Annotated in this window: 51 protein-coding genes and 1 pseudogene (2 of these 52 running past the window's edge); 11 read left to right on the forward strand and 41 right to left on the reverse strand. The window is 29.8% G+C overall.

Going from position 1 to position 57,671, the window contains the following annotated elements; translation table 11 throughout:
* The 9 genes from larE to CLFE_RS17625 form a co-directional block, all read right to left on the reverse strand.
* Nucleotides 1-239 carry the 5' portion of an ATP-dependent sacrificial sulfur transferase LarE gene (gene larE, locus CLFE_RS17585; RefSeq protein WP_077895051.1) on the reverse strand. Its footprint begins 565 nt before the window's first position, so 239 of the gene's 804 nt are visible here — the first part of the coding sequence; it begins with the start codon at nucleotides 237-239; its stop codon lies beyond the left edge, outside the window.
* Nucleotides 240-252: 13 nt separating this feature from the next.
* Nucleotides 253-1,464 (reverse strand): nickel pincer cofactor biosynthesis protein LarC, encoded by a 1,212-nt coding sequence (gene larC, locus CLFE_RS17590; RefSeq protein ID WP_077895052.1) that lies wholly within the window; start codon nucleotides 1,462-1,464, stop codon nucleotides 253-255.
* Between the two features lie 29 nt (nucleotides 1,465-1,493).
* Entirely contained in the window at nucleotides 1,494-2,219 is a 726-nt protein-coding gene (locus tag CLFE_RS17595) for an energy-coupling factor ABC transporter ATP-binding protein (protein ID WP_077895053.1), read from the reverse strand.
* Between the two features lie 12 nt (nucleotides 2,220-2,231).
* Nucleotides 2,232-3,038: an energy-coupling factor transporter transmembrane component T gene (locus tag CLFE_RS17600; RefSeq protein ID WP_077895054.1), complete on the reverse strand. Its 807-nt coding sequence runs from the start codon at nucleotides 3,036-3,038 to the stop codon at nucleotides 2,232-2,234.
* Complete coding sequence (gene cbiM, locus CLFE_RS17605; RefSeq protein WP_077835529.1) at nucleotides 3,035-4,003, reverse strand: cobalt transporter CbiM; 969 nt, start codon at nucleotides 4,001-4,003, stop codon at nucleotides 3,035-3,037. The genes CLFE_RS17600 and cbiM overlap by 4 nt, the downstream gene beginning before the upstream one ends.
* 291 nt (nucleotides 4,004-4,294) lie before the next feature.
* Entirely contained in the window at nucleotides 4,295-5,020 is a 726-nt protein-coding gene (locus tag CLFE_RS17610; protein WP_077895055.1) for an MIP/aquaporin family protein, read from the reverse strand.
* Nucleotides 5,021-5,045: 25 nt separating this feature from the next.
* The gene (larA, locus tag CLFE_RS17615; protein ID WP_077895056.1) at nucleotides 5,046-6,326 is read right to left on the reverse strand and encodes a nickel-dependent lactate racemase; all 1,281 of its coding nucleotides are present in this window, start codon (nucleotides 6,324-6,326) and stop codon (nucleotides 5,046-5,048) included.
* A gap of 223 nt (nucleotides 6,327-6,549) precedes the next feature.
* The gene (locus CLFE_RS17620) at nucleotides 6,550-7,437 is read right to left on the reverse strand and encodes a LysR family transcriptional regulator (RefSeq protein WP_077895057.1); all 888 of its coding nucleotides are present in this window, start codon (nucleotides 7,435-7,437) and stop codon (nucleotides 6,550-6,552) included.
* A gap of 134 nt (nucleotides 7,438-7,571) precedes the next feature.
* Nucleotides 7,572-7,958, reverse strand: a complete 387-nt coding sequence (locus CLFE_RS17625) for a MerR family transcriptional regulator (RefSeq protein ID WP_077895058.1) — start codon at nucleotides 7,956-7,958, stop codon at nucleotides 7,572-7,574.
* A 251-nt stretch (nucleotides 7,959-8,209) separates the two neighbouring features.
* Here CLFE_RS17625 and CLFE_RS17630 point away from each other — a divergent pair, with 251 nt between their 5' ends.
* From CLFE_RS17630 to CLFE_RS17640, 3 genes are all read left to right on the forward strand, one after another.
* Nucleotides 8,210-8,659: a hypothetical protein gene (locus CLFE_RS17630; protein WP_077895059.1), complete on the forward strand. Its 450-nt coding sequence runs from the start codon at nucleotides 8,210-8,212 to the stop codon at nucleotides 8,657-8,659.
* Nucleotides 8,660-8,780: 121 nt separating this feature from the next.
* Complete coding sequence (locus CLFE_RS17635; protein ID WP_077895060.1) at nucleotides 8,781-9,914, forward strand: sensor histidine kinase; 1,134 nt, start codon at nucleotides 8,781-8,783, stop codon at nucleotides 9,912-9,914.
* A gap of 24 nt (nucleotides 9,915-9,938) precedes the next feature.
* Complete coding sequence (locus tag CLFE_RS17640; protein ID WP_077895061.1) at nucleotides 9,939-10,613, forward strand: response regulator transcription factor; 675 nt, start codon at nucleotides 9,939-9,941, stop codon at nucleotides 10,611-10,613.
* Nucleotides 10,614-10,616: 3 nt separating this feature from the next.
* On the opposite strand, the gene CLFE_RS17645 is transcribed toward CLFE_RS17640, so the two are convergent.
* The 9 genes from CLFE_RS17645 to CLFE_RS17685 form a co-directional block, all read right to left on the reverse strand.
* On the reverse strand, nucleotides 10,617-11,549 hold the full coding sequence (locus CLFE_RS17645; RefSeq protein ID WP_207651418.1) for an aldo/keto reductase: 933 nt from the start codon (nucleotides 11,547-11,549) through the stop codon (nucleotides 10,617-10,619).
* 121 nt (nucleotides 11,550-11,670) lie between these two features.
* On the reverse strand, nucleotides 11,671-12,570 hold the full coding sequence (locus tag CLFE_RS17650) for a DUF362 domain-containing protein (protein ID WP_077895063.1): 900 nt from the start codon (nucleotides 12,568-12,570) through the stop codon (nucleotides 11,671-11,673).
* A 182-nt stretch (nucleotides 12,571-12,752) separates the two neighbouring features.
* Complete coding sequence (locus CLFE_RS17655; protein WP_077895064.1) at nucleotides 12,753-13,868, reverse strand: aldo/keto reductase; 1,116 nt, start codon at nucleotides 13,866-13,868, stop codon at nucleotides 12,753-12,755.
* Nucleotides 13,869-14,008: 140 nt separating this feature from the next.
* Nucleotides 14,009-15,391, reverse strand: a complete 1,383-nt coding sequence (locus tag CLFE_RS17660; protein ID WP_077895065.1) for a radical SAM/SPASM domain-containing protein — start codon at nucleotides 15,389-15,391, stop codon at nucleotides 14,009-14,011.
* A gap of 377 nt (nucleotides 15,392-15,768) precedes the next feature.
* Nucleotides 15,769-16,524 (reverse strand): carboxymuconolactone decarboxylase family protein, encoded by a 756-nt coding sequence (locus tag CLFE_RS17665; RefSeq protein ID WP_077895066.1) that lies wholly within the window; start codon nucleotides 16,522-16,524, stop codon nucleotides 15,769-15,771.
* 85 nt (nucleotides 16,525-16,609) lie between these two features.
* Nucleotides 16,610-17,710, reverse strand: coding sequence for an MBL fold metallo-hydrolase (locus CLFE_RS17670; RefSeq protein WP_077895067.1), 1,101 nt, complete (start codon nucleotides 17,708-17,710; stop codon nucleotides 16,610-16,612).
* Nucleotides 17,711-17,915: 205 nt separating this feature from the next.
* Nucleotides 17,916-19,082 carry a MalY/PatB family protein gene (locus CLFE_RS17675; protein ID WP_077835671.1) on the reverse strand — a complete coding sequence of 389 codons (1,167 nt, stop codon included), beginning with the start codon at nucleotides 19,080-19,082 and terminating at the stop codon, nucleotides 17,916-17,918.
* A gap of 30 nt (nucleotides 19,083-19,112) precedes the next feature.
* The gene (locus tag CLFE_RS17680; RefSeq protein ID WP_077895068.1) at nucleotides 19,113-19,949 is read right to left on the reverse strand and encodes a DUF3737 family protein; all 837 of its coding nucleotides are present in this window, start codon (nucleotides 19,947-19,949) and stop codon (nucleotides 19,113-19,115) included.
* Nucleotides 19,950-20,138: 189 nt separating this feature from the next.
* Nucleotides 20,139-20,675, reverse strand: coding sequence for a flavodoxin (locus CLFE_RS17685; RefSeq protein ID WP_077895069.1), 537 nt, complete (start codon nucleotides 20,673-20,675; stop codon nucleotides 20,139-20,141).
* A 234-nt stretch (nucleotides 20,676-20,909) separates the two neighbouring features.
* Between CLFE_RS17685 and CLFE_RS17690 the strand changes: the two genes are divergently transcribed.
* Nucleotides 20,910-21,335 (forward strand): MerR family transcriptional regulator, encoded by a 426-nt coding sequence (locus tag CLFE_RS17690; protein ID WP_077895070.1) that lies wholly within the window; start codon nucleotides 20,910-20,912, stop codon nucleotides 21,333-21,335.
* Nucleotides 21,336-21,360: 25 nt separating this feature from the next.
* Here CLFE_RS17690 and CLFE_RS17695 read toward each other — a convergent pair whose 3' ends face one another.
* The 6 genes and pseudogenes from CLFE_RS17695 to CLFE_RS17720 all read right to left on the reverse strand — a co-directional run.
* On the reverse strand, nucleotides 21,361-22,362 hold the full coding sequence (locus tag CLFE_RS17695; protein WP_077895071.1) for an aldo/keto reductase: 1,002 nt from the start codon (nucleotides 22,360-22,362) through the stop codon (nucleotides 21,361-21,363).
* A 33-nt stretch (nucleotides 22,363-22,395) separates the two neighbouring features.
* Nucleotides 22,396-23,514, reverse strand: coding sequence for an aldo/keto reductase (locus CLFE_RS17700; RefSeq protein WP_077895089.1), 1,119 nt, complete (start codon nucleotides 23,512-23,514; stop codon nucleotides 22,396-22,398).
* A gap of 22 nt (nucleotides 23,515-23,536) precedes the next feature.
* Nucleotides 23,537-24,691: an aldo/keto reductase gene (locus CLFE_RS17705; RefSeq protein WP_077895072.1), complete on the reverse strand. Its 1,155-nt coding sequence runs from the start codon at nucleotides 24,689-24,691 to the stop codon at nucleotides 23,537-23,539.
* Between the two features lie 137 nt (nucleotides 24,692-24,828).
* Nucleotides 24,829-26,874 carry an ATP-dependent helicase gene (locus CLFE_RS17710; RefSeq protein WP_077895073.1) on the reverse strand — a complete coding sequence of 682 codons (2,046 nt, stop codon included), beginning with the start codon at nucleotides 26,872-26,874 and terminating at the stop codon, nucleotides 24,829-24,831.
* Between the two features lie 9 nt (nucleotides 26,875-26,883).
* Nucleotides 26,884-29,547 (reverse strand): DEAD/DEAH box helicase, encoded by a 2,664-nt coding sequence (locus CLFE_RS17715; RefSeq protein WP_077895074.1) that lies wholly within the window; start codon nucleotides 29,545-29,547, stop codon nucleotides 26,884-26,886.
* Between the two features lie 230 nt (nucleotides 29,548-29,777).
* Nucleotides 29,778-30,161 (reverse strand): annotated as a pseudogene (locus CLFE_RS17720) (SDR family oxidoreductase); the annotation flags it as partial.
* 223 nt (nucleotides 30,162-30,384) lie between these two features.
* On the opposite strand from CLFE_RS17720, the gene CLFE_RS17725 reads away from it, so the two are divergent.
* Nucleotides 30,385-31,065 (forward strand): Crp/Fnr family transcriptional regulator, encoded by a 681-nt coding sequence (locus CLFE_RS17725; RefSeq protein WP_077895075.1) that lies wholly within the window; start codon nucleotides 30,385-30,387, stop codon nucleotides 31,063-31,065.
* A 90-nt stretch (nucleotides 31,066-31,155) separates the two neighbouring features.
* Nucleotides 31,156-32,133, forward strand: a complete 978-nt coding sequence (locus CLFE_RS17730) for an amidohydrolase family protein (protein ID WP_077895076.1) — start codon at nucleotides 31,156-31,158, stop codon at nucleotides 32,131-32,133.
* Between the two features lie 76 nt (nucleotides 32,134-32,209).
* On the opposite strand, the gene CLFE_RS17735 is transcribed toward CLFE_RS17730, so the two are convergent.
* The 6 genes from CLFE_RS17735 to CLFE_RS17760 form a co-directional block, all read right to left on the reverse strand.
* Nucleotides 32,210-32,764, reverse strand: a complete 555-nt coding sequence (locus CLFE_RS17735) for a hemerythrin domain-containing protein (protein ID WP_077895077.1) — start codon at nucleotides 32,762-32,764, stop codon at nucleotides 32,210-32,212.
* A 5-nt stretch (nucleotides 32,765-32,769) separates the two neighbouring features.
* Entirely contained in the window at nucleotides 32,770-33,396 is a 627-nt protein-coding gene (locus CLFE_RS17740) for a hypothetical protein (protein WP_077895078.1), read from the reverse strand.
* Nucleotides 33,396-33,590, reverse strand: a complete 195-nt coding sequence (locus CLFE_RS17745) for a DUF1858 domain-containing protein (protein ID WP_077835904.1) — start codon at nucleotides 33,588-33,590, stop codon at nucleotides 33,396-33,398. The genes CLFE_RS17740 and CLFE_RS17745 overlap by 1 nt, the downstream gene beginning before the upstream one ends.
* 159 nt (nucleotides 33,591-33,749) lie before the next feature.
* Nucleotides 33,750-34,535: a Tim44 domain-containing protein gene (locus CLFE_RS17750; protein WP_077895079.1), complete on the reverse strand. Its 786-nt coding sequence runs from the start codon at nucleotides 34,533-34,535 to the stop codon at nucleotides 33,750-33,752.
* A gap of 185 nt (nucleotides 34,536-34,720) precedes the next feature.
* Nucleotides 34,721-35,536, reverse strand: a complete 816-nt coding sequence (locus tag CLFE_RS17755; protein ID WP_077895080.1) for a Tim44 domain-containing protein — start codon at nucleotides 35,534-35,536, stop codon at nucleotides 34,721-34,723.
* A 78-nt stretch (nucleotides 35,537-35,614) separates the two neighbouring features.
* On the reverse strand, nucleotides 35,615-36,976 hold the full coding sequence (locus CLFE_RS17760) for an enhanced serine sensitivity protein SseB (RefSeq protein WP_250944654.1): 1,362 nt from the start codon (nucleotides 36,974-36,976) through the stop codon (nucleotides 35,615-35,617).
* Between the two features lie 431 nt (nucleotides 36,977-37,407).
* Between CLFE_RS17760 and CLFE_RS17765 the strand changes: the two genes are divergently transcribed.
* Nucleotides 37,408-38,730, forward strand: a complete 1,323-nt coding sequence (locus CLFE_RS17765; RefSeq protein WP_077895082.1) for a prolyl oligopeptidase family serine peptidase — start codon at nucleotides 37,408-37,410, stop codon at nucleotides 38,728-38,730.
* Nucleotides 38,731-38,940: 210 nt separating this feature from the next.
* Here CLFE_RS17765 and CLFE_RS17770 read toward each other — a convergent pair whose 3' ends face one another.
* The gene (locus tag CLFE_RS17770) at nucleotides 38,941-40,032 is read right to left on the reverse strand and encodes an AAA family ATPase (protein ID WP_077895083.1); all 1,092 of its coding nucleotides are present in this window, start codon (nucleotides 40,030-40,032) and stop codon (nucleotides 38,941-38,943) included.
* Between the two features lie 2 nt (nucleotides 40,033-40,034).
* Nucleotides 40,035-40,832, reverse strand: coding sequence for an RNA ligase family protein (locus CLFE_RS17775; protein ID WP_077835966.1), 798 nt, complete (start codon nucleotides 40,830-40,832; stop codon nucleotides 40,035-40,037).
* 491 nt (nucleotides 40,833-41,323) lie between these two features.
* On the opposite strand from CLFE_RS17775, the gene CLFE_RS17780 reads away from it, so the two are divergent.
* Nucleotides 41,324-42,736 (forward strand): peptide MFS transporter, encoded by a 1,413-nt coding sequence (locus CLFE_RS17780; RefSeq protein ID WP_077895084.1) that lies wholly within the window; start codon nucleotides 41,324-41,326, stop codon nucleotides 42,734-42,736.
* A 50-nt stretch (nucleotides 42,737-42,786) separates the two neighbouring features.
* Here CLFE_RS17780 and CLFE_RS17785 read toward each other — a convergent pair whose 3' ends face one another.
* The 6 genes from CLFE_RS17785 to CLFE_RS17810 all read right to left on the reverse strand — a co-directional run bounded on the left by CLFE_RS17785 (nucleotide 42,787) and on the right by CLFE_RS17810 (nucleotide 48,964).
* Complete coding sequence (locus tag CLFE_RS17785) at nucleotides 42,787-43,455, reverse strand: hypothetical protein (RefSeq protein ID WP_077835968.1); 669 nt, start codon at nucleotides 43,453-43,455, stop codon at nucleotides 42,787-42,789.
* Between the two features lie 75 nt (nucleotides 43,456-43,530).
* Entirely contained in the window at nucleotides 43,531-44,424 is an 894-nt protein-coding gene (locus tag CLFE_RS17790) for a 3'-5' exoribonuclease YhaM family protein (RefSeq protein WP_077895085.1), read from the reverse strand.
* 61 nt (nucleotides 44,425-44,485) lie between these two features.
* Nucleotides 44,486-45,205: a nitroreductase family protein gene (locus tag CLFE_RS17795; RefSeq protein WP_077895086.1), complete on the reverse strand. Its 720-nt coding sequence runs from the start codon at nucleotides 45,203-45,205 to the stop codon at nucleotides 44,486-44,488.
* Complete coding sequence (locus CLFE_RS17800) at nucleotides 45,205-45,378, reverse strand: ABC transporter ATP-binding protein/permease (protein WP_139356227.1); 174 nt, start codon at nucleotides 45,376-45,378, stop codon at nucleotides 45,205-45,207. Before CLFE_RS17800 ends, CLFE_RS17795 begins: the two co-directional genes overlap by 1 nt.
* A 577-nt stretch (nucleotides 45,379-45,955) precedes the next feature.
* A complete protein-coding gene (locus CLFE_RS17805; protein WP_077895087.1) occupies nucleotides 45,956-47,857 on the reverse strand; it encodes a beta-glucoside-specific PTS transporter subunit IIABC in 1,902 nt (633 codons plus the stop codon).
* A 165-nt stretch (nucleotides 47,858-48,022) separates the two neighbouring features.
* Nucleotides 48,023-48,964 carry a ketopantoate reductase family protein gene (locus CLFE_RS17810; RefSeq protein WP_077895088.1) on the reverse strand — a complete coding sequence of 314 codons (942 nt, stop codon included), beginning with the start codon at nucleotides 48,962-48,964 and terminating at the stop codon, nucleotides 48,023-48,025.
* Between the two features lie 149 nt (nucleotides 48,965-49,113).
* Here CLFE_RS17810 and CLFE_RS17815 point away from each other — a divergent pair, with 149 nt between their 5' ends.
* Nucleotides 49,114-50,724, forward strand: a complete 1,611-nt coding sequence (locus CLFE_RS17815) for an IS1182 family transposase (protein WP_250944600.1) — start codon at nucleotides 49,114-49,116, stop codon at nucleotides 50,722-50,724.
* 159 nt (nucleotides 50,725-50,883) lie between these two features.
* On the opposite strand, the gene CLFE_RS17820 is transcribed toward CLFE_RS17815, so the two are convergent.
* Nucleotides 50,884-52,293, reverse strand: coding sequence for a L,D-transpeptidase family protein (locus CLFE_RS17820; RefSeq protein WP_077834077.1), 1,410 nt, complete (start codon nucleotides 52,291-52,293; stop codon nucleotides 50,884-50,886).
* A 558-nt stretch (nucleotides 52,294-52,851) separates the two neighbouring features.
* Between CLFE_RS17820 and CLFE_RS17825 the strand changes: the two genes are divergently transcribed.
* The gene (locus tag CLFE_RS17825) at nucleotides 52,852-55,179 is read left to right on the forward strand and encodes an immune inhibitor A (RefSeq protein WP_077894370.1); all 2,328 of its coding nucleotides are present in this window, start codon (nucleotides 52,852-52,854) and stop codon (nucleotides 55,177-55,179) included.
* A gap of 48 nt (nucleotides 55,180-55,227) precedes the next feature.
* Here the strand turns inward: CLFE_RS17825 and CLFE_RS17830 are convergent, their stop codons facing one another.
* Complete coding sequence (locus CLFE_RS17830) at nucleotides 55,228-56,109, reverse strand: LysR family transcriptional regulator (RefSeq protein WP_077834079.1); 882 nt, start codon at nucleotides 56,107-56,109, stop codon at nucleotides 55,228-55,230.
* Nucleotides 56,110-56,248: 139 nt separating this feature from the next.
* Here CLFE_RS17830 and CLFE_RS17835 point away from each other — a divergent pair, with 139 nt between their 5' ends.
* A complete protein-coding gene (locus tag CLFE_RS17835; RefSeq protein ID WP_077894369.1) occupies nucleotides 56,249-57,586 on the forward strand; it encodes a Na+/H+ antiporter NhaC family protein in 1,338 nt (445 codons plus the stop codon).
* A gap of 65 nt (nucleotides 57,587-57,651) precedes the next feature.
* Here CLFE_RS17835 and CLFE_RS17840 read toward each other — a convergent pair whose 3' ends face one another.
* Nucleotides 57,652-57,671: the 3' end of a glycoside hydrolase family 1 protein gene (locus CLFE_RS17840; RefSeq protein ID WP_077894368.1), read on the reverse strand. It continues 1,396 nt past the right edge of the window; the window shows 20 of its 1,416 coding nt (coding positions 1,397-1,416); the start codon falls outside the window, past its right edge; it ends in the stop codon at nucleotides 57,652-57,654.

Genomic DNA, 57,671 nt, shown 5'->3' on the forward strand with positions numbered 1-57,671 from the left:
GGTGCTTCTATTATTTCATGCTCTATGCCTAACTCTTCTGCCAGTTGTTTAGCTTCTTTTATCTCCCACTTTGGGATATATGGTGATAAAATTGTTACTGCCTTCACGTTTTCATCAAGTGCTTCCTTAGCAGCTCTAAGTAAAAATGTACTATCTACTCCACCTGAAAATGCCAATACTACTTTTTCTAAACTCTTAAGATATTTTATTAAATCCTTATATTTATCATTATTTATCATAAATTTCACCTCACTAATTTAATTTCTTATAAACCGCTTTATATACACTATCTATAGTTACATCTTTTTCTTTTGCTATAGCCTTGCATTCTTCATACTCAGGTTTATATTTAACAAGTTCTCCATTATAATAAGCCTTTTTAATTGTTATATCTCCGTATTCTGTCTTCACCTTTTCAAAGGTTCTTTTCAGCATTATTTTTTCCACCTTGTATTTTCTAACTCCTATTGATGTACTTTCTTTAAATATAATATCTAAAACCTTCTTCTCTGATTTCTCATCTGTTAAAACACTAAGTTTTATTCCTGCTCTAGATTTTTTCATAAATATAGGTGTCTTAAATACATCTAAGGCTCCTACTGAAAAAAGTTTTTCCTCCAAATACCCATACAACTCTGGATTCATATCATCTATATTAGTTTCAATTATATACTGTCCTTCTGCTTTCTCAGAAATAGCCCCTTCTCCCAGATATACTCTTAAAACATTTGGAATTTCTAAGTCCCTATGTCCTATTCCATAAGCCGTATTTTTAATTTTAAAATCAAGCTTTTCAGTAAATTCTTTTACATTTGCCGCAAGTATAGCCGCTCCTGTTGGTGTTGTAGTTTCAAATTTGACTATTCCAGTATTTATAGGTATATCCCTTAAAATTTCTACTGTAGCTGGTGCTGGTACTGGCATAACCCCATGGGCACATTTAACAAAACCTCCTCCAACTTGAACCTTTGATGCAAGAATTTTATCTACATTTAAATAGTCCAAACAAATAGCTGCTCCTACAATATCTACAATTGAGTCAATAGCTCCAACTTCATGAAAATGCACTTCATATAAGTCCTTTCCATGGACTTTCGCTTCTGCCTCTGCAACCTTCATAAACATATCTAAGCTAAGCTTTTTAACTTTATTACTTAAGTCACTTGAGTTTATTATTTCTTCTATGTCCTTTAAGCCTCTGTGATGATGGTGTCCTTCATGATCATGGTGCTGATGCTTATGATTTTCATTATGTACTACTTCATTTTTTAAGATAACATCTACTCTAGTTCCTGTTATGCCTAATTTTTGTGATTTTTCAATTTTCATTTCGTATTCAGAACTTAGTTTAAGCTTTGAAAGTTCATCTATTAAATAATTTTTAGGGACCCCTAAATCTATTAGTGCTGCTAAATTCATATCACCGCTTATTCCACAAAAACAATCATAATATAAAATCTTCACTCTTACCTCTCCTCACCTTTTACTTTATTTTATATAATATTACACTTTTTTAAAAATTCTATATCCTTTATTACATTCTCGTATTTATCGTCTCTTATTATCTTATGATCCTCAGAAAATACAATTGCTCTTTTAAAAACCCCTTCAATATATTCAAAATCATGAGTGGCACAAATTATAGTTTTTCCACTTTTATTAAGATCCACTAAAAGTTCTTTTAAAAATCTTTTTCCCTTTGGATCTATTCCGTTCATTGGTTCATCTAAAGCTATTACTTCTGGATTCATAGCTAATACACTTGCAATAGCAACTCTCTTTTTCTCTCCTCCACTTAAATTATATGGATGTTCATCTTTTAACTTTTCTATGTTAAGAAGTTTGAGGCAATCATAAACTCTTTTAGTTATCTCCTCTTCTTCAAGTTCCATCTGCACAAGTCCAAAGGCTATTTCTTCAAATACAGTGGAACAAAATAATTGAGTATCCGAATTTTGAAATATAAAGCCTAATCTTTTGTGAAATAACTTCAAAAATTTAGTATCCTTTAGAGTTGTCTCATTTATCTCCTTATCGTCAAAAATATATCTTCCACTACTTGAAAAAATAATTCCGTTTAATAATTTTAAAAAGGTAGATTTGCCGCTACCATTGGGACCTATAACGGCTACCGCTTCTCCCTCCTCTATATTAACATTTACATCTTTAAGAGCTACTTTATTCTTGTAGGTAAATGAAATGTTTTCTAAGCTTATCATAAAAACTCTCCTTTACTTTAAGTGAATAAATACAGTTATTATAAAGAAAATTATCAAAATCACATTTACAAACAGATATATGTAGTCAATTTTCTTTAATCTTAAATTTACTTTTGTAGTATATTCCCCCACAAAACCTCTACATTCCATTGCATTAAACAAATCTTCACTCATCTTATAAGACTTTACAAATAAATTTCCCATAATTCCTGTAATAGATTTATATTTATCATTAGTTACTCCAATAGCTCTAAGCTTTAACGCATATAATAAATCAATAGAATACTCTCCAAGAACAACAATGTATTTTATTGTTATATCCATAATCCATATAAATATATCGGGTACAAATAAAAGTTTTAGTGCTTTACTAACCTCACTCCACTTAGTAGTATGGGATAATATGTTAACTATTAATATAGTCACTACTATCTTCTGAAAAATAAGTATGCTATTATATACATTCCCATAGATCATAGACGGAATAAGAGCAATTAGCGTTATACAAGGAAATATTAAGCTCCTAAAGAAGACTCTTATTCTCATCCTTTTATCTATTAAAATAAGAGCTATTAAAACATATACATCCATTACTAATAAATCAATTAAACTTCTACTTAATGCCACTGCTATTATAATAACTATAATACTTATAACCTTTAGCGTAGAATTTAAATCGTAGATTACACCTTCACTATTTTTATTTTGTCTAATAATTGATATTGTTTTAATTAATGAGAAAATACTTTTTTCTACATAGGAATTTTTTTCTTTTTTAGGAACATAATTATCCTTTTCTGAAAGCCATACTGGAATCATCTTTTCTCCTTCTGTACTCTTTCTAAAATTTTAAATACTATTATTATAAGCACTACTCCAACTACCGCTGCTAATATATAGCCAATATATTCTTTGAAATTACCAACATTATAGTCTGGAAATAATGCTTTATATTCAAATCCATTTTTTATTCCACTTGGAGTAAAGCCTACTATTTTTTTTATTTCATCAGCTCCCCATTCACCCCAAGCTGTTCCGCTAGCTAGTAGTCCTAAAGGTGTCGCTAATATAAGAATTCCAAGCACCACATATAAAAATTTCATACTGCTGGTTTTCCCTTTATATATAATCTCTGGAGAAGCCTTTTTAACATAACTGTACACACCTACAGTTATTAATCCTTCTAATATTCCAACTACTAATAAATGAGGCAATAACATAGCAGGAATAGATACCGATAAACCATAAGGACTATATAGAGGTTTTCCTAAGGCATCTCTAAAAAGCAAAGGTTGAACTCCAAATTCTATTGCTGCAAATAAAGCCGCCATATTTACTGATATATATCCAGCTAGAAAAGCTCCAAAATACTCTCCTTTTTTACCTTTTGAAAATCTTTTTATAAAATTAAATAAATAATATGCTGAGAATGGTATTATAAAAGCCATATTAAAGCAATTTACACCTATAGCTAAAATACCACCATCTCCGAAGAATAGTGCTTGTATTACAAGAGCCACTGTAACTGCAAAAACTGCCGCATATGGCCCAAGAAGTATTGCTATAAGTGCTCCACCAATAGCATGGGCTGTAGTTCCACCCGGTACTGGTACATTAAACATCATTATTAAAAATGAAAATGCTGCTGCTACTCCTAGAAGCGGCATTTTTTGCCTTGTAATTTCACTCTTCACTTTTATAACTGCTCTTCTCCAAACAGGAAGCATTACAACTCCAAAAGTAGCACATGTAGTAGGACTCAAATAGTTGTCAGGTATATGCATAATTTTTTCCTCCCTTGGAATCATTCTGATATATAACCCATCTTAATAATTTTATTATAAATCTTAAAGTTAACTCTAAGTCAAGTAGTTTAAAAAATTTTATTTACAAGTTATATATTACACTTATTTTGTTTTGATAACTACCAAACTTTAGTAACTTTCAAAACAAAATAAGTGTAAATGTTAAAGCTACATGCTTAACTATATATTTTTAACATTTACACCTTTGTAGTCATTTATCGACTATATATAGCACACTAAACTCCTTACATTATGAGCTACATATAATTATCAAATTTGTTTATACAAAAGTATAGCAAGAATACTACCAACTATTGGTGCTACTACAGGTATCCAAGCATATGACCAATCTGATTTTCCTTTATTTTTAAGTGGAAGAAGTGCATGTACAATACGAGGTCCTAAATCTCTAGCAGGATTTAAACCTGGTCCAGTTGGTCCACCTAGAGATGTAACTAATGAACAAACAAGAAATCCAAGTCCCACATACCCCACTGCCGGAGTACTTTCTACCGCAGTAGAATTAAGTATAAACATTGCACCTAGAACTAGTAAAAATGTTCCGAAAAATTCTGTAATAAATCCATTTACATGACTTCCTGAAGCGGATATAGTAGAACATGTGCCAAGGATACTTTTAGTATCTTGTGTTTCCTTATAAAATGGAACATATACAAAATAAAGTATAACTTGTCCTAGTATTGCTCCAACAAATTGGGCTAATATATATGGAATCACTTCTTTCCAAGGAAAAAGTCCATTTACAGCCATACCTATTGTCATAGCTGGGTTTGTTTGACTCCCACTAATTTTATTAAACATTAAAGCTGGAATCATTACACCAACCCCATAACCCACAGCAATAATAATCCATCCATTACGATATCCCTTTGTCCCTTTTAATTCTACATTTGCAACAGCACCATTACCAAATAATATTAAAATCGCTGTTCCGAGCATTTCACAAACTAATCTCACTGCTAAACTATAATGCATTATTATCACTCCTATATGAAAACTTCTACTCTACAATAACAGAAAGTCCATCTGGAATAACTGTTACTTTAGCATTTTCTCCTTCAATTTCGTATGCACGTCTTAATGCCTCTTCAAAAGTTGTTTTTAGTTCCATGTGCATATTTTCAATAAGTTCTGGATCAACGAGATCAGAAACCATTATTACATGATGCTTTGAAAGAATACGCGCTAATATTTGTGAAGTCCATTGATCAGGAATAGTTTTTTGACGTTCTGTATGAATAGCTTTTTGTAAAAATTCATCTGGTGATTCTACATCTGCAAGATTCTTATAGAAACCTTCACCACCATGTCCATCTCTACAGCCAGCAACCATTATAATAACACCATTTTCTTTATTTGTAGCCTCTGCTGCTGTCATTCCCTTTACCGCTTGATAAATATTTTGGTCAAGTGGATATCCACCATTAGTTGATACTGCTATATCACAAGACTTCCCTTTAACTCTAGCAAGATCACGCACAAAATCACAACCAGTTTCATGTGCTTTTTCAAGATCTCCAGCAAAAGAACCTATGATCTTCTTATCACCATCAAGAACAACATTTAATATAAACTTAAGACCAGCCTTTTTTGCTGCATAAACCATATCCTCATGAATTGGATTGAATTTTATATTACCAGTACGTGCTTTATTTGAATCTATAAATTCTCCACAATGGTTTGCCATAATTGTTTTATATGATGCTACTCCAGGTAATACAGACTTACGTCCTCCTGAAAAGCCTGCGAAAAAGTGAGATTCAATAAATCCTTCTGATATAAGCAAATCAGCTTCTGCTGCTATTCTATTAATGATGCAAGGACCACCTGAAGGAAGTGTTCCTATTCTAACCATAGCTGAATCATCAGTTGAAATATGCATTACTATATTTTCATTTTCAACAATTTCTTCACCATACTTATCTACTAATTCTTCATGAGTTGATGGACGATGAAATCCTGTAGCTACAAGTATTGTTATTTTTGCGTTTGGTTCTACACTACGAATACGGCGAAGTAAAATTGGTGTGATAATTTTTGAAGGAACAGGACGTGTATGGTCTGAACTAATCAAAACAATGTTTTTCTTTCCACATACTAATTCTTCTAATTTAGATGAGCCTATAGGGTTATCTAAGGATTTCTCCACTATTTCATTTTGAGATAATTCGCTCTTGTAATTTTCTGCTTTTGAAGTTAAAATCCCAGCTAAATTTTCTTTATTTATTTGGGCAATAATTTGTTTTTTATCATAAGGTAATTTTATATTGGCATATTCCATGTTACTATCATCCTCTCTATTTATTAACTTAATTTACATTTCGAGATTATTATAGTTCAACCATGTAATCTTGTATAGCCAAATAAAAAGATAGCTGACATAAGAAAAATTCATGACAAAATTATTCTCATATCAACATAGTTTTCTGATTTAATACAAAAAAACATTCAAAGAATCCTCATAATTAAAAATTTATCAAAATCTTTGAGTTGTTTAATTGCTATTATTTTGAATTGTATAATTTTATAACGTAATCAATAAATAATTTTATTGCACGATACTTAGGATTTTCTTTTTTATAAAGTAGAAAGGCTTTTATACTATATGGTGGTTCAATATTATAATATCCATCTTCACAGCTAAACCCAAGAGTATTAAGAAGACGTTCTGTAATAATGGCTCCTGCAGTATTTTCTTTACAATATTGAATAATTGCATATGGTGATGAAATTTGAGCTGCTATTATGGGTGATATTTCTGCACTATCAAAGTACGGACCTATCAATTTATTTATAAAATTATCTGGTGGATATTTAACTAAAGGCTTTTTAAGCATAGTTTCCAATTTCACTTTACTTTTTATTTCTTTAATGTTAGGTGCAAAATACACCATTTTATCTACTCTAAATAACGTTTTTTGAAAATTGTCCAAAATCTCGTCACTCGCAAGAAAAGTAGATACAACATCAATTTTTCCGTTATTTAAAGACCTTATAAGGTCATCTTTTTCCATACTATAAACAGTAATTAATATATTTTTATTATTTTTAAAATAATCAATATACTGATTCATAAGTATATCTCCAAGTGAAGTGAGCACTCCCACTTTTAATTCTACAGGCTTTTCACCACTTATTTGTTGAAAATTATAAATTGTCCCAACTAATTCAGGAAGTATACTATTTATTCTTTTATAAAAAACCTCCCCTTCTTTTGTTAGCTGGCTGCCTCGATTGGAACGTAAAATAAGCTTTACTCCCAAGGTTTCTTCAAGTTTTTTCATTTGAAAACTAAAAGCTGACTGAGTTATATTAGCTTGATTAGCTGCAAGCGTAAAATTTTGAACTTTGGCATAAATTATAAAATTCTCTAGCTCTTGAATACTAGGCAACTCTTTTATTTAAAACACCCCCTATTTAGTTAATGCTATTTTTACTCATATGTACCTCTTGCAATAATATCATAAAATATAGCCTACTTAAAGTTTATAAAAATACATTTCAAGTAGGCTATATTTTATAATTATTATTTTTTGTTTTTCTTTAATTTACTTTCTTTTGGAGTAACTATCTGTTCATATCCTTCAATCTTATGGTCTAAGCGTGCTAAGGTCTTTTTCATATCTTCCATCTTTTCCTTAAGATGTCTGCGTTGTTCAATCAAAAGTTCTTTTCTTGCCTCCACCGTTGTATCTCCTTGTTTAAATAATGTAACATATTCAATCAACACTTCAATTGGGAGTCCTGAAATCCTCATACATTTAATAAACTCTACCCATCTACAATCTTCTTCAGTATAATCTCTAATTCCACTTTTGCTACGATTTACAGTTGGAATTAGTCCAATACGTTCATAATATCTAAGTGTATCTTGTGAAAGATCAAATTTTTTACTTACATCTTTAATCGTCACTAATTTCTCCTCCTAATACAAAATATTATATATAAAACTTTAACACTTGATGTTAACTCCATGTCAAGTGTTTTATATTTTTATTATGTAAAATAAAAAGTATATCTATGGATGTATTTTTTGTTTAATAAAATCCTCCGATAGATAGACGAAACAGAACTCTTTTAACATTATAATGTTTTATATAGTTGTCTATTATTTAATAAATTCAAATTATTAACAACAACATTTACACTAGGAGGTCTATATAAATGAATCAATATAGTTATTTAATAATTGGTATACTTCTTATACTACTTATATTTTACAATCAAATAAGGGTACGTCAGGTACGTCAGGATATGAAATTAACCTTACCTATAATTATGTTTATATTGGGCGTACTGAATTTCAAAAGTTATATTAGTACTAATTCCTTAACGACTATGGCTTTATTATCTATTGCCATAAGTTTTTCTGTTTTAGCCTTTGGTATGGCAGCTATCAGAGCTTACACAGTTAAATTATGGAGTGATAATAATATAATATATCGTAAAGGAACGTGGCTAACTATAGTGTTATGGATTATTTCAATAGCATTACATATAATTCTTAATAAAATAGGTCATATTGGTCAATCTACTTCTCTAATTTATTTTGCTATAACATTCACTGTGCAAAGTTTTATAGTTCAAAATCGTGTAAAACGTATGTTTTTTTAATATAACCTTACCTATATTTTTATTTTTAAATATTATAACAAGTATATCTCTAGATAGATGACAAAATTTTTATTTTTTGATAAAATATAATACACACTTTAAGTAAAGGGAAGTGAAACCTTTGAAGCTTATTAATAAAATATCTACTTCTAAATTAGTTCGTTTAGCAGCAAGTATTGCCTTAATATTTTTTTATCATAAACTTTTTAAAAATCTCAATCTGGTAACTTCTCTTATTTTATTCTTTATATTATTTCTAGAGATATTTTTACTTTTAACTAAAGAAACCTGGTGGAGTAACATAAAATATATAATATTCTATTTTTTAATTATTTCTTTAGCTGTAATTTCAAAATTTAGTTATAATACAGATACTTCCACAATCTTATATCCTGCCATATGGATACTAGGGTCCTTAGAACGTAAATATGACAAATTATCTATGTTACTTGCATCCTTAATTACAATTATTATATTTTTAATGTCCCCCATTTCATACTTATCTTTCCAATCATTGTTTGCCTTGATAGGTATTTTCTTTGGTATACGAAGTATTAAAATTAGAAAAGAAGCTTATAAAAAACTAGAGGAAGCACATTCAGAGCTTTTACAATCATCTGTAACCTCGATGAAATATGCAGCTCTTGAAGAAAGAACCAGGCTATCTAGAGAAATTCATGATGGCATAGGTCATCAACTTACTTCGCTTATTGTACAACTTCAAGCTCTTGAGCTTATGTTACCAAATGATCCAAAGGAAGCCTCTAAATTAGTTTCTCAATTACTACAAATATCCCGTAATGCAATGGCTGAAGTACGTATTGCAGTAAAAGAATGGTCTGATGATGAAATGGGCTTAGGTCTTATAGCCTTAAAAGGATTAATCTCCCAAACGCAAGCTCGTTCATCTATTCAGTTTAGTTTTTGTGAAGACTCAGAAATATCTGAATGGTCAATGGAAACTAGCACTGTTCTCTATAGAATTCTTCAAGAATCCTTAACTAATATATTACGTCACTCAAATGCCAACTCTGCTCAAATACATATGAGTGAAATAAATGATAATATTATATTATCAATATCTGACGATGGTAAGTATATAGGTGATACACCTTTAAAACCCGGCTTTGGTATAAGTGGAATTGTTAATAGATGTGAATCACTAGGAGGTACTTGTTCTATTACCCCAAATAGTCCACATGGTCTAAAGGTTCAAGTAATTATTCCATGCAATTCAACTAACTACAAAGAATAATACTTTCAATGGAGGAAATAAAGTATGTTAAAAAATAATAAAATCAAATTATTCATTGCTGATGATCAACCAATAATAATTCAGGGATTGCGCTATATTCTAAATACTCAAAATGATATGGAAGTAGTTGGAGAAGCCACTAATGGTGAGGAAGTTATAAAAAAAGTACTGAAAACTAGCCCTGATGTTGTACTTATGGATATACAAATGCCAAACCGCAGCGGAATAGAATCTACTCATATTATACTTAATACACTCCCAAACATAAAAATAGTGCTTCTTACAACTTTCGATGTTCAAGAATATGTTTTTGACGGTATTCGAGCAGGTGCTGTAGGTTACTTACTAAAAGACACTGATACTAAAGAGCTTCTTGATAGTATTCGTTGGGTTTATCAAGGTCAGGCAATATATCGTACAACAACAGCCAGTAAGGCATTAGCTCAAGCGTTAATAAATAATACTACATCAAAAACAGAAAATGGTAAACAATTAAACCTTCCTGAACCTTTAACTGACCGTGAAATTGATGTTCTTCAACAAATGGCTTACGGACGTCGAAATTCAGAAATATCTAATATTCTTAATATATCTGAGGGAACTGTAAAAACTCACGTTCACCGTATAATTCAAAAACTTGGTGCATACGATCGTACACAAGCAGTTGTATTTGCCATAAGACAACATATAGTTAAATAATAATTAGAAATTTCTCTTTGCAATAAAGACATTATAAAGTTCATACCACTCTTCTTTATTCATTTCTTTAGCCTGTTTAATAGCTGCCCTACAATTTTGAATTACATCTGTATTTATTGTTCTGAGGACAGGTTGAATCATAGCAGGATGCTTCATTAACCACCCAAGTACAATTACTTCTAAAGTGGTTTCTTTTTCCTTTGCCACTTTTTCTAATAATCTTTTTGCCTGAAAATCCACTTCTGAAATATTCTCCACAATATTGCCATCATATATTCCATTTTCCAATGACAAGTATGCTTGAATTTGTATATCCTTTAAATTACAATATTCAATAATTCCATCTGAAAAGTTTATATTCATACCAGTATTTTGATTAACAATTATGGATTCTTTGCAATATGAATTTAAATATTTAATTTGTTCAGTATTCATATTAGAAACACCGAAATGTTTAACCTTACCTAAATCTATTAGTTTATCAAAGGTCTCTGATATCTCCTCTGCCTCCATAAGAGGATCTGCTCCAGGTATAATAAGTATATCTAAATATTCTGTATTTAATCTCTTTAATATTTCATCTACTGAATTCAAAATATATTTTTTTGATAAATCATAATACTTAATATTTTTTTCAGCTGTATAATAGCTACCACACTTTGATTGGATTATTATATTTTCTCTTAAATTTGAATTGGAACTTAAAATTTCACCAAACATCATTTCTGCTTTTCCCATACAGTAACTATCTGAACAATCAAACATAGTAATTCCCGTAGCTAATGCAGCATCCACTGCTTTTTCTGCTTTTAAAAGTTCTTCTTTTGTATAAGCGTTTTTATTAAAATTATTTGTAAATCCACTACACCCCAATATAAGACGACTAGATGTAATTTTCCTTTTTTCCAACGGCATTTCTTTCATGATTATATTCATTCCTTTCACATAAGTGAAATTTTCTCGCTTCTTATATTGGTATTATTTTATCCATTTCTATTTTTTATTAAACAAAAGTCATCAGATTTTATTTTATCTGATGACCATTAAAAAAGTTTATTTATATTCTATACAAGTCATAATTTCTAGTTCCCATTCCCATTTCCTCTGCATGTTCTACAGTATGAATTCCATGTCTTGATTCCATTCTTTCAATAAGTGCTTTTCCATCTGGTGCTTCATACACTAAATCAACACATGCTTGCTCTAATGCAACTGGATCTAAAGATGCAAGTATTCCTATATCCTTCATTTCTGGATCTGCTGGATGAGAATCACAATCACAATCTACAGATAGTTTATTCATAACATTTATATAAACAATGTTGTCACCCTTATAATCTGCAACTGCTTTCGCTGCTTCAGCCATAGATTCTAAGAAATCATCCTGTGGTGTGTTCAAGCCAAATCCTGTTGCTTCTTTACCTGCTGTGTGAATCAAACTTTTACCCCTTGATGATGCAATTCCTATTGACATATTCTTAAGAACTCCACCAAAACCGCCCATAGCATGTCCTTTAAAATGAGCCAGGTTAATTACAAAATCATAATCAGCAAAATGTGACCCAACTATATCTTCTTTTAGATGTTTTCCATTAGACACTGGAATACTAATAGAGCCATCAGCATCCATAACATCAACTGGCGCAATAGCTGTAAATCCATGATCTTTTAAAACTTTTAGATGTGAATCTGTGTTTGCACGTCCTCCACCATATGCTGTATTACACTCTACAATAGTACCTGCAACTGATTTCACTAATGGTGCTATTAAATTTGGTGAAAGAAAGTTGTGACCTCCTGGCTCACCACTGGATATTTTAACAGCTACCTTACCATTTGCTTTTCTTCCTATGGCCTCGTAAATATCCATTAATGCCTCTGCACTAATATTTTCTGTCATATAAACAACTGCTGTATTTTTGTTATTAGTATTTTTCTTAGTTTTTACTAATTTCATACTACCTTCACCCCTTACAATAAAATTAGGTTATGTTGTATTCTTATAGTTTAAATTTCATTTTCAGTGTAGCACTTAAAGTGTACTTCAAGTCAAATATTATTTTTTAATATCCTTTATAAAGCAAAAGAGCATATACTTTTCCGTATACACTCTTTATCAATTTACAATTTGAAATAAATCTACTTATCAAATTCCGCTGAAATTTTTTTCAAATTATCTACAATATGCAAATGTTGTGGACAGTGATTTTCACATTGTCTACAAGCAATGCAGTCAGATGCACGACCATGATTATTTGCAAAGTTTTTATAATGCAATAACGAATTAGATGCGGTGCCAAACTGAGTAAAGTAATTATATAATTCAAAATACTTCGGAATAGGTATTCTCTTTGGACACCCTTCAACGCAATATTGACAGGCTGTGCATGGGATAGCTATGCTTGAATTTATTGTATCCACTGCTTTATCTATTATATTCATTTCTTCTTCATCAAGAGGTTTAAAGTTTTCCATATAGCTTACATTATCCTCTAATTGTTCACAACTCGACATACCTGAAAGTACCATCATTACATTTTCATGAGTTGCTGCAAAACGTATTGCCCAAGAGGCTACAGACAATTGAGATGCGTAGCTTTTAAACATCTTCTCTACTTCTTCTGGTACTTTTGCAAGCATTCCTCCTTTGATTGGCTCCATAACAATAACCGGTTTATCATGCTTTTTACATATCTCATAACATTTACGAGATTGAATATTTGAATTATCCCAATCCAAATAGTTTAATTGAAGTTGTACAAATTCAACCTCTGGATGTGCTGTAAGTATTTCATCTAAAAGTTCTGAATTATCATGATAAGAAAAACCAATTTTACGAATTTTACCTTCATTTTTCTTATCTTCAATAAATCTGAAGCTATCCAACTTTTGTGCTATTGCATAATTTGCTTTATTCAAACAATGAAGCAAATAATAATCAAAATATTCTACTCCACACTTCTCTAGTTGCTCATTAAAAATATGCTCCATATCATCTTTTGTTTTTAACATCATAGTTGGAAGCTTTGTTGTAATAGTATAACTATCTCTAGGATAACGCTTTACTAAGGCCTCTCTTACCATAGTCTCACTTACGTAATTATGGTACATATATGCTGTATCAAAATATGTGAAGCCCTTTTGTAAAAATGTATCTATCATTTTACAAAATTGTGGTAAATCAATGCTTGTTTGGTCCTGTGAATTTGTAAGTGGTAATCTCATACATCCAAAACCTAATTTTTTTTGCTTCATATTTATTCTCCCCCATAAAATGTAATTATAAAATAAATTTTACCATATTAACGTTACTCTAAGTCAAGAATTTTTATAAAAAAAGTTTCTGATAATGTACTCAGCTTGTACGCTATCAGAAACTTTTTTATAATTTTATATTATCCCTTAGAAAAGTTTTCATTTCCCTTTTCTTTAAAGAATTCCTTCCAAGTTTTTTCAGCATATGGTTTGAATTCTTTTGATGTATTTTTTAATTTTTCATGAAATTCAACATCATTAAGCATTTTGTCTGCTCCTGCATCATCTGGCTTTGCTCCAACCTGCTTACAAACATTTATTATAACTTCTGTATTATCAATCATCATACATGGTCTTAACATATTTTTATTATACGGCTGTATAGCTCTTAACCTCTTAAAAAACGGATCTCTAAAGGCATCTATTAAATGTCTTCCTTTTAAATTAACAGTTGAAAAATGTGAAAATATACATGGTTCTACATCTTCCTTTGAATTAACATGAAAATAATATTTACCTGCAATGCAACCACCTACGTATGGTGCATCATTAAAGAAATCTATAGTAAAATACTTTTTATTAGCCCTTATTTCTCTTGATCTTCTTCCAAGATAATCTCTTTGTTCTCCTGTAAGCATCATATTAAAATCTTCATCTTCCCCATTAACAGGCATAAATAAAAAATACCAGCTCATTTTTGAACCTTTTTCAACCAACATATCAGTAAATTCATCACTAAGTACTGTTTTTATATTAGTTCGTGTAACTGCTGATGATACACCAAATAATATTCCTCTTTCATTAAGCATGTCCATTGCCTTTAACACTTTTTGATATGTGCCTTTACCTCTACGTGCATCAGTATCTTCTTCAAATCCTTCAATTGAAAGCATAGGTATTACATTTCCACATTTTTTAAGCCTGTCTGCAATTTTTTCATTAAGTAAAAGTCCACTAGTAAACGGGGTAAACATTATATCATCATATTTTTCATAAATATCCAAAAGATAATCGTTAAAAAATGGTTCTCCACCTAAAATAATAATATAATAAATTCCAAGATCTCTTGCTTCTCCTATAATTCTATCAACTTCTTCTGGTGGAATATCATCTTTTTTGCTAAAACTTGAAGCATAACACCCCTTACAATGAAGCGGACATCTCATAGATGGACTTAAGAGCATTACAAAAGGTATTTTTGTATCTTCTTCATCCATATACTTTTGTCTTTTAGGACCTGCATACCAAGTAGCATTTGCAAAAAAGTTAGAAAAGAACTTTTTTAAACATTTTGTATTTGTATTTTTTAAAATATCTTGAATGTATTCATGCTTACATTTATCGTTGTTATAATAGTTTTCAACGAATTCGATTTGGGATAATGAAGACTCATCTTTAGTTAACATTTTAATAGCTTCAAAAATTTTGCCTACATTTTTTTCTGGGTTTTTCCCAAGATAATCAACTATTTTATTTACAATAACTTGTTTGGTGTTTTTTTCTATAGTATCTTTTATACTCATATAAATTCCTCCTCATCCAAACACAAATATATATTTAAAATACTATAATTTAAGTTTAAAAAGTACTTCCCTAATTAAAATCTTTTAATTATTGCATGTAATTTAAGCTCTAATAATTAATTTTGCTTTATTACAGTAACTATATGGGTTCTAACTTAACTTATAATTATAGTTATTTTATTCAATATAATAGTCTTATAATACATTCATTTAAATACATTGTTAAAATTGTAACAAGAAACATTCTACTTTTCCCTTACTTTTTAAATTCAATTAACTTTTTACATATAATTATCTCTTTATTCAAAACTAAAATGTACAATTATATTTTAACACCCACTTGCAAATATAAATTAGTACTCATATACCTAATATTCTTAAGCTAATACTTCGTTTATACAAGCTATAGCATTTAAAGTCCTTGGGAATCCAATATACGGCATGCATTGCGTTATTACGTCCAATAAAATTTCTTTAGTATTCCCAACAGCTGCATTTCCAGCAATATGTGCACGTAATTGATTTTCACATCCTCCTAGTGCTGAAATAACACTAAATGTTATGATTTCTCTTTTTTTTGCATCTAACCCATTCCTTCCGCATATATCGCCAAAACAGTATCCAGATAAATAATCTTGAATATGTTTTAAATTATCTGGCGCATTTGCCCTCATAACATCTATATGTTCTCCTCCAAATATAGCTTTTTGCACTTCAATTCCCTTATGTATTCTATTATCTTCTGTAGTTGTAGACTGACCCTTCAGCGGAAGTTCAACTCCTTTTTTCAAAAAAACCTCATTAGTAACTTTTATAGCTTTTTGCACTTTTGAAAATCCAACATATGGCGTACATTGATATAGAGTCTCTTTTACCTCTACTGGTGTTAACCCTATATTAAGCGCAGCTTCAACATGTTCTCCTAATTGATCTATAGTTTGATTTGTTACATTAACTGCAATTGTTACTATTTCACGTAATTTCTCATCCAGCTTTCCATGCTGCCAAACTTCACCATATATAAATCTTTCCATTATTTCATAAAATTCAGGATCTGTAGCTTTTAAAGCATCAACCTTTTCTTCTCCCCATAACTGCCTTTCTACTTTTTTACCTTCTTCTATTCTATTCAAATAAAACACCCTCTCTTTTATAAGCTTTTTTATCAGTTTCAATTATATTCCTTAAAGTTAACTTTAAGTCAAATAAATATATGAATTACTTCCACCACGAACAAATAGACGTATTTAATTCTGAATCTATAAACAAAGTTTTTCCGATTTTAGGTACAACTAAATTAACTTCTGATTTTTTTGCTTCTAATAATGCCCTTTCAATAGGTTCACTCCACCCATGAAAAGCTAAGGTGAATGCTCCCCAATGCATCAACATCATCTTTTTACCTCTTAAATCTAAATTCGCTTTAACAGCTTGTTCTGGCAACATATGTATGTTTGCCCAACGCCTATCATACTGCGCACCTTCAATTAAAGTTAAATCGAATGCACCATATTTTTCTCCAATTTTCTTAAAATGCGGTCCATATCCACCATCTCCACTTATATATAAACGTATATTTTCACCTATAATTACCCAACCACCCCACAGTGTAGTATTTGAATTAAATATTCCCCTACCTGAAAAATGCCTTGAAGGTACAAGTGCAATAGTTAAATTTTTATACTTTATTTCATTCCACCAATTAACTTCGGTAATTTTTTCTTTTGAAACACCCCATCTAATTAAATGTGATCCTACTCCAAGTGGAACAAAAAAATGCGATACCTTATCTTTTAATTTCACAATAGACTTATAATCTAAATGATCATAATGATCATGTGAAATAAATACAGCATCAATACTTACCATTTCATTAAAAATCTTCTCCATGCTTTCACTATACCTATATTTTTTACTACCAACAAATGAAACTGGTGAAGCAATGTTGCCTAACATAGGATCGACTAATATTTTTTTATTATCAATACTCAATAAAAACGAGGAATGTCCAAGCCAAGTTATACTGTTTCTTTCAGCTTTGATTTTATCCCAATTAATTGATTCAACCGTAATTTCACTTTGTGGACTACGCTCTTTTCCCCCTGCAAAAGAATCCTTAAGCATGGATAGTATATCAACAAATCCCATACGCATACTTGTTGGAATTTCATTAACAAATTTACCTTTACTATAATTATTTAAATCCTTATATAATTCTTTTTGTTCTCTACTTGGATTTCCACCAAAAGTAGGTGCTAGATTTAAAAATAGTATGATACCTACTAATAACAAAACTAAAAATACTACTATGTACAGCATAAATTTTTCTCCTATCTATTTTAGATAATATTATTTAGAACAATTTCTTCAAATACATACTTAGTATACGTTATAAAGTTAACTTCATGTCAATAGCTTAATTTAATTAAAAGAAACCTTTTTGTAAATATGTTTACTTAAGGTAAATCTTAGCATATATAATAAGTTAAAAATAGCGAATACTATTCACTATTCGCTATTTTCATCAATTGAACAAATTTACAACTTTTGCCAATCTATTTAAACCTTCTTCTAAAATAGTTCTTGAACAAGCTATATTTATTCTTATAAAGCCTTCTCCACCTTTACCATATATGCTTCCATCACTTATTCTTAATTTTCCATCATGAAGTAATCTGTAACAAAACTCTTTTGAACTTATGCCAAGTTTTCTACAATCAATCCATATTAGATAAGTAGCACTTGGTTTTACAACCTTCAAGCCTGGTAATTTACTATCAATAAAAGAAATCAAGAAATTCAAATTACCTTCTAGATATTCTAATAACTGACTTAACCATTCTTCTCCATAGTTATATGCAGCAATTAGGCCTTCAATCCCAAAAATATTAGGTTCAATTGTCTCATTTATATTTAAGGAACGATTTATTTTCTTCCTATATTCTTCATTAGCTACTATTATATTTGATGTCTTAAGTCCTGCAAGATTAAATGTTTTACTTGGTGCTGTACATGTAATAGAATTCATTAAGAAGCCTTTGCTAATTGAAGCAAATGGCATGTGTGTTCTTTCTTTATACACTAAGTCTCTATGAATTTCATCTACTACTACCACTACGTTATGCCTTAAGCATATTTCTCCTAATCGCTCTAAAGTATCTTTTCTCCAAGCTATTCCAATTGGATTATGAGGATTACATAAAATAAAAATTTTCACCTTCGGATCAGAAGCTTTTTTTTCAAAGTCTTCAAAGTCAATTTCGTAACTTCTACCATTATAATTTAGTTCATTTAATACTATACTGCATTTATTATTGGTTATGGATGTATTAAAGTAATTATAAACTGGTGACTGAATTAGAACTTTATCTCCAGGTTCTGTAAATGCCTGTACTGCTGCTGATAATGCTGGTATAACCCCCGTAGTTACTTCAATCCATTCTTTTTTTATTCTAAAATTATGCCTTTTTTCCCACCATTTAATTTCAGCTTTATAGTAAGCCTCTGGAATATCCGCATATCCAAAAACTCCATGCTTAACTCTATCCTCTAAAGCTTTAATTATTGGATCTGCCACCTTAAAATCCATATCCGCTATCCACATTGGTAAAATATCACTTTCCAAATCCGAATCCCATTTAACACAGTTTGTATTTTTTCTATTAATGACTTCATCAAAATTATATTTCAAAACGAAAACCTCCATACAAATCTTATATAATTAAGCTTTTGTAATAATTTCAGTTTTAGAATGATCTAACTTTGGATCATCTAATATAAGTTCTTTAATACCTTCTGCTTTTATAACACCACTCGTTGGATTCTTAACACTATCAATTATAGTTGTAACATCAGCTTGTACAGATGTATATTCAAAACATAAATCAGTATTTATCATCTTACAATTTTCTAATATTAAATTTTCTGCATAACATAATGGCTGTGTACCAATAATTGTGCAGTTAACAAGCTTTAAATTTTTAGAATACCAAGCTAAATACTCTCCTTCTAAAACAGAGTCATATACTGTAATATTTTCAGTATTCCAAAAAGCATCTTTTGATTTTATAACACAATTTCTGACAATACCACCCTTTACATGTTGAAAAGAATAATTACCATCCAATTTAAAATTAGTAAGTTCTATATTTTCACCGTGTAATAATAAATAATTACCTTTAAATTCCGAATCAACTATCTTAACATTTTTACAATCCCATAAGGTTTCTTCTGTATCCATTACAGTATTAGTAATTGTAATATTTTCACCGTCTCTAAAAATTTTAGGTGCATCAACTTTGCAATTATTCATTAAAAGATCACTTGTATACCAAATTGCAGCACGACTATCTTCTGAAAAATAACAATCTTGAATTTCAACCTTATTATTATGCCAAAATGGATATTTATCCTTAAAATTGCAATTAATAGCCTTAATATTTCTACTTTCTTTAATAGCTGATTCCCCTGGCAAAAATTCACATTCCTTTATTAAAACATCAAAAGATTTATACAGAGGACGTTCTCCTTCAAATATTTCTTTTTCTATAACGTTCATAGCTCTAGCCCCTTACACTTTAATTTATATTTCTTAACAATTTTATAATACAACCTAAAGTAAACTTTAAGTCAAGCTTTTATTCTTAACACTTAACTGTAAACTCTATATTATAATTATTTATCTTTTTAAAAAAGGTGATGAAAAATATAAATATTGTCATTACCTTTTTTAAAATAATAAATCTATCTAAATATCACTTAAATTATTTTCAAGCCAACTAACAATACTTTTTTCTGCTGCATTTACACTGCTGCCACGTATTGCCAAACCACTTAAAATATCAGAATTTGAACAAACTTTTTTTATGTCTTTTTCACTATGCCCTAGTCCACTTCCTTCATGTGTACAAAATGGAAGAATTGTTTTTCCCGAAAAATTATATTCCTCTAAGAATGTAAACACTGGCATTGGCATAGTTCCCCACCAATTAGGATATCCTAAAATTATAACATCATAATCCTCCATATTTTCTACCTTATCTGAAAGATTTGGCCTAGCATTTAGATTCAATTCTTCCTTAGCAACATTTGTTGCCTCTGTATAATCTTTGGGATATTCTTTTACTGAATCTATGCAAAAAATATCTCCATCTATTACTTTTCTTATAATTTCTGCTGCTACTTCTGTGTTTCCAACTGCTAAGTTTTTAATACCTCCATCAACATAATTATTCCCTTTGCGTGAAAAGTAAGCTATTAAGCATTTCTTATCTTTTAAATCCATATTCTCTATTCCTCACTTCTCTTAATAATATTTTTTAATAATCTCTTTAATTCCTCTTTATAATACTACTTAGAGTTAACTCCAAGTCAACAGTTGAATTTAATCATTTCTGTAACTCTTTTAAATTTTACTCCTAAATACTCTATATTGACTTTAGCTTTAATATATGATACTTTAATATCAAGTTAAAGTTAACTTTAACTTAGTGAAAGTTTGTACATGGAGGTATTAACTATGTCATATTCAATTGGTGAGGTTGCCCAAAAATTAAATTTAAGCACCTCTACTCTTCGTTACTATGATAAAGAAGGTCTTCTGCCTTTTGTTAAACGTAATAGCTCTGGCATACGTACATTTTCTGATGAAGATTTAAAATCACTTCATATAATAGAATGTCTTAAAAATACTAATATGCCAATAAAAGATATAAAAACTTTTATTGATTGGTGCTCTAAAGGAGATTCTACCTTAGAGGAAAGATATAATATGTTTATTGAACGACGAAAAATTGTTGAAGAACAAATGGCAAATCTCAAACACACCTTAGAAACTATAGATTACAAATGCTGGTATTACAAAACTGCTCTTGATGCAGGAACAGAAAAAATCCATAAGAGTATTCCTTCAAAGGATACAATAAAAAATAACGCATCTGCTTAAATCAGCTGCGTTATTTTTTTATATTTTACTTGCCTATTCTTTTTGCATTAGCTGAATTAGGGTCCCAACGATCAGCTCTTAATTCAATACTATTCAGGGCTTTTCTTATTTCAATTAAATCTTTTTCTGTTAGTTTAACTTCTGCTGCTTTAACGTTTTCATGAACACGACTTAATTTTCTACTTCCTGGAATTGGTACAATCCATGGCTTCTGTGACATTACCCAAGCTAATGCAATTTGTGCTGGTGTTGCAGTTTTTTCTTCTGCTATCCTCTTTATTAAATCAACTAAAGTTTTGTTGAACTCCATATTTTCTTTTTTAAAACGAGGCTGTTTACTTCTTGTATCATTTTTTTCAAAAGTTTGGTTTGTATCAATAGTCCCAGTTAAAAAACCTTTTCCTAATGGAGCAAATGGAATAAATCCTATTTCTAATCTCTCTAATAAGTCCAATAAACCACCCTCTGGTTGTCTCCAAATCATAGAATATTCGCTTTCAACAACTGTTAACGGACATATAGTGTGCGCCTTTTCTATTGTTTCTAATCCTGCTTCTGAAAGTCCCCAGTGTTTTATCTTTCCTTCTTTAATAAGTTCCTTCATAGTATTTGCTACAACTTCAATTGGTGTATTAGGATCAACTCTATGTAAATAGTATAAATCTACATAATCAGTTTGTAATCTTCTTAAAGATCCTTCTAAAGAATTTCTTATAGTTTCTTCTCTTGCGTCAAGAACTTGTTTCCCATCTATAACCTTTATTCCACATTTTGTTGCAATAACAACCTCTTTTCGAAATGGTTTAAGAGCTTCCCCTACCAAGGTTTCATTATATATAGTACCATCGTCATTTTGATAACATTCAGCTGTATCAAACATTGTTATACCTACATCAAAAGCCCCACGAATTACTTTAAGCATTTCTTTTTCATCTGAAGGTTCTCCAAAACCATGTGTCATTCCCATACATCCTAGTCCTACAGCAGATACTTCTAATCCACTTTTCCCTAAAATTCTTTTTTTCATATTCCCCAATCCTTTCAGGTTAATTTTTTAAACCTATTTTTCAAATACAGCTGCAACCTCTTCTAAATGTTTTCTAACCTTTAAATGTTGAGGACAAATTTTTTCACATTTACCACATTTAATACACTCAGAAGCTTTCCCTCTTCCTCTAGTACTATTTACATAATACATATTACTGTTCCAATCTTTGTATTGTCGTTTTGCATTATAGCACGCAAATAAATCTGGAATTAGTATATCTTTAGGACATCCTTCCACACAATATCTACAGGCTGTACATGCAATATTATCTTGATTCTTTAGAATTTCCCTTACTTTTTCAATTGCTAAAAATTCTTCTTCTGTAAAAGGCTTAAAATCTTTCATATACCTAACATTATCTTCTAATTGTGAAAAATCGCTCATGCCGCTTAATACCTTAAATATTTTCTTAAATGAAGCTGCATAACGAATTGCATAGCTTGCATAACTTCCTCCCTTTAATTCATCTAATATTTTCTTTGCTGTATCTGGCAAATTAATAAGTCCGCCGCCTTTGATTGGTTCCATAACAATAACAGGTTTATCATATCTTTCGCATACTTTATAAACTTTATAGCTCTCAATACTTGGATTATCATAATCTGCATAATTGAATTGAATTTGAACTACTTCTATTTCGGGATGCTCACTTAATATAAGTTCTAACACCTCTGGCTTATCATGAAAGGAAATACCTATATGCTTAATTTTTCCTTCTTCCTTTAACCTCTTTACTACTTCAAAGGCATTACATTTCTCAAATTTTTTATAAAACTCACTGTTTAAAGCATGCATCAAATAATAATCAAAGTACTCCACACCTGTTTTTTCTAATTGATCATTAAAAACAATTTTAATATCTTCTTCCCTATTAAAGTAGGTCCCTGTTAATTTATCTGTTAACGTATAAGCTTCTCTAGGATATCTTTTAACTAAACAATCTCTTATTGCCGTTTCACTCTTTCCACTAATATAACCATGTGCTGTATCAAAATAGTTAAAGCCTTCATCAATAAACTTATCAATCATTTTTTTAAATTCTTCATAATCAACTTCGCCATTCATTCCAACCGTTCCACTTTTCATTGGAAGGCGCATACATCCAAAACCTAACTTTTTATTATCTGACATTTGCTTTCCTTCTTTCTTAATACTATTTTCTTGTAGGTATAATACTATTTTTTTCAAACTTTTCTGTAACATCTTTTAAATAAGTAGTTATTGGTAAATGTTGAGGACAAGCTTTTTCACATTGTTTACAATCTATACATTCACTAGCTTTTCCATTTTTAATAGCTATATTATTGTAATATACCATTTGACTTGAAAAACTACCTGTGGTACGCATAATACTGTTATAAAGTGCAAAATATTTTGGGATAGCTATATTCTTAGGACATCCATGTGTACAATATTCACAAGCAGTACATGCAATAGCTGTGTTATCATTAATTATTTTAGTAACCTTCTCAATAATAGCCATTTCTTCTTCGTTTAAAGGTTTAAAATCTTCCATAAAAGAAGTATTATCATTTACTTGATCCATAGTGTTCATTCCACTTAGTACACGGAATACTCCTTTTTGACTAGCTGCAAATCTAAGTGCCCAACTTGCATTAGAAGCCTTTGGGTTATATTCCTTCATTAATTTTTCAGCTTCCTCTGGTACATTTATAAGGGTTCCACCTTTACAAGGTTCCATAACAGTTACTGGTTTATCGTATTTATTTGCAATTTCTAGACAACGACGCGATTGAACATTGGGCTGCTCCCAATCTACATAGTTAATTTGTAATTGAACAAAATCTATTTTATCAGCATATTTTGATAAAATTTCATCCAATAGTTCTGGCATATCATGAAAAGACATTCCTACTACTTTTATTTTTCCTTCTTCCTTCTTTTTAGCTGCAAAATCAAACGCTCCATACTTCTCACATTTGGAGTAAACATTTGAACCCATGTTATGAAGTAAATAAAAATCAAAATAATCAACTCCACAGTTATTCAGCTGCTCATTAAATATCTTCTCCATATCCTCACTATCTTTAAAATCACGTAAGGGTAGTTTTGTTGCTAGCTTAAAAGAATCTCTAGGATGACGCTCTACTAATGCTTTGCGTACTCCTTCTTCACCGTGATATCCATGATATGTGTATGCAGTATCAAAATAATTAAATCCATTTTCTAAGTACTTATCAAATAATTTATTAATTAGGTCATAATCAAAAGATGCAGGATCCTCTTTATCTAGTAATGGTAACCTCATACATCCAAAACCAAATTTCTTTTCTTTCATTAAATTCATAATAAAACCTCCTGAAGCCTTTTTAAGTTATTTCTCTTGCCTCAGCTTAAGTATACAACTTAGAGTTAAGTCTAAGTCAATAGCTTGCTTTTTTTTTTAATGCTGCTAGATTTCATTAATCTAGCAGCATACTATACTTATATAAATTCAAGTTCACTAAATCCTTTTATAAATTCTTTTACTCCATAATTCTCAAATTCGACCTGAAGCATCATTTCATCCTCTTTAATAACCTTTCCTATTCCATACTTCTTATGTCTAACTTTTTTTACAACTTCCTCTATAACTTCAACTACTTCTTCTTTTTTTAGTTCATTTTTTTCCTTTTGAATCTGTTTTTTTAGTTCCTGTAAATTAACCTTAGTACTTTCATTTACATCATTTTCAATTAACTCAGGTGGAATCATATGAAGGTAAAGGCTTTTCCCTTCCCTTGCCCTATAATAATCTGGATTTGTATAGTAAGAAAGCTCCAAATAATCTTTTGCTCTAGTAACTCCAACAAAAAACAATCTTTCCTCTTCTTCTTCTTCCTCCATACACCCTGTATTAAGAGGAATTAATCCATAATTAACACCTATAATAAAAACAGAGGAAAATTCTAATCCTTTAGATGCATGCAGCGTCATTAACTTAACCGAATCAGCATTGCTATTTATGTCCTCTTTTAAAATATTCAAGCCATAAAGTGCCGAAGAATTTATAAACTCTTTTAACCCATCTAAAAAATCTACATTTTTCTCATTAATATATTTCATAATAATATCAAATAAATTATAAATATATTCTTTGTCCTCTTTGTAGGTGGCCGAAGTTGGTCTTATGTATTTATCAAACTCAAAATATGCATAAAAATCTTCTGTTTTAATGATTTTAGAGCTTTCACTTAGAAACTCGTTCATCTTTTTTAGAAGTTCAGATTTATCTATGTTTTTTTCTTTAATTATCTTTCTTGCAGTTTTTTCTCTTATTCCAGCTCCATAATCCTTATTGCTAATAACATATACAGCAGAAGATATATCATTAGGATTCACAGAAAATCTTAGAACCTTAATTAACCAATTCAATACCGGAATATCACGTATATTTTTCTTAAGTGAAACCTCATATGGAACTTCATTTTTTAAAAATACGTCTTCTAAAACCTTAGATTGATTCTGAAGTCTATAAAAAATTGCAATATCCTTATAAGCTGCGCCCTCTTTATGCATCCTTCTAATCTTATCAGCCAAATAGCAAGCTTCATTAAATGCATCATAATGATTTTTCACTAAAATCTTACTTTCTGTATTTCTTATTCCCTTTAAGCTATCTCTATCTCTTAAAAAGCACCTTGCTACTTCCAAAATAGTATTGCTAGAACGATAATTAATAGGAAGAGACACTTCCTTTGCTTCATATTTATTTTTCAAAATATCAAACACCTTTAAATCGCTTCCACGCCAACTATAAATAACTTGATTAGGATCTCCTACTGCAAATAATTTTGTATCTAAAGTTTTTAATTTATCAATAAAGTGGAGCTGAAGCTTATCGCTATCTTGAACCTCATCAATAATAATCCATTTAGGCTTAATTTTATTATTATCTAAAAGTAAATTTGCATTATTAATTATATCCGTAAAGGACATCTTATTTTGAAGCACTTTTTCTTTTTTTAAAAATTCTACTAAACTAAATATATCATCATCATACTTTGAAACCTTTTTTTCTTCCTCATGAATTTGCACTGATTTTTCTAATCGCTTTTTTAATCTGTTCTTATATTTAATTTTAAGCTTATTCTCTTGTATTATTTCCATGGCAATATCTAATTCTTCATCAGGCTCAATTACAAAAAAATCTTTTGTATATCCTAGTTCTTCTTTAGGTAATACATTCTTAAGTAAATATAAAGCTACACTATGAAAGGTACCAAATAAATTGAGTTCATTAATATCAATACTTGTATCTAAATTAATCAATCTTTCTTTAATTTCATCTGCTGCTTTATTAGTAAAAGTAAGTACAACCATATCTTTGTAGCTAACATTTTTTTCATAATGAAGATATATAATCTTTGAAATCAATACTGTAGTTTTTCCGCTTCCAACACTAGCATTTACTATGCAGGCATTGCTCTCATCTAATACAGCTTTTCTTTGATATTCATTTAATTTTTCTAATTCTTTTTTATAATCCATCAAATCCTCCTATTCCATAAGATTTTTATATCTTCTATTTAATTTGTTTTTAATATCTTCTCTACTATCCTCTGAATTTTCTATTTCAGTTCTTATTTCTATTCTAAGTGGTGCATCTGTATGAAATTGAATTATATTTATTATACTTTTTCTATTATTCTCCTCCATAACCCACCCTCTATAAAAGGGACTATTTAAAATTAAAGTTATAACATTACCTTCTATTTCTACTCTAGGAATTGTAGTCAAAAACGCTCCAAAGGCATCACCATTTTCTTTTATATAATCACAAAATTCCTTCCATTTATTTTGGAGCTCATTAAAGCTAAAGGATTTTTTTATAAAAGTTCTTGGTGCATATTCTACTAATTTTATATTCTTTGGTACTTCTACTTCCTTAAGAAAATTTTCAAGTCCCCATAAAACCATAGCTTTATCTAACTTATAATCTCCAATGCAAGCTGCACAGCCATCCTTACACTTGCAGCCACTAACCATACTTATTGCGTTATCTATAATTATATTAGTTAAATCAAATACCTTTTCTGAGTATCCGAGCCCACCTACATATTTATCATAAACAAACATATAGACGTCATCTTCAAAGCTGCCAGATATTTCTACTGAATTATTAGACATGGTAACACCTATATCTTCATTTTCGGTCATTGTTGCCATCATAGTAGCATTCTTAATTGCAAAGCATAGACCTTCAAAATGATTGTTTCTTATAAATTTACCATTTTCACTTTCTTGAAGCATTCTCCTGTATACTTTTACAACATTACTTGGAATCCTAAGCCATGTACTTTCAGTTTCAAAATCCTTTGATAATGGTTTTTCAAGCTGCTCAAAACCTAAATTTTGATGATTATGAAATTGTAGTTTTTTATACATATAGACTATTTGATCCACATTTACATCACCAAAAGTAATCTTAGTCCTTTTATAATCTATATCCTTACTGCCTTGAATAATTCTTATATTAGTATTATCTCCCGGCATAGTATAATAGTTCCCACTAAAAGGAATAGCAAATGCCGTTTTACTTTCTGTGTCAAGTTTTATAACCTGATATTGAACGCCATCATGCATATAAATTGCTCCAGTATGAATTTCTCTAAAGGCTTGCATTTCATCCATTTCTGTAATTTCTTTATTATTTTCCTTATTTATAAGCTTATACCTTGCTTTATCAATATTTCTCAAACTAAAATCTCTTGCCGGAAAAGAATTTCCACACCATATAAACTTACCATTTTCACTTGTTAATTCCTTTGCCCTTATTAAAACAGGAATTGTTTCTCCTAAATCAGGGAAAAGTGAAATATCATCTAGTGTTAATGGTATTTCAGCAGCTGCTGCACGTATATGTGATAGTTCAATCAAAAGATTATTCTTATCAATTACTGCATTCTCACTACCACCTTTAAAAAGCCAATTTGGATTAACTCCAATGTACTGGTCAAAAGGGAGATTATCAAGAATGAGATAATTAGTACATTCCGTGCCACTTCTACCTGCCCTCCCTGTTTGCTGCCAAAAGGATGCCCTTGTTCCTGGGTATCCTACTATTATTGTCGTATCAATTTTCCCTATATCTATACCAAGCTCTAAAGCATTTGTAGAAACAAGACCACTTAAAGCACCTTTTATCATCTTATTTTCAATTTCTTTACGCTCTAGTGGTGTATACCCTCCCCTATAACCTGATATTTTATCTGTCAAAGCTTCTCCAAAAAAACTTTCTGTTTCTAATTTATCCCTTGCTTCTTTTAATACTACCTCCACGTTTCTTCTGGACTTAGTAAAGGCAATAAAGGTATTTCCCATCTCTACCAAATTAGGTATTAAATCAGCAGCTATAGACGTTGACTGCACTTGACCATAGTATCTCTTATCTGCTCCCACAAGTTTGGGAGGTTGCAGAAGCACATATTTTCTTTTTGAAGAAGGTGAACCATCCTTGCCAATTTCAATGAACTTTTCTCCACAAATTTCTTCTGCTAGCTCAGTTGGATTTGCTATTGTTGCTGAACTGCATAAATATTGTGGAGATGATTTATAGTATTTACACACTCTTTTTAGTCTTCGAAAAACATTTGCAAGATGTGAACCAAAGGCACCTCTATATGTATGAAGTTCATCTATTACAACATATTTTAAATTAGATAATATAAAATCAAAACCAAATTTGCTGTGATTGGGTAAAAATGCGCTGTTTACCATTTCAGGATTTGTTAAAATAATATTAGCACTTTTTCTAATTCTACTTCTTTCATTTGTAGGAGTATCCCCATCATATACTCCCGCTGAAATTCTATTCTCACCAAAGTACTCTAAATAAGGTAATATAGCACGATACTGATCACTAGCAAGTGCTTTTGTAGGATATATAAAAATTGCTCTAGCTAGTGGATTTGATAAAATTTCTTGTATTACTGGAAGTAAAAAGCTAAGAGTCTTTCCACTGGCTGTAGATGTGGTTATAACTATGTTTTTGCTCTCCTCTGCTTTTTCAAACATTTCAGCTTGATGACAATACAATTTTTCAATTCCCTTTTCTGAAAGATACTTAACTAATTCTTCTGATAAATTTCTTGGAAAATCTACATAAATTGCTTCTCTTTTAGGTATCTCTTTTTTATATATAATCAAATCACTTATATTCATTAATATTCTCCCTATAATAAATTACTCTATAATTATATACCAAGTAATCCTACTGTGCTATTTTGACTTAATTTTATTTTATCCTTCTATATAAAAAATCCTAGCACTATAACAAGTTATTTTACTAGGATTCTTTTACTAATATCTATTAATATGTTTTCAAAATCTTTTTCGCCATCTACATAATCTAATTAAATTGTTGTTGAAAAGTCATTATATACTTAAATAATTTATACTTCTGCCTTTAAATGGCCATAAAAGTATGATGCTGTAGCACCACCATCAATTAAGAAATCTGATCCTGTAATAAATGCCCCTTTTGAACTCATAAGCAGCTCAGCAACATTTGCTATTTCAACTGCTGTACCTGGTCTTCCTGCTGGGCATTTTGAAAACATATTTTTATAAAAGTCTCCTCTAGGACCATTAAATTCATCAATTGCAAGCGGTGTTACTACAATTCCTGGAGAAATAGAATTTATTCTTGCTCCCTTTTCTCCCCATTTTACTGCTTCAGCCATAACACGTTTTTCATTACAACGTTTTGCCATTTGATAAGCATGAAGTGTATCTTTAATATTTGATTTTTGTAATACTTCAAGACTTAATAATTCCCAAGCCAATTGGCGAAACCTCAATATTACTACTTCCTAATTTACGTTTTATCATATAATAAAAACCTCCTCTAGGTTATTCTTACCTCTTTCAAAATTATTCTATCACCTTGTGTTAACTCCAGGTCAATACATTTTATAAGAATAAATTTAATTGAGCTACCATATAATTTTTGCTAAAATTAGGTTTATTAATATTATTTAATTAGGGAGCGAATATAAATTGTATAATAATGAAGTTTACTTTCCTCAATACAGAGCAAATTTTGAAAACAACTCATTAATTAACTGGAAAAATATAATTAAAAATTTAGATAGCAAAACATATACTAAGAAATCTATTATTGTTAACCAAGGAGAGAATGTTAAGTATTTATACTTTATCATTGAAGGTTTAGTGGAATACACCTACATTAATGAAGATGGTGTAGAAGAGCTAGTTGAAATTTTAGGTGCAGAAAATTTTTTTGGACTTCAATCAATATTTGGTAAAAATCCTTCAGTTGGTTCTTTTATAGCACTACAGGACTCAAAAATAATCTCTATAAGTATTTCAGAATTAAAAAAGTACATTAATCATGATAAAAATTTAGCTAATGAACTTTTGGAAGAATTATCCAAAATAACAAACGGATTAACAAGACAAATTTTTGAACAACGGCTTAATGCCGAAGAAAGAGTAGAAGAAACTATTTGCTCTTTAGCTGAATATTATAAAAAACATCAGAAGTTTAAGGATAATAAAATATTTATCCCCTTCTCTCAAAGTGATCTTGCAAGATTATCAAGAACCACTCGCGTAACTGTCACAAAAGTTCTGAGTAAATTAAGAAAATCAAATTTACTAGATACTGTATATTCGGGTATTATAATTTACAAATTTGATGAAATAAAAAAGTTATAAATTCAATCAATTGTATTCTACTTAGCAGAGTTTTAAAAAAACATATTATACAATAACCTTGTAAGAAATAAATCTTAATGGAGGTATAATATGAAAGGAAAAATAGGATTAGAGGAGCATTTTGCAATTCCAGAAACTTTAGAGTGTTCAGAAAGGTATTTTGAGAAGGATGTTTGGCCAATATTCTCAGGAAAAATTCTTGATTTAATGAAAAATCGTATTGACGAAATGGATAAAAACGGAATGGACATGATGATTCTTTCATTGAATTCACCAGCAGTTCAAGCAATCTACAATAAAAAACAAGCAATCGAAGTTGCAATGAAAGCAAATGATACAATGGCAGAAGCAATTCAGAAAAATCTAACACGTTTTAGAGGACTTGCTGCACTTCCAATGCAAGACCCTGATGCTGCAATTAAAGAAATGCACAGAGCTGTAAAAGATTTAGGCTGTGTAGGCGTTCTAGTTAATGGATACTCACAAATTGATACTGAAGATAATTATAAATATTTAGATGATCCAATGTATCTACCATTTTGGGAAGAACTAGAAAAATTAAACGTGCCATTTTATATGCATCCACGTGAACCAATGCCATGCAATATGGGTATGTACGAAGGTCATCCATGGCTTGAAGGTGCCGCATGGGCTTTTGGAGTTGAAACTGCTACTCATACATTACGTTTAATGTGCAGTGGAATTTTTGATAAATATCCAAAATTAAAATTAATATTAGGTCATTTAGGAGAAACCTTACCTTTCTGTATTTGGAGAACACAAAATAGAATAAACAAAACAGGTAGAGGAATTCCAGCAAAAAAAACATTACCAGAATACATGAGTAAAAATGTTTGGTGTACAACTAGTGGTCAATTTAGAACACCTGCATTATGGAATACTATAATGGAATTTGGTTCAGATCACATATTATTTGCTACTGATTTTCCTTTTGAAGAAGTTAGCGATGCTTGCACATGGTTTGATGCTTGTTCTATAAGTGAAACTGACAGGCTTAAAATTGGACGTCAAAATACTATTGATTTATTTAACTTAAATATAAAATAGATCATTATATTAATTTACATTTTTAGTATAATAAACAGATTACAATGTATTTTCACTGTAATCTGTTTATATTAAATTATTGATATTTCTTCTCAAGTGTCTCTAAGATTCCAATATACTTCTCTTGAATCTTAGCTCTACTAGTTTCTTCTTCAAATTTAGTGCATTCATTATTTATTTTATTTAAGGTTTCTTCGCTAAGTGCTCTTCTTGCAAATGAATATGCAACAGTATCTTCTCTCTCTATATGTCTATTCAATAAATTTGCATATCCTACAGCATTGGCTATAACATCAATTTTTGCTTCTTCATCACCAGCTTTAAGCTTATTAAGTGCCTCTTCAAGTTCTCTCATGTGAAGTCTTCCAAAGTCGTGCTCTACAAGCATACCATACTTAACTAGCTTTTCAGCTGCCCCACCTATTTCATCTACCATTCTATTAAACAAAAACTGTTCTTCTTTTCCATGATGATGTTTATCTGCATAATTCCTTACAAAATCAATAATCATTTCAAAGTCATTATAATCAATTTCTTTTCCATTTACGATACCAAAGCAAGCTTTTCTTATAACCTTAAGCATTCTTTTTATATTTTTATGTTCATCCATCATTAAAGAGATTCCATCCACTAAACTCACACCCTTTCTATTACACTTAATCCATCTTCTTTTCTACAATATTTATATACCTCTACACTTGCACTTAAAAATCCGCTAATCCAAGAATCTCTGAAATAATCGAAGTTTTTTACATCACCCTCCACTTTATCCCAATAATCCTTATGAATATCTACCGCAGTTATCCAAGAAATCTTACTTTCATTATTTTCAACTACTTGATTTACTCTATCGCAAGGCATTCCTTCAAGCATGTAATTAAATATTAAATTAAATACCTCCTGAGGGAGCGCTTCATTAATTTCAACTTCTTTAGCAGCATTTACTCCACTTTCGTAGAAAACCTTTGAAATCTCTTCCATGCTTAGTATATTGGCTTTTAATATTTCTGTTATAATATATGCCAATCTAGTTTCTACACTTATTATTCTTTCCTGAAGCCAACCATGAATATTATCGTGATTTATATTATCTTCAAGTGAACCTTTTACAGGACAACCATATTTTGAATAACTCTCATTTAGTAATTCTTCTCCGTTATATCCTTTTTCTTTAGAACGATTAATTATATCCTCAATTAAACTTTCATGTAATTGAATTTTATTGTAGAGCCAATAATGAATTTTTCCTAAAAATGCACTCACTATTTAGCCTCCTTATTTAATGCCTCTAAAAGTTCATTAACCTCTATACCATGTACTCCTGCAGCTTCTTCTATTGTTTCAGCCTGCGCTGATGGACATCCTACACAACCTAAACCAAAATCAAATAATATATCTACACAATCTGGATAATTTCTAACCACTTCGCCAATAGTCATTTCTTTAAATATTTTCATGTTTTTTCTCCTTCGTTACTTTTTATTTATGTTTCAATTATATGATTAACTTTTTTTCATTTCGGTATCCTTCGTTACGAAAATAAATTTTTATAAAAAAAATTTGTTTAAATAAGCTAACTCTATAACTTATTTAAACAAATTTGTAAAAAACATTTTCTAATTTTCCTTTTTATTATGTACATCAATTTTAAAAAAGCTTAAATCATCAATTTGGTCTATTTGCCTTATATCATCTGCAACCCATCTTGTTCCAACTCTTATAAATTTCCAATATTCTTCAAACTTGGTGCTCGTATGTGCTTGTCCTTGTATTACTTTATTGGTATCTTCATTAATTGTATAATCCACTGCTTTAGCTCTTATAAGCATCCATAGACTGTCCTTATCTGTCCCCTCATAATCTTCAAGTCCCATAGGTTCAGAGCTAATTAGCTGTACATTTTTCAAAATATTTTTTTCATGTCTAACACTCATCCATTCAGTTTTTGTTTTATGCCTATTATACAAATCCTCACTCATATATTCTTTTGCTAAATCCTGATTTCTCTCCATCCATGCCTTTTGAATATTATAAAAAGCATCTTCTACATCTTCTTTTATTTCTTCATACTTCCAATTGTCATCATCTATAGCTAAGTCTCTTATAGCCGAAATACTTTGAAGCTCTTTTTTTCCTCTTTTAATTTTAATTACAATAGCTCCCCCTGAACCTATTAAAACAAAGGATACTAAATATAAAATATCAAAAACAGGATTACTTCTTCCCCTATAATGTCCTGCCCCTCCTGCACCCGCGTGGCTGGCTCCACCTGAGCCTCCCGAACCTCCTGATGAACCACCACCACCACCTGCTCTAGCCTGCACAACACAATTTCCGCTTACAACAAAAAACATAATAACTATAAGTAACATTTTTTTTATAAATTTATTAATCCTACCCACAACTGCACTCCTCTATTTTGTTAACTTAATCTAACTACTACAATATTATTACATATATTTAATTTATATTCAAAATATATATTAAGATAAATTAAATACTAATAATTACACATTAACAAAATATCTACAAACAATCTATTTAAAATGTTAATTTAGTTACCTTAAAAATCTTTAAGAAGCATCTTCTAATCTTCCTTTTTGTTATGTACATCAATTCTAAAAAAGTCCAAATCACTAATTTCATTTGTCTGCCTTATCTCGTCTGCAACCCATCTTGTTCCCACTCTTATAAATTTCCAATATTCTTCGAATTTAGTGCTTATATGTGCTTGTCCTTGTATTACTTTATTAGTATCTTCATTAATTGTATAATCTATTGCTTTAGCTTTTATAAGCATCCATAAAATATCATTATCTGTGCCCTCATAATCTTCAAGCCCCATAGGTTCAGCTTTAAGTAGTTGTACATTTTTCAAAATATTTTTTTCATGTCTAACACTCATCCATTCAGTTTTCATTTTATGACTATTATATAAAGCCTTACTCATATATTCTTTAGCTAAATCCTGATCTTTTTCTACCCACGCCTTTTGAATATTATAAAAGGCTTGTTCTACGTCTTCTTTTATTTCTTCATACTTCCAATTGTCATCGTCTATGGATAAATTTCTTATAGCCGAAATGCTTTCAAGCTTTTTTTGTCTTCGTTTAATTTTAATTACAATTGCTCCTGCCGAACCTATTAAAACAACGGGTATTAAATACCAAATATCTAAAATAGAAAAGTTTCCTCTTTGATTACCTGTATCTGCTGAATTATTATGAATAGAATCAGCTGATGAACTGCTATAACTAGATCCACTTGAACCCCCTGAACTTCCAGAACCTCCTGATGAACCTCCACCTCCTGCCCTAGCTTGCACAACACAATTTCCACTTATCATAAAAATTATAGATATTATAATAAATGATTTTTTTATAAACTTATTGATTTTATTCATAGTAATACTCTCCCAATTTATTTTCATCCGATAAAATTATTATACAATCCTTTGCAAAAACATTATTTTTATGTTCTATTAAAACAAGCCCAAAAACTTCTTTTTATAGAAAGGCTTAACGTCTACTAATGCTTCCTTCGCCCACTTATCCATTTGCACCATATCAAGGTACTTACCATCTAAATAAGGAATTGCTACTTCTGCAATTTCATCAAATACTTTTTTATCCTTTTCACTAAAATCTATAACTATTAAATAACTCTTATTTTGATTTTTCATCATAAGTCTTAAATATGCCTTATTAATAGATTTTTTACTTCTCATATATTCCTTTATCGCTTCTATCATTTCTTTTGGATACTCTTCTGGCTCACTAAGCGTAATTTGCGTATCCTTAGGTTCAACCTTTTTCTCTACTACTTCTTCCTCTTCTTCATTTTTCTCTTCTATAATATCCTCATTGCCTTTTTCATACTGCTCTAATACTCTTCTATTTTTTTCATCTATATGAAGCGCTAATCCCCTACAATTTATAACTACTCCACTCATTTTCGAGCATAATTCCATTAATTCATCGTAAGACGCTATGTAGCCTTTCCACATATTTTTGTGATATATCCTTTCAAACTCTTCCCAATCTGTAAATGCTGGAAGCCAATTTGTATCATCATCACTTACTATGCTGGCAATTTCAGTGTCTTTTTTATTTAAAACAGTGTTTATTTGCTCTCGTGAAATTATAGGTGCTCCATTTCTAACCTTTATTGGAACTAAATATTTAGCACTTACCAATTCATCAAGCATTTTTACTTCTAGCTTACTTAAAAACTCTTTTTTACCTTTATATTCATCTCTATCATATAAATTTTGAAAAAACCTTATCATGCTATATTGCAATTTAGGATTTTCAACTGGAATATTTATTGTAAGAGTATTTTTTGAATTAAACTTTTTTAGTATCTCGTCCCTTTTAATTTCCACAGCATATTGACCATTATCTACTATTATTTTTTCTATGCCTAACCTATAAAAATTATCAAATTCATTAACTACTTCTTGTCCAATTACTCTTTTTACTTCAAGACTTATAGTTTTAGCGAAGTAATCTTTTACATGAACAGCATACTTCTCTTTTGAAAATATCCATATTCTTTCCTTGGAATCTATATATGGATATTCAGTATTTTTATCATATATAATAAACAATTCATCAGCATTTTTTATTTTCTCTAATAGTACCTTCGTAAAAATATCAATCTTTTTTTGAAAATTATCACTAATAATTGTTTGCTTTGATTTAAAAAACCTTGCAGAGCAAATTAAAAAAATAATTTCTTGAATGTTTAATCTTCGTATTTTTTTTATTGATGTATCTTTTTTTAATAAAAATACCACTCCTATTTGATCTTTTCTTGCTTCATCCAACATTGCTATCTCCATCCTTCAAATTACTACATACATATATACATTTTCCAAAAGTATGAATGTTTTTTACATTATCATATTTAATATACTATTAATTTTACAATATTTTATTATTTTATCATATTGTATTAAAAAATGCATTATAACCATTAGCAATATGCCTACTAATTTATAATAAAGTATTATTTATGTATTAATATTTGAAAGTCTTGACAACTATTACTAACTTAGTATATTATAAAATTATAATTAAACGTTTACATTTGAATATTTGGATTGTTACTGTTTTTTCAGGCGAGACCAAACTAAATAGTAAATTAATTTTACTATTTACTATGGTCTCGTTTTTTTGTCCAAATTTTCTAATGTAACCATTACATTAGCTTTAAGGTATCTTCTATAAATTCAATTTTTATTTATGAATTATTTTTAAGGGGGATTTTAAAATGCAAAAAAACACAAAAAAATTCAAAAGACTAATGTTATCTCTATTACTAAGTTTAACTATTTTATCACCTATTGCCTCAAGTGTATCGGCAAAAAGTATTCAAATTAATCATTGCTCTTATCATACAATTACTACTGTTGAAGATTGGGGGGCATCTATTCCCAAGATAATTATAAAACTAGATAAAAAAATATCTAAGAAATCTATTACAAAAGATACTTTTAAGGTATATGTAACAAGAGAAGATAAAAGACTTGATAAATCTTTAATTGATGAGGGTTACAGAGAAGTAACAACCGCTTACATTTGTGATAAAAATGGTAATTCTACAAATAGTAGTAGTAAATATGTAGCTTTAGAAATGCAAATTGGACCTAACATACAATTAAGTTCAGCTATTAACTATGACATAAAGAGTAATTTTAACAATTGGGTGAACTGTAAATATACAATTACACAACAAAAGGATATACAAACCAAATCCGGTGCAATCTCAAATTTAGTTATAAATAAAAATGAAGGAAACACAAGAGTTCTTGTTGATAAGTTTAAAACAGGTAAATTTACTTACAGTAATACTTCTTTAACTTATGCCAGCTATAAACCAGCAAACAATGGAAAGAAAAGGCCATTGATAATATGGTTACATGGACTTGGTGAAGGTGGTACTGATGCTACTATACCTATTTCAGCAAATAAAGCTGACAATTTTGTATCAAAAGATATGCAAGCATACTTTCATGGAGCATACGTTCTAGTACCTCAAACACCTGGCCGTTGGATGGATGGTTTTAAAAGTTTTGGTGATGGGACTTCTGTGTATGAAAATGCTCTTATATCTTTAATTAAAAATTACATTCATAGCCATAATGATATTGATACCAATAGAATATATATTGGAGGCGATTCTAACGGTGGATATATGACAATGCTAATGATTAGAGATTATCCTAAATATTTTGCAGCAGCATTTCCAACCTGTGAAGCTCTAAGTGATAATTTAATTTCTGATGCAGATATTAATAAAATAAAAAATCTCCCTATATGGTTTACAGCTGCTAAAACAGATCCTGTTGTTGATCCATCTAAATATGTTCTTCCTACATACAACCGTTTGATTAAAGCAGGTGCAAAGGATGTTAATCTGTCATATTTCGATAATGTAGTTGATACTTCAGGTTTATATAAAAAACAAGATGGCACACCATATGAATATAACGGTCACTGGTCTTGGATTTATGTACTTAATAATCAATGCACAAAACAAGATAGTAGACTAACAATTATGCAGTGGTTATCTAAGAAATCCTTAAAGAAATAAATAAAACAGAGCTGAGTACTTTTTTGTACCCAGCTCTGTTTATTCTTTATATTTTTATTGTCTTTTACTTTTTTATGTGGATTAAAAAAACTAAGCCATATGTACATAAGACATATTATTACTAAGGCAATTATAATCCATATTGTGTTTATTCGTTTCATTTAATTAACTCCCCTTTTAATATTAATAATTATTTTACTAAGTTCTAAGTCATCTTTGAATTTCTTCCCCCTCAAGCATATCCATATTCTTTATCATTTTATTTATAATATTAACTGGCACTGACCTTTTTCTTAATTTATTTCTTTTCAGCAACTCTTTGTATTCAACTTCTAAATATATAAACCTAACCCTTGCTCCATAAGCTGTACATAATCTTATTAATTTTTGCCTATTTTCTCTTTTTAAATTTGTTGCATTCCAAACAAAAGCTTCTTTTTTTCTCAAAAATTCTTTTGCTCTAGAAAATGCAATAGTTCCAACTTTTCCAAAACCTTTTTTAGGTGAAATATTAATTTCTTCTCTAATATCATCTAAGGATATTACTTTTAAACTCTTTAGTTTTTCATTTATATAAGTATCCTTCCCCACTAAAGGAACTCCTACCATTATTTTAACTTCAAAATCTCTATTATCAAAAACTTCTGATGTAAAATGTACATTTCCTTTTGTAAAATATAAAAATCTTGTATAGTCATTTTTAAATTTTTTTGGTCCATAAAAGCATCCAAGCTCCTTTGAGTATGACTTAAAATACATAACTTTTTCAAGCATTATTTCTTTATCAGCACATATACGTCCCATTAAATCACACTTAGACAATAAATAGAGTAACTTCAGGTTAGTTACTTCGGCAGCCTTTATAATATCATAATCAATACTTTCTCTTTCAAGAAAATACAAGGGTAACCCATGATATCTTATCAAGGAAGCAATATCTTCTCTCAAATCCTTTTTTATTTCGTATTCTCTATAAGCTAAGTCTCTAAATACCTTTGCTCCCTTTATAGCATGGCGTGGGGAAACTATTTGTCCTTCTTCATTTCTTGTGGTGAAAACTTTTCCTATATCATGAAACAATGCAGCAAAATACAGCACAGCCCTTTCTTCTTCCTTTAAATCTTTCCACTCCTCTAACTTTAAGACCTCCATACAAACCAAACTTGTATGCTTATAAACATTTCCTTCACCATGATAGCTTCTGTTCTGTTCTACAACTTTAAGCTTTTCTATAATTTCAAACTCTTTAGCTATTTCTTTGAAATTATAGTTTTTCTCTTGTAAAAATTTTTTAATATCCATCACTACACCCCACTATTAAAAATATCTATTTGATCTTTTAGTTTATTGGGGATTATAGGCCTATTTACCCAATGAGTTTCAGAATCCATAATCGTATTTAAAAATGAAGCTCTAACATACTTGAGCCTTCTAAGAACATATTTATCATCTTCTACCTTTATATATATTCCTTCCATTAAATCAGTAAAATCCGTCTGCTTTTTTACTAACTCATAAGACAAACCTGATTCTTTGCATACAGTCTCTAAATTCTTTTTCCATTTATGTGATTTGAAATTAGATTTATTTAAAAGAAGCTTTATTTCATCTATAGAATTTATTTTTCCTTCTTTCAATATCAAAACTGACTTTATAAAATTAAAATCTTCAAGCATTTCCTTCCTTCTTTTGGTACTTAAAAATTTTTCCTCAATCTTATCAAACATATCAAATTCCATAAAATAATGTTCTAATTCATCATAAAATACAGTATGTTTTGCATAGAGCCATTCTCCATACATAACATATCTACTACCCAAAAGCTTCCAAAGCTTATATTTAAATGTATTTGCCCAAGTTTTGAATAAATCAAATTGTTTTTCTCCATATCCACCATTTAAAAAGTGTCCTCTACTCTGAAGATACATTTTTCCATTCCTATCAAAGCTAATACCACAATTTGCTCCATCTACCTTTTCTTCAAGTACACAAAACTTTTCTTTGATATCATGAAATTTCACGCCTTCTAAGTCTTCATCTCCATTTTGAAATTTTGATCCTTCAAGATGCTGAGTTCTTGGGTATTTATATAATCTTTCCAAATTCAATTCATCTCCTTTAAATTTTTATAAACAAAAAAGCGCTGCATTATTTAACCTTCTACAACACTAATAAACCTAAAAGAGATATTATTTTTTAGGAAAATCACTATGTTATAAAAAGTAAATTGTAATAAACTAAAAATTTACGCATCTGAATAAACCCATTAAAATACTTGTTTTTAATGAATTTATACTTGCCTTAAATTTCGTCTAAATAATCTACCCTATTACATAACAATTCTCCTCATAATTTTCATTTAATGCTTTATTATAACATTTAAATTGTACAAAATCAACATTTGACATTTAGTTAATATTTTCACACTTCTAATGCTAATTTTTTTGTATTTCTTGTTATTTTTTATTTATTTTGTTTTTATTAAGGTTTTTCTTTAACAATTATTTTGACTTATGGAAATTAAAAACTTGCAGAATATTAATTTGATTGATAAAATTAAAACACGATTAAAATGTAGAAAAGAGGTTTAATGATGACAGTTAGGCAGACAAATAGCGCAATTATAAATGAAGCTTCTCAAAACAAAAAATTCAAAACAAAACATCCACCGGGCTTATATATGCTATTTTTCACAGAAATGTGGGAACGATTTAGTTATTATGGTATGAGAGCTTTACTTGTAATGTATTTAACTACAAAATTTGTACAAGGTGGACTTGGTGTTAGTGATGCTACTGCAACAAGTTTATATGGTACTTTCACTTCTCTCGTATACCTTACTCCAATAATTGGTGGATACCTCTCAGATAGATATCTTGGTCAAAGGAAGGCTATAACTATTGGTGGAATAATTATGGCTATTGGACAACTTACCTTGTTCTCTAATCAAAGTATGACCGCTTTATATGCTGGATTACTTTTACTTATAGTTGGTAATGGTTTCTTTAAGCCAAACATCTCCACATTAGTAGGTCAACTGTACCCAGAAGGAGATAAAAGAAAAGATTCAGCGTTTACTATTTTCTATATGGGAATAAACTTAGGTTCATTCTTTGCCCCATTAATATGTGGTACTTTAGCTGAAAGCGTAATGGCGACAACATCAAGCGCCGGACAGATTTTACACTACGGATTTAGATACGGCTTCTTAGTTGCTGGTATTGGCATGATTATCGGACAAATTATTTTTAATGCTTTATCAAACAGATTTCTTGGAGATATCGGTAAAGTTCCAGTTACTAAAAGGACTACAAACACTACTGATAAACAAGAAAAAAATAGACCTTTAACTAAACAAGAAAGAAATAGAACTATTGTTATCTGTATATTAGCAGTTTTTGTAATAGTTTTCTGGACAGGCTATGAACAGGCAGGAAGTTCCTTTACTCTCTATACTCAGAATTTTTTAAATAGGCATGTTGGTGGTTTTGACGTACCAGTTTCTTGGTTCCAATCGCTAAATCCACTTTTCATATTAATTCTTGGAATACCTATGTCAAAATTATGGTTAAAGTTAGCTTCTAGCAAAAAAGGTGATTTAAGTATCCCAACAAAAATGGCTTTGGGCTTAATACTTTTAGGTTTAGGTTTCCTACTTATGGTTGGAGCTGCTATGCAGAATAACGGAAATGCTGCAAGTAATGCTATGAAGGCCAGTATGCTTTGGATGGTAGGCGCTTACTTCTTACATACAATTGGAGAGCTTTGCTTATCACCGGTTGGTCTTTCAATGGTAAGTTCACTAGCACCAGCTAAATTTGCATCACTTCTAATGGGTGTATGGATGCTAAGTAACTTTGTTGCTAATAAGTTAGCTGGAGTTGTTGCTGGATATACTGAAACTTTAGGTTATTCACAAATATTTGGTGTCTTATCTGGTCTAGCTATACTAATAGGTGTCATATTATTAGTTTTAAATAAAAAATTAGTAAAAATGATGGAATAAAGCACATAAAAGCTTGTATTGTTACAATTAAACAATACAAGCTTATTTTTTTAATTATCCTGTTTACAAGAATATTGAAATTGTGGCTGCGTTTGAATATAGTAACCTGTTCTTACTTCACCTATCCAATTTTGAAAAATTGATTTCCAGTCATTTCTTCTAAAGAAAGTTTCAATAGGATTTACTGCTGTAGAATCCCATTCTAATATTAAAAATGGTGCAATTCCAAAAGACCAAATTCCGTTTTGTTCTACACCTATTTCTCTTATTAGAAGTAGAGGAAGACCATATTGATAAGCCATTCCAGGCTCTATTTGAGCAAAAGGACTCCCCTCCCAAACATCTCCCCCTATAGGTTGGTTAAGATTATTTTCTATTAAGCTAACTCTTCTTTGCCTTAAATTAAGCGACACCATTCCATAGCTAGATGCAATCATTCTACGAATATTAGTTAGAGGTGTTTCTGGATATTGTTCACTTATAGGAAGAGTTCGAGGAAACAGCAGTGCTCTTCTGATTTGCCTTATTATTGCATCTACAAATTGCTGCTGAATTGTATTTAATCTACTAGGATGACTTAAAAATACTGGTATTCTAAATAACAGATTAGCTGATTCCCTCATCAGTTCAGTAGGCTCAGCTTGTTTCATAATTTTATTTAAGCTTTGATCTTCTAATGCATTATCGTCTTTATCTATTTTAACCTTAGTTTTATCCACATTTATCCCTTCTTTCAATATTATACTATGTGGATAACAAAAATGAAGTGCAAAATTAGTCTTTGCACTTCATTTTTATAAATATAATTTTCTCTCAATTCTTCTATCAAATTCTGACCAAGTATTAGGCTCTGTTTTCTCCTTTAACTGAGATATTTTATTCATAGTAGCATCTATTGAATCTGCATAATTAATTATAAAGGACTCTTCCATATTCATTTCCCTTGGAGATCCAAACTCAAGCTTACCATGATGTTGAACAATACACCCCTTTATTCTGTTAACAAAGTCTTCTGTATAAAAATTTGGTTTCTCCTTTACTGCTCCATCTACAAGTTCTACACCGATAACAATGTGTCCTTCCATTTGCCCTCTCATAGTATATTTAAAAGGTCCATTGCAATCATATTCATAAACCTTACCTATATCATGAAGCTTTGCTGCTAATACTGCTGTTTCTGTTCTTCTACACTCATACTTTTCACAAAGTTCAGCAGTTATCTTCATTACTCCTAAAGTATGTTCTGCAAGTCCACCAATATAATTATGATGCATAGAAACTCCTCCTATGCCATTTTTAAATTTATTTATAAACTCATCATTCTTAAAAAAATAATCATTCAAAGATTTTCCTTCTCTTGACAGAACATATCTATCCGTATACAAATCCATTTCCTTCATTATGTCTTCAATAGGTCTCTTAACCGTTGGAAGATAATCTGTTAAATTATAATTTTCTATAACTTTATAACTTTTAACCTCTAAATTTATATTTTTGCTTCCTTTTAGCTCCAATACCATACCTGGCTTAAGATTATCTCTACCTGGCACGCTAGCCTTTACTTCTCCTGTTTTATCTGCTAGTATACATATACTTTTATCTGTCTCTCTAAATATTATTTTCATTATCATTAATGATATTTTTATATTATCTTTATCTTTTAAGTTTATTAAGAAACTTTCCTTCATCTATACTCACTCTCCAAAATTAAGCTTTTAATTTAGATTGTGCTATAGATAATTTTTTATACTACTTAATAAATTCTGCCCCATTTCCCCACTGCCATTTTCCACCTTTAGCACCTGTTTCAAAATGAAGTTTTGCAATACCAAGATCAATTTCTTCATACTCATTATCTCCATTTACACGTGCTGAAACAATGCCATTCTCAAATTTAAATTTAACCGGCTGCTTATTTATAGCTGAGGGTGCTTTTTGCACTGCCTTCATCCCCTCTTTAAACCAAGCTGGGACTTCTTCCTTTGATTCATACATTTGTTCTACCGTTTTTGTTTTTCTATGAATTAAATTTGATATAAGCTTTTCCTTAATACTGCTATTTTTTTTAACATTTCCTATTGCAATTACACCAATTAAACTTTCTCCTGTTTTTATGTCACAGGTACAGGCATCCTTATCAAAGGTTCCACCTACCCAACATGTTCCTAATCCCATCCTTGTTGCTTCTAATACAATTTTTTCACCATAATAACCTATTTTTTCTCTTAACAATTTATCATTTTTCCCTACTAAACCAATATAATTTTCTACTCCACTAAACATACCATAACTTTTTTTAAGGTTCTGGAATGCCCTACCATCATCTAAAATCAATTGAAGCTTCAAATCTCCTTCTTTGTTTACTTTTTCTATCAAATTTTTAAGATGTACAACTTTATTGTCCTCTATGCTTTCTTTAACATATTTTCTTCTTGAACATCTTACATCAATTGCATCCATCAAATCCATTAATCTTCCTCCTCACTATTTTTAAATTGATTAAAACACATATAATAATACTCACCTTTTTTTATGAGTTCATCGTGATTCCCTATTTCTATAATCTCACCACCATCAATTACCATTATCTTGTCAGCATCTCTTATAGTAACTGTAAAAAGATGGATATCTTGAAGCGCCATACCCAAAAAGCTTCTAAGATTATTAAGTGTACTATGCTTTATATTTAAATTATCTATAAAAATTTCACCTTTAGTAATATTATAAAATTTATTATTGTAGTTTTTTCAGCTCCTGTGGGACCAATTAAGGCTATTGTTTCATCCTTTTTACAATTTCTTGGCTTGAACTGCTATTAAAAAGCCTTGAAAGAGAGTTAACCCTGCATCAATAATATATGATATTGCTAGCGCTAATATCATTGTAGTTAAAAGATTTAGAAATTCTTTAAGTTTACTATTTCTTCTATTTAAGCATTATTTAAAACTATAATTTTATCAATATACATTACAGAAGTCATTCTTTGATCTATTAAAATACATGTTAAATCTTCTGAGTATTTTTTAGCCCTTCTCTTATTTTAACTTCTGCATCCATATCAACAGAACTGGTGGAATCAATTCAAGCTAATACATATAATCTAATTGTCTAAACTATATCAATATTATAGCTATACTTTTATTAAAATACCATATAAAAGTAGATAATAAAAATCTCCCCTCACTTTATTAAGTTTGGAGAGATTTATAATTCAAATTCTTATACCATTAATGTTAAAAGCTCATCTTTATAGTCAACTTTTCTTTTATCTGTTAAAACAACATTTAAATAGTTATTAGAATTGCTAATAATTATAGGTGTTATTATATCGTAACCTTCTTTTTTTATAGCTTCAATATCCATTTCCATTAAAACTTGCCCTGCTTTTATTTTATCACCTTGTTTTACTTTAGGATTAAAATGCTTACCTTTTAATTCAACTGTATTAATTCCGACATGGATTAATATTTCAGCCCCTTCATTACTTGTAATCCCTATTGCATGAAAAGTAGGAAATAATGTTGTCAAAACACCATCTACGGGTGAAACTATCTTACCTTCACTTGGTTCTATTGCAATACCTCTTCCCAAGTCTCCATTAGCAAATGCTTCATCCTTTACCTCTGTCAAAGCCTTTGTTTCTCCTTTTAGTGGGCTAAAAACAACCTCTCTCTTCACTAGTATATCTTTCTTATTTTCTGCTATAGTGTCATTATGAACTTCCTCATCCTTATATCCACTAAAGAACATTATTACAAATCCAAGTACAAATGCTACTATAATAGATACTATAGCACCATAAAATCCTGTATCTATTCCTTTAGGTCCTATATAACTTGGTATTCCAAATATACCTAGTCCTCCAAACATATATAGCTTACTTCCCATAGCACCTAAAATAGCACCACCTATTGCTGCACCAATACAACTTATAACAAAAGGTTTTTTACGTGGCAGCGTAACACCATATATGGCTGGCTCTGTAACACCAAAAATTCCTGATATAAATGCTGGTATAGATATTGATTTTAACTTTTGGTCTTTTGTCTTAAGCATTATTGCTAAAACTACACCAATCTGAGCGAAAGATGCCCCAAAAGTAAGTGCTATAATAGGATCATACTTTAATACAGATAAGTTATTTATAAGTATAGGAACTAATCCCCAATGCAATCCGAATATAACAAATACCTGCCATAAGCCTCCAAGGAAAATTCCTGCAATAATAGGACTTAAACTGTACATACCAAGTGTCACTGCTCCAAGTAATTTACCTGCCCAAGTTGCTATAGGTCCTATAACTAATAAGGATAAAGGCGCAACAACCAAAAGTGTACAAAAAGGAACTAAGAATGTTTTAACTACATCTGGTATTATACTTCTAAAAAATCTCTCTATTTTTGCTCCTACATATACGGTTAAAACTATCGGAATAACACTTGAAGAATAACTCATTAATATAACTGGAATTTTTAAAAATGTTAAGTATACTGGTGAAGATATAACCGTTCCTGTAAGTACTGTGTATAGTGGTTTTCCTGCCGTTAAACTTGAAAGTGCAGGATAAACTAGTATTGCTCCTAGAGTCATACCAATAAAATGATTTGCATTAAACTTTTTTGCAGCTGTATATCCTAAAAATATAGGTAAAAAATAAAAGAAACTATCACCTATTGCATTTAAGACTATATAAGTTCCTGAAGTGTTAGTCAAAATCTTTAGAGATATGAGGAGTGCATTAAATCCCTTTATCATACCTGTAGCAGCAAGAACTCCTAGTGTAGGTGAAAATACTCCAGAAATAGTATCAATAAAACTATTAAATAAATTCTTTTTTTCATCAACTGATGAATCCTGTGCTCCATCTTCTACATTAAGACCACCAACCGCTACCACATCAGCATATACATCAGGAACATGATTTCCAATAACAACTTGATATTGCCCCCCACTTTTTATTACTGTTACAACTCCATTCATTTTTTTCAAAACGTCTGTATTAGCTTTACTTTCATCTTTTAATTTAAAACGTAATCGCGTAATACAATGCGTCAGACTATTTATATTTTCTTTTCCACCAACATTATCTAATATATCTTTGGCTAATTTTTCATATTTCATGCTGACTTCTCCTCTCTTCCTTTCTCATCTCATATAATGAAAAATACTACACACAATTGAAAAATGTTTTCGCATTATGTGTAGTATTAGTTTTTTAACGTTTTTTATGAGTAGTTTAGCAGCATGAAAAATTAACCATATAATATTAAAAAACTTCATTTCCTATTATTTAAAATTAAATTCACCACTGTTTTTATCTTCTAAAGTTCTAATCATATGATAAAAAAGTGCATTAATTGGAGTTGGAACCTTTAACTTTTCTCCTAATCTAACCATTGTTCCAGAGAACATCTCGACTTCTGTTTTTCTTCCAGCTTCTATATCTTGAAGCATAGAAGTTCTACCACTAGCATTAATTTGCTTTAAAACTTCCCTTTGTTTTATTAAGTCCTCAGTTGAAATATCAACTCCTAATTTTTGTGCTACTTCAATAACTTCATGCATAGCTGCCTCTCTAACATAATTAGCATGTATATTCTCTCTCCATGCTCCAAACGGAATTCCTAAAATTGCTGAACTTTGATTTTCAGAAACATTACACATGAATTTCTTCCAAATAGCACGAATCATATCCTTTTCAATTACATATTTTATATTAGCAGCATCAAATAATTTGCTTAATGCTACCACTCTTTCACTGAGCTTGTCATTCTTCTTTTCTCCAAATTCTATATTACAAGATTCCGGTCTATAGATCACATTATTTTCAATCCTAGTAACAGCTGCACGAGTTACTGAATAAATTACCTTTTCTTCTCCATAAATTTTTGAAATAATTTCTTCACTTTCTATCCCATTCAAAAGTGACATAATAATAGTATTATATCCAACTTGGTTTTTAATACTGTGAAGTGCTTCATTAAATTGATTCATTTTTGTAGCTATAATTATTAAATCTGCTGCAGGCATACTCTCACTTGCACTAACCACTTTAAATTTATGTAAAACTCCATTAATTACAGCGCCTTCATTTTCTATTCTATTTTTCCTGTCTCCATCTGCAATAACTCTAAAATTTTCATATCCGACAGCTTTAATAATACCTTGAGCTATATAACAACCAATTGCTCCTAACCCAACTAATGCTACTGTTTTAATATTTTTCATAAGTATACCTCTTTTCATTTATTTATTTTATAATATTTATGATAAAAAAGGGGCTGTTGCAAAACTAAAAAATAGTTTTGCAATAGCTCCTTTGTTGTATATAAAAAATGTGAGTTCCGAAGAACTCACATTGATTGTATAATTAAATTATGAACGTAACTAAATTATACACAAAAAATTATAATCAATTTAATGATAATTTGCAACTTATATTACCATTAAATTTAGAAAACTTAATACCAGAAGATGATTCGGTTCGTTTGCTAAGCTATTTGTTGGAGGGATTAAATTATAAAAAATTGTACAAGGCGTATTCTTCCGTAGGAAGAAAATCAGCAGTTGAACCCAAAATCATGTTCAAAATAATATCTTATGCTTATTCTCAAAATATTTATTCAAGTAGAAAGATAGAAAAAGCATGCAAAAGAGATATAAATTTCAAATGGCTACTTCAAGGCTTTAAAGCACCTGATCACGCTACTATAAGTAGATTTCGAAAAAAATATCTTTCAAATGAAGTGATTGAAGATTTATTTTATCAACAAGTTAACTATTTAGCTAAAGAAAAAGAATTATTATTTGAAAATGTATTTATCGATGGTACTAAAATTGAGGCAAATGCCAACCGATATACTTTTGTTTGGAAGAAAGCTATTTATAAAAATGAAGGTAAGATGTTTGATAAAATTATTGCTCTTGTTAAAACCATTAATCTTGAAAGATTAATGAAATTCACTATTGAGAGAGAAACTTTGATTGATGATATAAACAAAATTCTTCAATGGCTTTTATTTGAAAAAGAAAAAAGAAATATAGAGTTTGTTCATGGAATCGGTAAAAGAAAAACTGCAATTCAAAAGTGGATAGAACAACTATCACAATATAAAGAAAGACAAGAAAAATATAATTTAAGTAAGAAAATATTTTCAAAAAGAAATAGCTATTCTAAAACTGATACTGATGCAACTTTCATGCATATGAAAGATGATCATATGAGAAATGGTCAATTAAAACCTGCCTATAATGTACAAATAGCAGTTGATAGTGAATATGTAACTGGTGTTGGAGTATTTGATGATAGAAATGATATAGCAACATTAATACCAATGATTACTAATATGCAAGAAAAAATTGGTCATAAATATACTAATGTGATTGCAGATTCTGGTTACGAAAGTGAAGAAAACTATTTGTTTTTAGAGTCTAATAATCAAATACCATATATAAAACCTCAAACTTATGAGAAATGGAAAAAAAGAAGTTTTAAAAACGACATCAGTAAGCGTGAAAATATGAAATATGATGTTAAAACAGATACATATATTTGTCATAATAATAGAAAATTATTCCCATCATATATTATTCATAAAAAATCTGCAAGTGGGTATACGTCTGAGGTTACTGTTTATGAATGTGAAAATTGCGATAACTGCACTTTGAAATCAAAGTGCACAAAAGCAAAGAATAACCGAAAAATGCAGGTTTCAAAGACTTTTATTAAAAAGCGTCAAATTTCATACAACAATATCAAAACTGAATTGGGAACTAAATTGAGAATGAACAGATCTATTCAAGTTGAAGGTGCGTTTGGAATTTTAAAAAGCGACTATGAATTCAAAAGATTTTTAACACGTGGAAAAAATAGTGTAAAAACTGAATTTATTTTGCTTTGTTTTGGATATAACATTAACAAATTACATTTAAAAATCCAAAATGAAAGAACTCAAAAGTATCTTCACGAATTAAAAACTATTTCCTAATTATGGAATAATATAGTTAGGTTTATTTTAGTGCGTCAAAATCTCATGGAAATTCAAATAATTAATATAGTATTTAAAATATTAGGCAATTTTATAGCTTAAACAAAAAAAGAGCATCGCTCATGATTAATTTTAATCATTTTGCGACACTCCCCTTTTTTATTCATAATAACAAACAATTGGAGTTCCTGCATCGATATTTTCATATATTGTTTTTGCCAAATCGAATGGTGAATTTACACAACCATGTGAACCATTTGTTAGATATATATTTCCTCCAAATTGTGTTCTCCAATTCGCATCATGAATTCCAATTCCTCCATTAAACGGCATCCAATAACTAACAGGTGAACTGTAGCCTTGACCTTTCAATGTTGCATTTCTCTCTTTATATTTAAGTCTGTATACTCCCGCAGGTGTTGTATCATTCAAACTTACATTTCCAGTAACAACGTCACCTTGAACTACTAAACTACCATTTTTATAAAACCACAAATGCTGTTTTGATAAATCTACTTCTACATAAGTATTTCCAATGTCGTTAGCATCATGTGATGCAGCTTTTTGGCTATATGTTGGATCCTTTTCTTTAGTCTCACCTTTTTTGATTGCATCATTTAAATCTTGCATTTCCTTAGTAGTATTAATAGACCATCCATAGTCACCGCCACTAACATTTATAGTATTTCCTGAAGATGTAGCAAAGCTTCTCTGTTTACCAATTGTATTGCAAGGACTAAAAATTCCATTTAGATAATTTTTTTCTTGGCTATCATTAATTGTAACATTAAGATTATCATCAACCTTAAGCCACTTGTTTATCACTGAACCATCTATAGTTTCTTTATTATTACCTAAATTGTATGTTATCTTTGAAGCTATATATTTATTAAGAAGATCTTTAGTTTCTTTGACTTTAGGAGATTTCGAAGTATATTTGGGTTCTACATATGCTCCAATTTTTTCTAAATCTATTGTAGAATCTTGATTTTTAAGTGCTTTTTCTATTTTATTATATATTATATCTTTATTAACCTTATTTCCTCTTACTTCCTTTATAACTACATAACCTTTATCTGTATAGTTAAAGCTTGGATTTTTAGGTTCTACAACTGTACTTCCACCTACACATGCTAAGCTATTGAGCTTTTGCTGTAATAACTTATCATCATATGAAATTTTATCAGTCATTTTAGAATTATTTGAACTAAATACTGATGCAACCCATTTATACGGGCTCTGCTTATTTTTAAAACTAGAATAATTTCCTTGTGAATCATATTTTACCTTAATATCTTCTGCTTTTATAATTTCACTTTTTCCATCTCGTTCTTTAATTTTTAATGTATAATTTTTAAGTTTGCTATTCATCTCAGATTTTACTTGATCTACTGTTTTTCCTGAAACGCTAATGTCATTGATTTTAGATCCAAAATAGAAATGATTTGTAAAATACTTGGCCATTCCTAAATATATAACAAGTAAAATACCTAAAACAATACCTATACCTATAGTAACAGTTTTGCGTTTACTTTTTTCTGTTCCTTTTTCTGTTTCCGTAGTACCCATCCCCTTTACAACTTAACAAAAATCCGAATTTTATATTTTGTTTTTATAATAAATCTTACAGTTAATTCTATGTATTAATAACAATACTTAAAACAATACACTAATATTTTTCGAAAATTATTTTTATTAATTAACTTATTCTTTTATATAAGTTTCTTAAATAATTGAATCTTATATGCAAAATTCTACATTAAGGTAATATGTCCCATCTTAACTACTTATTAATAATTCAAAATTCTACTTATACTACTTATTTCTCCTTTATTATGTGGGTTTCTACTAAATTCTTCCTTCCTAAAATTATTTGTTATTATCATCTATTAAACTATTATACAAAACTCCGCGACCATTTACCACTATTTTAGACATATTATTAAATATGTAATTGCAGCCCACTTTTTTAACATAATATCAACATTTTAATCTTTACGTTTTGCTTTTGCTAACAATTATTGCTTTTTCAAGTAAATTTAATTATTTACATATAAAATTATTTGTGGTAATTTATTATTATATTCTTAAAAGTTTACACTTGTACAAAAAGGGGGAAATTTTTTTATGTCAAAATCAAAGATTTTAAGTCTTTTAACATCTATCGTAGTGACTTTTAGTACTTTAGCAAATTACTCCATTACAATCCACGCTGCTGCAAAAGATAATGCAGTCTCTATTACTAATCAAACTGGAACGGATGCTGCTATAGCTAACGATGAAAAATTAATAGAAATGCTTAAAAAGAATGGAACTATCCCACAAAATGCAACATCTGACGAAGCTTATAAAATTCTAAACACCTATCTTTCTAAAAATAAAACCAAGGATACTAACGACCCTACAAAATTAGATATTAAATCTGTTCAAGGACTAAAAAAATATAGTAAAGAAGCAATAAGCAAAGGGCTATTACAAAAGAAAAACAAAAAAAATAATCCTCAAACCACTTGGGATGGAAGTGTCACTAAAGACAAAACTCTTGTAATTTTAGTTGAATTTCCAGACTTATCTCATGATACTTTAACTCCTAAGGATACCGATATGTACTATAAGGACTATCCAACCTCGCATTATCAAGATATGATATTTGGACCTAATGGTTATACAGGTCCAAATGGTGAAAATTTTGTTTCTTTAAAACAATATTATAATAAACAATCAGGTGGAAGCTATGATATAAATGGAACTGTTGTAGGTTGGTATAAAGCTCAGCATCCTGCTGCTTACTATGGTGCAAATCAGGGAGGAGACAATAGTCCACGTGCACGTGATCTCGTAAAAGAAGCATTAACTGAAGCTGCTAAACATATAGATCTGAAACAATTTGATGTAAAAGATCCTTACGACCTAAATGGTGATGGTAATCTTAACGAACCTGATGGTATAATTGACCATCTAATGATTATTCATTCAGGAATGGGCGAAGAAGCAGGTGGTGGCTCAATAGGAACCGATGCCATATGGTCACATAGTTCAAAAGTTTATGATATGGAAAATGGTACTGCAAAACCTTGGAAAATACCTGGCACTGATATGTCAGCATATCCATATACTATTATGCCTGAAGACGGAGCTGCTGGAGTATTTTGCCATGAATTTGGACATGATTTAGGCCTTCCTGATGAATATGATACTCAATATTCTGGCAAAGGTGAGCCTGTAGGTTATTGGTCTATAATGTCTGATGGAAGCTGGTCTGGAACTATTCCAGGAACTGAACCTTCTGGCTTTAGTGCATATGATAAGGAATACTTTCAAAAAAGATATGGCGGTAACTGGTTCCATGGTAACACAATTGATTTATCTCAATTAGATAAAAAAGGTAAAAAGTACACTCTAGATGCTGCTAGTGAAAAATCCGTAAATAATGATTTTGTTAAAGTCACTCTTCCTAAAAAATCCACTACTATAACTAAACCTTCAAGTGGAAATTATCTTTATTTTAGTGGAAAAGGTGATAATTTAAGTAACTCTATGTTAACTACTATAGATTTAACAAATGCCACTTCTGCAGATTTTAACTTTAAAACTTGGTATAACATAGAACAAGATTGGGATTATGGTTCTGTTCAAGTACAGATAGCTGGTACTAATACATGGACAAGCATTCTAGGGAACATCACTACAACTACTAATCTAAATAATCAAAATCCTGGAAATGGAATCACCGGAAAATCTAATGGTTGGACTGATGCAAAATTTGACCTTAAAGATTATATTGGTAAAAAGATCACATTAAAATTAAATTACTGGACCGATGCTGGCGGAGACATGGATGGTCTTTATGTTGATGATTTAAGCCTTAATATAGACGGAAAACAAGCTTTTCTTGATGATGCTGAAGGCACTGCTAGCCATTTTATATTAAATGGTTTTACTAAGGATAGCGGTGTAAAGCTTACTGATCAATACTACTTAATGGAGCTTAGAAATCACTATGGAACAGATAGTGGACTTGGTCATATTAAACGTGGTGCAAGCATTATGTCTTATGACCCTGGCGTACTTGTATGGTATGTTGACAATCTTTACAGCGATAATTGGACTGGTATCCATCCTGGACATGGTTTCTTAAGTGTGGTTGACGCTGACCAACATTTATTAAGATGGAGTGATGGAAGCCTTGCTGAAAATAGATATGAAATGCACGATGCAGCTTTTACAACAAAAAAATCCGAAAAAATGTTCTTAGATTATACTAATTCTTCAACACCTAGAACTTTAACTGATGATGTAATTTCTAAACATCCTACCTTTGAGGATGATAGAACTTATATTACTGATGAGCTTCCAGACGTAGGTGTATTACTTCCTCATTTCGGTTTAAAAATGAATGTAATTGATCAAACAGATGACAGTAGTCATGCTAACATAGAACTTAAGCTAAAATAATTATATAAATATACTGCTCACTAATATAACTGTAGTGAGCAGCTTTTTCTATACTTCACTTATAAAATATCTACAATCTTCTAAAAAATGCTTAGCTGCAACAGAAAGATATCCACCTTTTTTCCATACAATTGCAGTTTTAGTTTTAAGTCTTGACTCCTTAATTTGAGCATACTTTAAATTTATGTTTGGAATAATACCAATCCAGTCTTTTGGTATTATAGCCACCCCCATACCTGTTTTAGCCCATAATAATATTGTTCTTGTGTCCTCTATTTTACCAAGCACTCTTGGTTGAAATCCTGACTGCTCACATGCCTCTATTATCATTTTTTCATACCTTCTATGTATTAATAAAGGTTTGTTTTGGAGCTCACTCATATCAATAAATTTGGGTTCATTATACCAAAATAGATTTTCACTAGCTGCTGCTATCATAGGTTCTTCTGGAAGAGATATTGACTCATACAATTCTGAGTTCAAAGGTGTTCTTATAATACCAATTTCTATTAGTCCATTATTTAATAACTCTAATATCTCATGTGTATCACATTCTCTAACATGAAAGTTTATATTTTTGTACTTTTTATGAAAGTTATAAATCCAATTTGGCAAAAGAATATCTCCTGCTGAAGATATAGCTCCTATAGACAATGTTCCTTGAAGTCCCTCATTAAAATCTCTTAACTCTTTAATTGTTCTTTCCTTAAGTTCTAACATCTGTTTTGCTCTATGTAAAAGCATTTCTCCTGCATTAGTTAATTTAATACTTCTAGTATTTCTCTTAACTAACGTAACAGATAATTCATCCTCAAGAAGTTTCAATTGATTACTCAAGTGTGGCTGAGCAATATGCAATTTCTCAGCAGCCCTTGTTATATTCCCCTCTTCAGCTATACCAATAAAATATTTAAGTTGTTTTATATCCATCCTAAATCCCCCATTACTTATACATAAAAATATATAAATACTATATTTTTTAGATATTTTTATTATATATCAGTTTTTGCTACAATAATATTTGAATTAGAGCTCTAATTAATTAAATTAATCGTTTTAGGGAGGACGTATGGAGATTTTTTTAGGATTTTTACTTTCATTCTTTTTATTAATATTAAGTGTAATAAAAAATATATTTATTGGTTATGCGTTGATTGGATGTTGGGTAATTTTCACGCTAATTGCAATAAAAAAAGGCTATAGAATAAAAGAAATAATAAAGATGTCTTACAATGGAGGAAGAGAGGCTTTTATAGTTATAAAAATTCTCCTTATAATTGGCGGCGTTATTGGAATATGGATGGCCTCAGGAACAATAGCTTCAATAGTATATTACTGCTTAAAATTCTTAAATCCATCATTATTTATTCTTTTCTCTTTTCTGATTTGCTGCTCAGTCTCATTTTTAATAGGTACTTCTCTAGGCAGTATAAGTGTAGTTGGAATACCATTAATGATAATAGCGCGAAGTGGACACGTGAATTTAAACATAGTAGCTGGAGCTATTATTGCTGGAGTTTATTTCGGAGATAGATGTTCTCCAATGTCTAGTAGTGCAGCACTTGTTGCTAATTTAACTAAAACAAACCTGTTTACTAATATGAAAAATATGATTTATTCTTCAATAATACCTTTTTCACTTTCTTTATTTTTTTATTACATTTTATCTATATATGAGCCACTTAAAAACATGAATAATAATTTATCCTACAAAATTTTAGGATCATTTGATGTGAATTTTATTATTTTATTTCCTGCTATAATTATATTGATACTCTCAATATTTAAAGTAAAAATTTATTTTTCTGCGCCTATCAGTATCCTTATAGCTTCTATAGTTGCCGTACACTTTCAACATTATAATATTAAAGATGTGCTTCAATTCATTATTTTAGGCTTTAATACAAATAATCATAGCTCACTACATGCTATATTAAAAGGTGGCGGTATTGTTTCAATGCTGAAACCAAGTTTAGTAATGTTTGTTTCCTGCTCTCTTTCTGGTATTTTTAAGGGAATAAATATATTTGATAGCTTCAAAAAAGCAATTATAAATAAAAGTCTAAATAAGCATAAGCTGTTTAGTGTAATTTCTATAGTTAGTATAATAACTGCAGCCTTTGGCTGTAATCAAACAATTAGTTCTGTTATGACTAATGAAATTATGAAAGATTGTTACAAAAACACTAGTAAATATAGATTTGCACTTGATCTCGAAAACTCTGGAATATTAATTGCAGCATTGATTCCATGGAATATTGCTGCACTTGTACCAACAACAACTTTAAATGTAAGCGCCATAAAATATATTCCTTTTGCCTTTTATTTATATATATTACCTATTATATATTTTATATATTTAAGATTTTCTAATAAATTTTTAAAAACAAATTTAAACCTGCAATAATATTTTAAAATTTATATTTAAAGAAAAATAGCTTAAGCACTTTTGCTTAAGCTATTTTTTAATTGTTATTTTTTTAAGCTAGCTC

The organism is Clostridium felsineum DSM 794 (genome assembly GCF_002006355.2).
Taxonomy (GTDB): domain Bacteria; phylum Bacillota; class Clostridia; order Clostridiales; family Clostridiaceae; genus Clostridium_S; species Clostridium_S felsineum.

What these genes read in the sequence shown, in the direction of transcription:
- CLFE_RS17595 (WP_077895053.1), bottom strand. Translation starts at nt 2,219, where the DNA reads ATGATAAGCTTAGAAAACATTTCATTTACCTACAAGAATAAAGTAGCT.
- CLFE_RS17600 (WP_077895054.1), bottom strand. Translation starts at nt 3,038, where the DNA reads ATGATTCCAGTATGGCTTTCAGAAAAGGATAATTATGTTCCTAAAAAA.
- cbiM (WP_077835529.1), bottom strand. Translation starts at nt 4,003, where the DNA reads ATGCATATACCTGACAACTATTTGAGTCCTACTACATGTGCTACTTTT.
- CLFE_RS17610 (WP_077895055.1), bottom strand. Translation starts at nt 5,020, where the DNA reads ATGCATTATAGTTTAGCAGTGAGATTAGTTTGTGAAATGCTCGGAACA.
- larA (WP_077895056.1), bottom strand. Translation starts at nt 6,326, where the DNA reads ATGGAATATGCCAATATAAAATTACCTTATGATAAAAAACAAATTATT.
- CLFE_RS17630 (WP_077895059.1), top strand. Translation starts at nt 8,210, where the DNA reads ATGAATCAATATAGTTATTTAATAATTGGTATACTTCTTATACTACTT.
- CLFE_RS17640 (WP_077895061.1), top strand. Translation starts at nt 9,939, where the DNA reads ATGTTAAAAAATAATAAAATCAAATTATTCATTGCTGATGATCAACCA.
- CLFE_RS17645 (WP_207651418.1), bottom strand. Translation starts at nt 11,549, where the DNA reads ATGAATATAATCATGAAAGAAATGCCGTTGGAAAAAAGGAAAATTACA.
- CLFE_RS17650 (WP_077895063.1), bottom strand. Translation starts at nt 12,570, where the DNA reads ATGAAATTAGTAAAAACTAAGAAAAATACTAATAACAAAAATACAGCA.
- CLFE_RS17655 (WP_077895064.1), bottom strand. Translation starts at nt 13,868, where the DNA reads ATGAAGCAAAAAAAATTAGGTTTTGGATGTATGAGATTACCACTTACA.
- CLFE_RS17660 (WP_077895065.1), bottom strand. Translation starts at nt 15,391, where the DNA reads ATGAGTATAAAAGATACTATAGAAAAAAACACCAAACAAGTTATTGTA.
- CLFE_RS17670 (WP_077895067.1), bottom strand. Translation starts at nt 17,710, where the DNA reads ATGCTGTACATAGTAGTATTTTTAGTTTTGTTATTAGTAGGTATCATA.
- CLFE_RS17680 (WP_077895068.1), bottom strand. Translation starts at nt 19,949, where the DNA reads ATGAACGTTATAGAAAAAGAAATATTTGAAGGAGAACGTCCTCTGTAT.
- CLFE_RS17685 (WP_077895069.1), bottom strand. Translation starts at nt 20,675, where the DNA reads ATGGATTTAAAAGATAAGAAATGCTTAATAGCTTACTTTTCACGCAAA.
- CLFE_RS17690 (WP_077895070.1), top strand. Translation starts at nt 20,910, where the DNA reads ATGTCATATTCAATTGGTGAGGTTGCCCAAAAATTAAATTTAAGCACC.
- CLFE_RS17695 (WP_077895071.1), bottom strand. Translation starts at nt 22,362, where the DNA reads ATGAAAAAAAGAATTTTAGGGAAAAGTGGATTAGAAGTATCTGCTGTA.
- CLFE_RS17700 (WP_077895089.1), bottom strand. Translation starts at nt 23,514, where the DNA reads ATGTCAGATAATAAAAAGTTAGGTTTTGGATGTATGCGCCTTCCAATG.
- CLFE_RS17705 (WP_077895072.1), bottom strand. Translation starts at nt 24,691, where the DNA reads ATGAATTTAATGAAAGAAAAGAAATTTGGTTTTGGATGTATGAGGTTA.
- CLFE_RS17710 (WP_077895073.1), bottom strand. Translation starts at nt 26,874, where the DNA reads ATGGATTATAAAAAAGAATTAGAAAAATTAAATGAATATCAAAGAAAA.
- CLFE_RS17715 (WP_077895074.1), bottom strand. Translation starts at nt 29,547, where the DNA reads ATGAATATAAGTGATTTGATTATATATAAAAAAGAGATACCTAAAAGA.
- CLFE_RS17730 (WP_077895076.1), top strand. Translation starts at nt 31,156, where the DNA reads ATGAAAGGAAAAATAGGATTAGAGGAGCATTTTGCAATTCCAGAAACT.
- CLFE_RS17745 (WP_077835904.1), bottom strand. Translation starts at nt 33,590, where the DNA reads ATGAAAATATTTAAAGAAATGACTATTGGCGAAGTGGTTAGAAATTAT.
- CLFE_RS17755 (WP_077895080.1), bottom strand. Translation starts at nt 35,536, where the DNA reads ATGAATAAAATCAATAAGTTTATAAAAAAATCATTTATTATAATATCT.
- CLFE_RS17760 (WP_250944654.1), bottom strand. Translation starts at nt 36,976, where the DNA reads ATGGAGATAGCAATGTTGGATGAAGCAAGAAAAGATCAAATAGGAGTG.
- CLFE_RS17765 (WP_077895082.1), top strand. Translation starts at nt 37,408, where the DNA reads ATGCAAAAAAACACAAAAAAATTCAAAAGACTAATGTTATCTCTATTA.
- CLFE_RS17770 (WP_077895083.1), bottom strand. Translation starts at nt 40,032, where the DNA reads ATGGATATTAAAAAATTTTTACAAGAGAAAAACTATAATTTCAAAGAA.
- CLFE_RS17780 (WP_077895084.1), top strand. Translation starts at nt 41,324, where the DNA reads ATGACAGTTAGGCAGACAAATAGCGCAATTATAAATGAAGCTTCTCAA.
- CLFE_RS17790 (WP_077895085.1), bottom strand. Translation starts at nt 44,424, where the DNA reads ATGAAGGAAAGTTTCTTAATAAACTTAAAAGATAAAGATAATATAAAA.
- CLFE_RS17795 (WP_077895086.1), bottom strand. Translation starts at nt 45,205, where the DNA reads ATGGATTTGATGGATGCAATTGATGTAAGATGTTCAAGAAGAAAATAT.
- CLFE_RS17800 (WP_139356227.1), bottom strand. Translation starts at nt 45,378, where the DNA reads ATGGCGCTTCAAGATATCCATCTTTTTACAGTTACTATAAGAGATGCT.
- CLFE_RS17805 (WP_077895087.1), bottom strand. Translation starts at nt 47,857, where the DNA reads ATGAAATATGAAAAATTAGCCAAAGATATATTAGATAATGTTGGTGGA.
- CLFE_RS17810 (WP_077895088.1), bottom strand. Translation starts at nt 48,964, where the DNA reads ATGAAAAATATTAAAACAGTAGCATTAGTTGGGTTAGGAGCAATTGGT.
- CLFE_RS17815 (WP_250944600.1), top strand. Translation starts at nt 49,114, where the DNA reads ATGAACGTAACTAAATTATACACAAAAAATTATAATCAATTTAATGAT.
- CLFE_RS17820 (WP_077834077.1), bottom strand. Translation starts at nt 52,293, where the DNA reads ATGGGTACTACGGAAACAGAAAAAGGAACAGAAAAAAGTAAACGCAAA.
- CLFE_RS17825 (WP_077894370.1), top strand. Translation starts at nt 52,852, where the DNA reads ATGTCAAAATCAAAGATTTTAAGTCTTTTAACATCTATCGTAGTGACT.
- CLFE_RS17830 (WP_077834079.1), bottom strand. Translation starts at nt 56,109, where the DNA reads ATGGATATAAAACAACTTAAATATTTTATTGGTATAGCTGAAGAGGGG.
- CLFE_RS17835 (WP_077894369.1), top strand. Translation starts at nt 56,249, where the DNA reads ATGGAGATTTTTTTAGGATTTTTACTTTCATTCTTTTTATTAATATTA.